At 67.5% G+C, this 54,653-nt stretch carries 58 protein-coding genes and 1 pseudogene (1 of these 59 running past the window's edge); 22 read left to right on the top strand and 37 right to left on the bottom strand.

Annotated elements, in window-relative coordinates; all coding sequences use genetic code 11:
* Nucleotides 1-451: the 5' portion of a hypothetical protein gene (locus FVF75_RS09180; RefSeq protein ID WP_148377683.1), read on the bottom strand. Its footprint begins 185 nt before the window's first position; the window shows 451 of its 636 coding nt (coding positions 1-451); the start codon lies at nt 449-451; its stop codon lies beyond the left edge, outside the window.
* Between the two features lie 249 nt (nt 452-700).
* Between FVF75_RS09180 and rpsF the strand changes: the two genes are divergently transcribed.
* From rpsF to FVF75_RS09160, 4 genes are all read left to right on the top strand, one after another.
* On the top strand, nt 701-1,057 hold the full coding sequence (gene rpsF, locus FVF75_RS09175; RefSeq protein WP_148377682.1) for a 30S ribosomal protein S6: 357 nt from the start codon (nt 701-703) through the stop codon (nt 1,055-1,057).
* 18 nt (nt 1,058-1,075) lie between these two features.
* Nucleotides 1,076-1,303: a 30S ribosomal protein S18 gene (gene rpsR / locus FVF75_RS09170; RefSeq protein WP_148377681.1), complete on the top strand. Its 228-nt coding sequence runs from the start codon at nt 1,076-1,078 to the stop codon at nt 1,301-1,303.
* 10 nt (nt 1,304-1,313) lie between these two features.
* On the top strand, nt 1,314-1,937 hold the full coding sequence (gene rplI, locus FVF75_RS09165; RefSeq protein WP_148377680.1) for a 50S ribosomal protein L9: 624 nt from the start codon (nt 1,314-1,316) through the stop codon (nt 1,935-1,937).
* Nucleotides 1,938-2,195: 258 nt separating this feature from the next.
* A complete protein-coding gene (locus tag FVF75_RS09160) occupies nt 2,196-2,621 on the top strand; it encodes a transglycosylase SLT domain-containing protein (protein ID WP_484177384.1) in 426 nt (141 codons plus the stop codon).
* Here the strand turns inward: FVF75_RS09160 and FVF75_RS09155 are convergent.
* From FVF75_RS09155 to murQ, 8 genes are all read right to left on the bottom strand, one after another.
* Nucleotides 2,618-3,031: a GNAT family N-acetyltransferase gene (locus FVF75_RS09155; RefSeq protein WP_148377678.1), complete on the bottom strand. Its 414-nt coding sequence runs from the start codon at nt 3,029-3,031 to the stop codon at nt 2,618-2,620. The two genes, FVF75_RS09160 and FVF75_RS09155, sit on opposite strands and share 4 nt — an antisense overlap.
* Nucleotides 3,031-4,152 carry an anhydro-N-acetylmuramic acid kinase gene (locus FVF75_RS09150; protein ID WP_148377677.1) on the bottom strand — a complete coding sequence of 374 codons (1,122 nt, stop codon included), beginning with the start codon at nt 4,150-4,152 and terminating at the stop codon, nt 3,031-3,033. The genes FVF75_RS09155 and FVF75_RS09150 overlap by 1 nt, the downstream gene beginning before the upstream one ends.
* A 1-nt stretch (nt 4,153) precedes the next feature.
* Nucleotides 4,154-5,155 (bottom strand): serine hydrolase domain-containing protein, encoded by a 1,002-nt coding sequence (locus tag FVF75_RS09145; RefSeq protein WP_148377676.1) that lies wholly within the window; start codon nt 5,153-5,155, stop codon nt 4,154-4,156.
* A 3-nt stretch (nt 5,156-5,158) separates the two neighbouring features.
* Entirely contained in the window at nt 5,159-6,889 is a 1,731-nt protein-coding gene (locus FVF75_RS09140) for an ABC transporter ATP-binding protein (RefSeq protein ID WP_148377675.1), read from the bottom strand.
* Nucleotides 6,886-7,725, bottom strand: coding sequence for an ABC transporter permease (locus tag FVF75_RS09135; RefSeq protein ID WP_148377674.1), 840 nt, complete (start codon nt 7,723-7,725; stop codon nt 6,886-6,888). The genes FVF75_RS09140 and FVF75_RS09135 overlap by 4 nt, the downstream gene beginning before the upstream one ends.
* On the bottom strand, nt 7,725-8,684 hold the full coding sequence (locus FVF75_RS09130; protein WP_148377673.1) for an ABC transporter permease: 960 nt from the start codon (nt 8,682-8,684) through the stop codon (nt 7,725-7,727). Before FVF75_RS09130 ends, FVF75_RS09135 begins: the two co-directional genes overlap by 1 nt.
* A 21-nt stretch (nt 8,685-8,705) precedes the next feature.
* Nucleotides 8,706-10,214, bottom strand: a complete 1,509-nt coding sequence (locus FVF75_RS09125) for an ABC transporter substrate-binding protein (protein ID WP_222861212.1) — start codon at nt 10,212-10,214, stop codon at nt 8,706-8,708.
* A gap of 62 nt (nt 10,215-10,276) precedes the next feature.
* Nucleotides 10,277-11,215 (bottom strand): N-acetylmuramic acid 6-phosphate etherase, encoded by a 939-nt coding sequence (gene murQ / locus FVF75_RS09120; protein WP_148377671.1) that lies wholly within the window; start codon nt 11,213-11,215, stop codon nt 10,277-10,279.
* 285 nt (nt 11,216-11,500) lie between these two features.
* On the opposite strand from murQ, the gene FVF75_RS09115 reads away from it, so the two are divergent.
* Complete coding sequence (locus tag FVF75_RS09115) at nt 11,501-12,349, top strand: MurR/RpiR family transcriptional regulator (RefSeq protein ID WP_148377670.1); 849 nt, start codon at nt 11,501-11,503, stop codon at nt 12,347-12,349.
* 3 nt (nt 12,350-12,352) lie between these two features.
* Here the strand turns inward: FVF75_RS09115 and nagB are convergent, their stop codons facing one another.
* The 8 genes from nagB to FVF75_RS09075 form a co-directional block, all read right to left on the bottom strand.
* Nucleotides 12,353-13,129 (bottom strand): glucosamine-6-phosphate deaminase, encoded by a 777-nt coding sequence (nagB, locus tag FVF75_RS09110; protein WP_148377669.1) that lies wholly within the window; start codon nt 13,127-13,129, stop codon nt 12,353-12,355.
* 7 nt (nt 13,130-13,136) lie between these two features.
* The gene (locus tag FVF75_RS09105; RefSeq protein WP_222861211.1) at nt 13,137-13,925 is read right to left on the bottom strand and encodes a GntR family transcriptional regulator; all 789 of its coding nucleotides are present in this window, start codon (nt 13,923-13,925) and stop codon (nt 13,137-13,139) included.
* A gap of 73 nt (nt 13,926-13,998) precedes the next feature.
* A complete protein-coding gene (locus tag FVF75_RS09100) occupies nt 13,999-14,964 on the bottom strand; it encodes an MBL fold metallo-hydrolase (RefSeq protein ID WP_148377668.1) in 966 nt (321 codons plus the stop codon).
* 77 nt (nt 14,965-15,041) lie between these two features.
* Nucleotides 15,042-15,632 (bottom strand): riboflavin synthase, encoded by a 591-nt coding sequence (locus FVF75_RS09095; protein WP_148377667.1) that lies wholly within the window; start codon nt 15,630-15,632, stop codon nt 15,042-15,044.
* A 65-nt stretch (nt 15,633-15,697) separates the two neighbouring features.
* Nucleotides 15,698-16,468 (bottom strand): DUF3618 domain-containing protein, encoded by a 771-nt coding sequence (locus tag FVF75_RS09090; protein ID WP_148377666.1) that lies wholly within the window; start codon nt 16,466-16,468, stop codon nt 15,698-15,700.
* Nucleotides 16,465-16,848, bottom strand: coding sequence for a phage holin family protein (locus tag FVF75_RS09085; protein ID WP_148377665.1), 384 nt, complete (start codon nt 16,846-16,848; stop codon nt 16,465-16,467). The genes FVF75_RS09090 and FVF75_RS09085 overlap by 4 nt, the downstream gene beginning before the upstream one ends.
* Nucleotides 16,845-17,372, bottom strand: coding sequence for a hypothetical protein (locus FVF75_RS09080; RefSeq protein WP_148377664.1), 528 nt, complete (start codon nt 17,370-17,372; stop codon nt 16,845-16,847). Before FVF75_RS09080 ends, FVF75_RS09085 begins: the two co-directional genes overlap by 4 nt.
* 105 nt (nt 17,373-17,477) lie before the next feature.
* Nucleotides 17,478-19,253 carry a sensor histidine kinase gene (locus FVF75_RS09075; protein ID WP_187393028.1) on the bottom strand — a complete coding sequence of 592 codons (1,776 nt, stop codon included), beginning with the start codon at nt 19,251-19,253 and terminating at the stop codon, nt 17,478-17,480.
* Nucleotides 19,254-19,480: 227 nt separating this feature from the next.
* On the opposite strand from FVF75_RS09075, the gene FVF75_RS09070 reads away from it, so the two are divergent.
* Nucleotides 19,481-21,271 carry a PAS domain-containing sensor histidine kinase gene (locus tag FVF75_RS09070; protein WP_187393027.1) on the top strand — a complete coding sequence of 597 codons (1,791 nt, stop codon included), beginning with the start codon at nt 19,481-19,483 and terminating at the stop codon, nt 21,269-21,271.
* On the top strand, nt 21,268-21,621 hold the full coding sequence (locus FVF75_RS09065) for a response regulator (protein WP_148377661.1): 354 nt from the start codon (nt 21,268-21,270) through the stop codon (nt 21,619-21,621). Before FVF75_RS09070 ends, FVF75_RS09065 begins: the two co-directional genes overlap by 4 nt.
* A gap of 10 nt (nt 21,622-21,631) precedes the next feature.
* Here the strand turns inward: FVF75_RS09065 and FVF75_RS09060 are convergent, their stop codons facing one another.
* The 5 genes from FVF75_RS09060 to FVF75_RS09040 all read right to left on the bottom strand — a co-directional run bounded on the left by FVF75_RS09060 (nt 21,632) and on the right by FVF75_RS09040 (nt 25,794).
* Nucleotides 21,632-22,123, bottom strand: coding sequence for an MgtC/SapB family protein (locus FVF75_RS09060; protein WP_148377660.1), 492 nt, complete (start codon nt 22,121-22,123; stop codon nt 21,632-21,634).
* A 133-nt stretch (nt 22,124-22,256) separates the two neighbouring features.
* Nucleotides 22,257-23,222 (bottom strand): PRC-barrel domain-containing protein, encoded by a 966-nt coding sequence (locus FVF75_RS09055; protein ID WP_148377659.1) that lies wholly within the window; start codon nt 23,220-23,222, stop codon nt 22,257-22,259.
* Between the two features lie 323 nt (nt 23,223-23,545).
* Complete coding sequence (locus FVF75_RS09050) at nt 23,546-24,610, bottom strand: AI-2E family transporter (RefSeq protein ID WP_148377658.1); 1,065 nt, start codon at nt 24,608-24,610, stop codon at nt 23,546-23,548.
* Between the two features lie 122 nt (nt 24,611-24,732).
* On the bottom strand, nt 24,733-25,389 hold the full coding sequence (locus FVF75_RS09045) for a DUF1236 domain-containing protein (RefSeq protein ID WP_217353149.1): 657 nt from the start codon (nt 25,387-25,389) through the stop codon (nt 24,733-24,735).
* A 213-nt stretch (nt 25,390-25,602) separates the two neighbouring features.
* Complete coding sequence (locus FVF75_RS09040; RefSeq protein WP_148377657.1) at nt 25,603-25,794, bottom strand: CsbD family protein; 192 nt, start codon at nt 25,792-25,794, stop codon at nt 25,603-25,605.
* Nucleotides 25,795-26,056: 262 nt separating this feature from the next.
* Here FVF75_RS09040 and FVF75_RS09035 point away from each other — a divergent pair, with 262 nt between their 5' ends.
* Both FVF75_RS09035 and FVF75_RS09030 read left to right on the top strand, forming a co-directional pair.
* Nucleotides 26,057-26,320, top strand: a complete 264-nt coding sequence (locus FVF75_RS09035; protein WP_148377656.1) for a DUF7218 family protein — start codon at nt 26,057-26,059, stop codon at nt 26,318-26,320.
* A gap of 88 nt (nt 26,321-26,408) precedes the next feature.
* Entirely contained in the window at nt 26,409-26,570 is a 162-nt protein-coding gene (locus tag FVF75_RS09030; RefSeq protein WP_148377655.1) for a DUF1328 domain-containing protein, read from the top strand.
* Between the two features lie 95 nt (nt 26,571-26,665).
* On the opposite strand, the gene FVF75_RS09025 is transcribed toward FVF75_RS09030, so the two are convergent.
* Nucleotides 26,666-27,454, bottom strand: coding sequence for a response regulator (locus tag FVF75_RS09025; RefSeq protein WP_148377654.1), 789 nt, complete (start codon nt 27,452-27,454; stop codon nt 26,666-26,668).
* Nucleotides 27,455-27,594: 140 nt separating this feature from the next.
* On the opposite strand from FVF75_RS09025, the gene FVF75_RS09020 reads away from it, so the two are divergent.
* The 7 genes from FVF75_RS09020 to rpoD all read left to right on the top strand — a co-directional run bounded on the left by FVF75_RS09020 (nt 27,595) and on the right by rpoD (nt 37,282).
* On the top strand, nt 27,595-27,783 hold the full coding sequence (locus FVF75_RS09020; protein WP_148377653.1) for a NepR family anti-sigma factor: 189 nt from the start codon (nt 27,595-27,597) through the stop codon (nt 27,781-27,783).
* The gene (locus tag FVF75_RS09015) at nt 27,780-28,337 is read left to right on the top strand and encodes an RNA polymerase sigma factor (RefSeq protein ID WP_148377652.1); all 558 of its coding nucleotides are present in this window, start codon (nt 27,780-27,782) and stop codon (nt 28,335-28,337) included. Before FVF75_RS09020 ends, FVF75_RS09015 begins: the two co-directional genes overlap by 4 nt.
* Nucleotides 28,338-28,533: 196 nt before the next feature.
* The gene (locus FVF75_RS09010) at nt 28,534-29,826 is read left to right on the top strand and encodes a capsule biosynthesis protein (protein WP_148377651.1); all 1,293 of its coding nucleotides are present in this window, start codon (nt 28,534-28,536) and stop codon (nt 29,824-29,826) included.
* A gap of 89 nt (nt 29,827-29,915) precedes the next feature.
* Nucleotides 29,916-31,064: a polysaccharide biosynthesis/export family protein gene (locus FVF75_RS09005; protein ID WP_148377650.1), complete on the top strand. Its 1,149-nt coding sequence runs from the start codon at nt 29,916-29,918 to the stop codon at nt 31,062-31,064.
* 101 nt (nt 31,065-31,165) lie between these two features.
* Nucleotides 31,166-33,124, top strand: a complete 1,959-nt coding sequence (locus tag FVF75_RS09000) for a capsular polysaccharide biosynthesis protein (protein ID WP_148377920.1) — start codon at nt 31,166-31,168, stop codon at nt 33,122-33,124.
* Nucleotides 33,125-33,171: 47 nt separating this feature from the next.
* Nucleotides 33,172-35,130, top strand: coding sequence for a DNA primase (dnaG, locus tag FVF75_RS08995; RefSeq protein ID WP_148377649.1), 1,959 nt, complete (start codon nt 33,172-33,174; stop codon nt 35,128-35,130).
* Nucleotides 35,131-35,257: 127 nt separating this feature from the next.
* Nucleotides 35,258-37,282: an RNA polymerase sigma factor RpoD gene (gene rpoD, locus FVF75_RS08990; RefSeq protein WP_148377648.1), complete on the top strand. Its 2,025-nt coding sequence runs from the start codon at nt 35,258-35,260 to the stop codon at nt 37,280-37,282.
* 72 nt (nt 37,283-37,354) lie between these two features.
* Here rpoD and FVF75_RS08985 read toward each other — a convergent pair whose 3' ends face one another.
* Nucleotides 37,355-37,927 (bottom strand): outer membrane protein, encoded by a 573-nt coding sequence (locus FVF75_RS08985; RefSeq protein ID WP_187393026.1) that lies wholly within the window; start codon nt 37,925-37,927, stop codon nt 37,355-37,357.
* Between the two features lie 296 nt (nt 37,928-38,223).
* Between FVF75_RS08985 and FVF75_RS08980 the strand changes: the two genes are divergently transcribed.
* Nucleotides 38,224-38,481, top strand: coding sequence for a hypothetical protein (locus FVF75_RS08980; protein ID WP_148377646.1), 258 nt, complete (start codon nt 38,224-38,226; stop codon nt 38,479-38,481).
* 127 nt (nt 38,482-38,608) lie between these two features.
* On the opposite strand, the gene FVF75_RS08975 is transcribed toward FVF75_RS08980, so the two are convergent.
* Nucleotides 38,609-38,812 carry a dodecin family protein gene (locus FVF75_RS08975; RefSeq protein WP_148377645.1) on the bottom strand — a complete coding sequence of 68 codons (204 nt, stop codon included), beginning with the start codon at nt 38,810-38,812 and terminating at the stop codon, nt 38,609-38,611.
* Nucleotides 38,813-39,034: 222 nt separating this feature from the next.
* Between FVF75_RS08975 and nrdR the strand changes: the two genes are divergently transcribed.
* The gene (gene nrdR / locus FVF75_RS08970; RefSeq protein ID WP_148377644.1) at nt 39,035-39,508 is read left to right on the top strand and encodes a transcriptional regulator NrdR; all 474 of its coding nucleotides are present in this window, start codon (nt 39,035-39,037) and stop codon (nt 39,506-39,508) included.
* On the top strand, nt 39,505-40,602 hold the full coding sequence (gene ribD, locus FVF75_RS08965) for a bifunctional diaminohydroxyphosphoribosylaminopyrimidine deaminase/5-amino-6-(5-phosphoribosylamino)uracil reductase RibD (RefSeq protein WP_342779803.1): 1,098 nt from the start codon (nt 39,505-39,507) through the stop codon (nt 40,600-40,602). Before nrdR ends, ribD begins: the two co-directional genes overlap by 4 nt.
* Nucleotides 40,603-40,622: 20 nt before the next feature.
* Here ribD and FVF75_RS08960 read toward each other — a convergent pair whose 3' ends face one another.
* Nucleotides 40,623-41,228: a flavin reductase family protein gene (locus FVF75_RS08960; RefSeq protein WP_148377643.1), complete on the bottom strand. Its 606-nt coding sequence runs from the start codon at nt 41,226-41,228 to the stop codon at nt 40,623-40,625.
* 96 nt (nt 41,229-41,324) lie between these two features.
* Between FVF75_RS08960 and FVF75_RS08955 the strand changes: the two genes are divergently transcribed.
* Entirely contained in the window at nt 41,325-41,813 is a 489-nt protein-coding gene (locus tag FVF75_RS08955) for a GNAT family N-acetyltransferase (RefSeq protein ID WP_148377642.1), read from the top strand.
* On the opposite strand, the gene FVF75_RS08950 is transcribed toward FVF75_RS08955, so the two are convergent.
* The 10 genes from FVF75_RS08950 to FVF75_RS17845 form a co-directional block, all read right to left on the bottom strand.
* Nucleotides 41,791-42,012 carry a hypothetical protein gene (locus tag FVF75_RS08950; RefSeq protein WP_148377641.1) on the bottom strand — a complete coding sequence of 74 codons (222 nt, stop codon included), beginning with the start codon at nt 42,010-42,012 and terminating at the stop codon, nt 41,791-41,793. The two genes, FVF75_RS08955 and FVF75_RS08950, sit on opposite strands and share 23 nt — an antisense overlap.
* A gap of 69 nt (nt 42,013-42,081) precedes the next feature.
* Nucleotides 42,082-44,346 (bottom strand): phosphoenolpyruvate--protein phosphotransferase, encoded by a 2,265-nt coding sequence (ptsP, locus tag FVF75_RS08945; protein WP_148377640.1) that lies wholly within the window; start codon nt 44,344-44,346, stop codon nt 42,082-42,084.
* A 224-nt stretch (nt 44,347-44,570) separates the two neighbouring features.
* Nucleotides 44,571-45,806, bottom strand: a complete 1,236-nt coding sequence (locus FVF75_RS08940; RefSeq protein WP_148377639.1) for an aspartate kinase — start codon at nt 45,804-45,806, stop codon at nt 44,571-44,573.
* A 78-nt stretch (nt 45,807-45,884) separates the two neighbouring features.
* Nucleotides 45,885-46,295 carry a DUF1178 family protein gene (locus tag FVF75_RS08935; RefSeq protein ID WP_148377638.1) on the bottom strand — a complete coding sequence of 137 codons (411 nt, stop codon included), beginning with the start codon at nt 46,293-46,295 and terminating at the stop codon, nt 45,885-45,887.
* A gap of 64 nt (nt 46,296-46,359) precedes the next feature.
* Nucleotides 46,360-46,836: an NUDIX hydrolase gene (locus FVF75_RS08930; protein ID WP_246138048.1), complete on the bottom strand. Its 477-nt coding sequence runs from the start codon at nt 46,834-46,836 to the stop codon at nt 46,360-46,362.
* Nucleotides 46,837-46,946: 110 nt separating this feature from the next.
* Nucleotides 46,947-47,921 (bottom strand): threonine dehydratase, encoded by a 975-nt coding sequence (locus FVF75_RS08925; RefSeq protein ID WP_148377637.1) that lies wholly within the window; start codon nt 47,919-47,921, stop codon nt 46,947-46,949.
* 68 nt (nt 47,922-47,989) lie between these two features.
* Nucleotides 47,990-48,919, bottom strand: coding sequence for a PAN domain-containing protein (locus tag FVF75_RS08920; protein ID WP_148377636.1), 930 nt, complete (start codon nt 48,917-48,919; stop codon nt 47,990-47,992).
* A 113-nt stretch (nt 48,920-49,032) separates the two neighbouring features.
* Nucleotides 49,033-50,751 carry a methionine--tRNA ligase gene (gene metG, locus FVF75_RS08915; RefSeq protein ID WP_148377635.1) on the bottom strand — a complete coding sequence of 573 codons (1,719 nt, stop codon included), beginning with the start codon at nt 50,749-50,751 and terminating at the stop codon, nt 49,033-49,035.
* Nucleotides 50,752-50,917: 166 nt separating this feature from the next.
* On the bottom strand, nt 50,918-51,673 hold the full coding sequence (locus FVF75_RS08910) for an SDR family NAD(P)-dependent oxidoreductase (protein ID WP_148377634.1): 756 nt from the start codon (nt 51,671-51,673) through the stop codon (nt 50,918-50,920).
* 94 nt (nt 51,674-51,767) lie between these two features.
* Entirely contained in the window at nt 51,768-52,415 is a 648-nt protein-coding gene (locus FVF75_RS17845) for an ImuA family protein (RefSeq protein ID WP_281289593.1), read from the bottom strand.
* Between the two features lie 195 nt (nt 52,416-52,610).
* Between FVF75_RS17845 and FVF75_RS08900 the strand changes: the two genes are divergently transcribed.
* Nucleotides 52,611-53,969, top strand: coding sequence for a phospholipase D-like domain-containing protein (locus FVF75_RS08900; RefSeq protein WP_148377633.1), 1,359 nt, complete (start codon nt 52,611-52,613; stop codon nt 53,967-53,969).
* A gap of 43 nt (nt 53,970-54,012) precedes the next feature.
* On the opposite strand, the gene FVF75_RS08895 is transcribed toward FVF75_RS08900, so the two are convergent.
* Nucleotides 54,013-54,288: an amphi-Trp domain-containing protein gene (locus tag FVF75_RS08895; RefSeq protein ID WP_148377632.1), complete on the bottom strand. Its 276-nt coding sequence runs from the start codon at nt 54,286-54,288 to the stop codon at nt 54,013-54,015.
* Nucleotides 54,289-54,523: 235 nt separating this feature from the next.
* Here FVF75_RS08895 and FVF75_RS17725 point away from each other — a divergent pair.
* Nucleotides 54,524-54,653 (top strand): annotated as a pseudogene (locus FVF75_RS17725) (IS1595 family transposase); the annotation flags it as partial.

Below are 54,653 nucleotides of genomic sequence, written 5' to 3'. Positions count from 1 at the left end.
TGGCGTTGCGCTGTTCTTTCGAACGCAGCAGGAACACCGAGGAGATGTCGCCAAAGTTCAATACGCCCTTTTCCCGAAACGCACCGTTCACGGCGCGGGTGCCGATGCGCACCTCGTTGCGGGTGGTGTCGAACTGGAATTCGCCCGGCGTGCAGGTGCGCCCGACCCAGAAGATATAACCGCCCAGAATGGTGAACATCACCATCGCGCCCAGCTTCATGCCCAGCACTTCGGGGGTCAGAAGCGCATCCGGCATGATCCACAGCCCGGCCGCCGCCATCAGCAGGATCGCGCCGATGAACCGGCCGCTGGAGGCAACCAGCATCCCGGTCACGCTCTTGGTGGCGGCATCGCGGATGGAATAGCCCCAATGGGTGTTGTCCACGGCCAACGCGTGCTTGTCGCGCCTTGCGCTCGGACGTAGGTCGAATTCAGCGGCAGATGCGGACATGGTGTGGCTCCTGCGGTCCATCCTCTTCAGGTTGTTTGAATTGTTGCGCAATCACTTTGGCGGAAATTGGGCGGGCAACTGGCGATTTGCGGGCAGCCACCACGCCGGCCACCGGGCTTGCATCGGCGCCTGAGCCGTGTATAAGGCCCCGTCCTTCCGCGTATCGACTGAACCGCGTGGCCTCTCGTGGGTGGGAGCGGAAGGCATGACCCGCCCTTTGAAGCGCGCCTTGAAAGAACTGGAGATGACATGCCGCTTTACGAGCATGTGATGATTGCGCGTCAGGACTTGTCCAACACGCAGGCCGAGGGCCTCATCGAACATTTCGGAACCGTCCTTGCGGACAACGGCGGCAAGGTCGTCGATTCCGAATACTGGGGCGTCAAGACGATGGCCTACAAGATCAACAAGAACCGCAAGGGGCATTACGCCTTTCTTCGCACCGACGCTCCGGCGCCGGCGGTGCAGGAAATGGAACGCCTGATGCGCCTGCATGACGACGTGATGCGGGTTCTGACCATCAAGGTCGACGAACACGAGGAAGGTCCGTCGGTCCAGATGCAGAAACGTGAAGAACGCGGCGATCGCCGCGGTCGTGACCGGTAAACGAGAGAGGATCAGAACATGGCCGCAAAACCGTTTTTCCGCCGCCGCAAGGTCTGCCCGTTCTCCGGCGACGATGCGCCGAAGATCGACTACAAGGACACCCGGCTGCTGCAGCGCTACATTTCCGAGCGCGGCAAGATCGTGCCGTCGCGCATCACCGCGGTGTCGTCCAAGAAGCAGCGTGAACTGGCCCGTGCGATCAAGCGCGCCCGGTTCCTCGCGCTGCTGCCCTATGCCGTGAAGTAAGGAGAGCATCATGCAAGTCATCCTACTTGAACGCGTGGCCAAGCTGGGCCAGATGGGCGATGTCGTGGACGTCAAGTCCGGCTATGCGCGCAACTTCCTGTTGCCGCAGGGCAAGGCGCTGACCGCCTCGAAGGCGAACATCGCCCAGTTCGAAAGCCAGAAGGCGCAACTCGAGGCCAACAACCTCGAAACCCGCAAGGAAGCCGAGGCGATGGCGCAGCGGCTCGACGGGCAGCAGTTCGTCGTGATCCGCGCCGCGTCGGACGGCGGCAACCTCTATGGCTCGGTCACCACCCGTGACGCCTCGAACGTGGCCACCGAAGAAGGCTTCACCATCGAGCGCAAACAGGTGCTGATCCGCCAGCCGATCAAGACCCTGGGCCTGCACGAGATCGAGGTGCACCTGCACCCCGAGGTCGTGGCCAAGGTTCACCTGAACGTCGCCCGCTCGCCCGAAGAGGCCGAGTTGCAGGCGTCGGGCAAGTCGATCCAGGAACTTGCCGCCGAGGAAGAGGCCGCGGCCGATTTCGAGATCGCGGAACTGTTCGACGACATCGGCGCCGCCACCTCGGAAGACGAGGACCTGGCCGAAGCCGTGGCCGAGGAAGAAGAAGCCTCCGAGGACAAGGCGTAAGCCTGGCTCCATCGACCGGAACACAGCGCCGCGCGGGACAACTCGCGCGGCTTTTTCATGTCGGCCGCCGGCCGTGCCCGATCGGCGGCGGATTGCCGAGGCTTCCTTTGGGCGCTTCACAGGTCGGTGAAATCGGCGCAGAGTGTCGCCCGGGACAATGAGGAAAGATCCATGACAGCATTCACGCGCGCCGCCGTCGCCACCATTGCGATTGTCGGGCTGTCCGCCTGTGCGCAGGTCAAGAACGTGGTCAGCACCATGGGCGACCTCGGCGGGCCGGAGCGGTCCGCCGCACTCCAACCGGGCGAGCCTGCGCTCTATCCCAACGAGACGCCGGAACTGCGCGTGCTGATCAACAAGTGGGCCGATCACTACGGCGTGCCACGCGACCTTGTGCATCGCCAGATCGTGCGCGAATCCAGCCACCGGCCCGGCGCGCGCAACGGGCCCTATTACGGGCTGATGCAGATCCTGCCGCAGACCGCCCGCACCATGGGCTATCGCGGCGCGCCCGAGGGCTTGCTCGATGCCGACACCAACCTTCAATACGCGGTGAAATACCTGCGCGGCGCCTGGCTGGTCTCGGGCGGCAACCGCGACGAGGCGGTGATGTGGTATGCCCGCGGTTACTACTACGAGGCCAAGAGGCTTGGCCTGCTCGAGGAAACCGGCCTCAGGACCTAGCCCCAGCGTTTCGACAGGAACCAGCGCGAGCGTCCGGCGACAAAATCCGGGATCTCGCCGAACACCACATAGCCCTGACGTTCATAGGTCCGGCGCGCGACCGGGTTGAAGCAGTCGATATTCGCGCCCTTGCAACCGCGCGCCCGCGCCTCGGCCTCGGCCCGCTCCAGCATCGTTCCCGCAAGCCCCTCGCCGCGCCGCGCCTCGTCGACCCAGAGCCACTGGACATAGAGCCACCCCCAGGACGTGCTGCCCGACAGCCCGGCCACCAGCACATCCTCCTCGGCGATAACCGCCAACGGACGGCGCTCCGACGGCCCGACATCGGCGGCATTGAAGGCCGCAAGCGCCTGGCCGATTGCCTCGACCTCGGCCCCCGGCGTGTCGGTGATGCGAAACGACAGGCTCATCAACGCCCCCGCGCGATGCGTCCGCCCGTCATCGGCTCGGGAACGCCCGTGGTGGTGGGAAAGCTCAATGGCAGGCCGCGCAGGCTGCGCAGCGCGAGAAAGGCGAAACACTCCGCCTCGATCGCATCGCCGCGCCAGCCGACGGCCTCCGCCGGCACCGCCTCGATCCCGGCGCGCGCGCCAAGCGCCGCCATCAGCGCCGGATTGCGCCGCCCGCCGCCGCAGACGATCAGGCGCGTCGGGCGCTCCGGCAACAGGTCCAGCGCCTTGCCCACCGCCGCCGCCGAGAACGCGGTCAGCGTCGCCGCCCCGTCCGCGTCCGACAACCCCTCGACCCAGTCGAAACCGAAATCGAACCGATCGAGCGATTTCGGATAGGGCTGCGCCAGATAGGCATGGTCAAGCCGCTGTAACAGCCGCGCCTCGTCCACCTTGCCTTGCAGCGCCAAAGCCCCGTCACGGTCCATCGCGCCCAACCCGCGCGACTTGATGAAATCGTTGATCGGCGCGTTGGCCGGGCCGGTGTCGAAGGCGGCAATCGCCCCGTCCGCGCCGCGCCAGGTGACGTTGGCGACGCCGCCAAGGTTCAGAACCGCCGTGCCCTTGGGTGCGCCGATCCCTTCCAGAAGGGCGGCATGATAGCCCGCCGACAGCGGCGCGCCCTGCCCGCCCGCCGCCATGTCGGCCGAGCGGAAATCATAGACCACGTCGCAGCCCAGCATCTCGGCCATCAGCGCCCCGTCGCCCAGTTGACGTGTCTCTCCGATCCGCCCCGGCACCGGCGCACGGTGCAGCACCGTCTGGCCGTGAAAGCCCACGGCGGCGATCTGGCCAAGGCCCATTCCGGCCCCCTCGACCACCCGGCGCACGGCGTCGGCCTGCGCCAGCGTCAGCACCCGTTCTGCGCGGGCGAAAACCTCCGGGTCCGGCCCGGCAAAGCCCCAGTCCAGCGCCTGCGCCAGTGCCTGTTCCAGCATCGCGTTGATCTCGTCCGGGTAGGCGACAAGCTCATATGGCCCGAACTCCGCCACCCGCTCGCCATCGGTGCGGATCAGGGCCACGTCGATATGGCCGTCCAGCACCGTTCCGGTCATCAATCCGACCGCCCACTGAGGCTCCATGTCATTCGTCCTTTCCGTAGATTGCCCCCCCGACCGCCTGGCGCAGCCCGGCGATGCCGCTGTCGGTGTGGCGGCTGGGATGTATGCGATTGGTCAGAAGCGTCCAGGCGTGACCGGCGGCGAAGTCGATCCAGAGGCCGGTGCCGGTAAAGCCGGTATGCCCGATGGTCTCGGGCGAACAGGCGTCGCCACCCGACCAGCCCGGATGCGGCAGTTCCCAGCCATGCCCCCGCGCCTCGCGCAACTCTCGTCGCAGCAGGCGCGGATGCGCCTCGCCCGCCGCGTCCTGCGCAAGCAGCCCGGCGGCGAAATCGAGCACTGATCCGGCGGTGCCGAAGAGCCCCGCATGGCCCGCGCCGTGCAGGGCATAGCAATTGTCGTCATGCACCTCGCCCAACATCACCCGGCCCCGCCAAGTGCAATCCTCGGTGGCGGCACAATCGCCGGGCGGCGGGGCAAAGCTGAAGCCCGGCCCCGGCTCCATGTCGCGCAGCCGCCGCCCCTCGATCCGCTCCAGCGCGATGCCCAGGAGGATGAAGTTGATGTCGGAATAGACCGGCGGGCCCCGCCGCCATTCGCGTTGCAGCACGAAGGCGCGCAGCAACTCTGGGTCGGCGCCATAGGTATAGATCGGCTCGACCGCCGGAAACGGCGTGCGGTGGCCAAGGCAGTCGCGGAAGGTCACCTGCCTCTCCCAGGCCGTCATGTCGTATTGGCGCAGGTCGGGCAGGATGGTGGTCAGTGGCGCGTCAAGATCGAGCCGCCCGGCGGCAGCATGGGCCATGATGCGCTCGGTGGTGAAGATCACCTTGGTCAGCGAGGCGAGGTCGAACCAGGTATCCTCGTGCATGTCCCGGACCACCGGCACGATCTGCGCCCGCCCCACGGCGCGCACCTGCCGGGCACCGTCGCCGGTGACCAGCCCCAGCACGCCGCCCGGAATGCGCCCGGCTTTGACCGACCGGGACAGATGCGCGAATGCCGCCTCGAACCGTGCCTGCATCGCTCAGCCCTCGGCCCGGAACCGGTGATCGGCGCCCGCCTCGGCCCAGGGCACCGGCGCAGGCTCCCACCCGACCGGGCGCACCAGCGAGGGGATGGCGCTGGTATCGACCGAAAAGGCGGAATGGCGCCGCTCAAGGCTCGGGACAGCGGCGATCAGTTGGCGGGTGTAGCTGTGGCGCGGGTTGGCCAGCACCTCGGCGGTCGGCCCGATCTCGACGATCTGCCCGGCAAAGACCACGGCGATGCGGTGCGCGATGCGCTCGACCACCGCCATGTCATGCGTCACGAACAGGTAGGCGAGGTGAAACTCCTTTTGCAGATCGACCAGCAGGTCGAGCACCCGCGCCTGCACCGAGACATCCAGCGCCGAAACCGCCTCGTCCAGCACCAGCACGGACGGGTTCAGCATCAGCGCGCGGGCGATGCACAACCGCTGGCGCTGGCCGCCGGAGAACTCGTGCGGATAGCGCGCGAGGCTGCCCTGGGGCAACTCGACCCGCTCCAGCAGCCCGGCCATGCGCGCCCGCGCATCGGCGTCGATCCGGCGGCCCACCGCGATGTAAGGCTCGGCCAGTATCTGCTCGACAGTCAGGCGCGGGTTCAGCGATGCGTTGGGGTTCTGGAACACCATCTGCACCGGCCGCCCGGCCTCGCCCGCGTCACCAGTCTCGATCCGGCCCCGCGCCGGGGTTTCCAGCCCGAGGATGGCCCGCGCCGTGGTCGATTTGCCCGAGCCGCTTTCGCCCACGATCCCCAGCGTCTCGCCGCGCATCAGGTCGAAGCTCACCCCCTCGACGGCATGCACATTGCCGCTGTGGCGTTTCAAGAGCCCCGAGCGCACCGGGAACCGCACGCTCAGCCCCTCGACATCCAGCGCCGTCCGCGCCCCGCCGCCCCGCGCCCCGTCGCGCCGGGCGGATTTGCCGTCCGAGAAATGCGGCACCGCCTCCAAGAGATGCCGGGTATAGGGATGCTCCGGCGCATCCAGCACCCTGTCGAGCGGCCCCTGTTCCACCACGCGCCCCTCCTGCATCACCATCACCCGGTCGGCAAAGCCCGCGACCAGCCCGATGTCATGGGTGATGAAGATCATGCCGGTGTCGGTGTCGCGCTTCAACTCGGCCAGGAGGCCGAGGATCTGCGCCTGGATGGTCACGTCCAGCGCCGTGGTCGGCTCGTCCGCGATCAACAGGCGCGGGTTGCCCGCCAGCGCGATGGCGATCATCACCCGTTGCAGCATGCCGCCCGACAACTGGTGCGGCGCATAGGTCAGCCGGCGCGCGGCATCGGGGATGCGCACCCGCTCCAACGCCTCGCGCGCGGCAATGCGGGCATCGGCCCGCGTCATGCCGTGTTGCAGGCGAAACACCTCCTCGATCTGGGTGCCGACCGTCAGGACCGGGTTGAGCGAAGTCATCGGCTCCTGAAAGATCATCCCGATCTCGCGGCCCCGGATGGTTTCGAGCATGTTCTCCTCGGCGCGCGCCAGGTCCGACACGCTGCCGTCGCCGGCGGCGAACTCGATCTGCCCGCCGGTGATCCTGCCGCCGCCGAAATCGACCAGCCGGTTGATCGCCATCGCGGTCACCGACTTGCCCGAGCCGCTTTCGCCCACGATCGCCAGCGTCTCGCCGGGGCCAAGATCGAAGCTGACGCCGTGGACAACCTCGTTGTCCTCGGGATGCGCGCCGAAACCGACCCGCAGGTCACGCACGGACAAAAGCCCGGTCATGCCAGCGCCCTCCGCGTCTTGGGGTCGAGGATGTCGCGCAGCGCGTCGCCCAGCAGGTTGAAGCCCAGCACCGCCAGCATCAGCGCGATGGCGGGCACCAGCAAAAGCCACGGCGCCATTTCCATCAGGTTGCGCGCATCCGACAGCATCAGTCCCAATGATGCGTTGGGCGGCTGGGTGCCGAGGCCGAGAAAGCTCAGCCCCGCCTCGGTCACCAGCGCCCAGGCCAGCGCCAGCGTGATCTGCACCGTCAGGGGCGCGACCAGGTTCAGGGCCAGGTGGCGCGACATGATATAGCGGCGCGAACTGCCGAAGGTGCGCGCGGCATCGACGAAATCGCGGTGCTTCAATGACAGCGCCGGGCCGCGCACCACGCGGGTGAAGATCGGCGTGTAGACGATGGCGATGGCCAGGATCGAGGTCCAGCCGCTCGGCCCGAAGATGGCGATGATCAAAAGCGCCAGAAGGATCGCGGGAAAGGCCAGCAGCACATCCATGAAACGCATCACGATGCCGTCCCACAGCCCGCCATACCAGGCCGCCGAAAGGCCCAGAAGCGTGCCCGCAGCGCTCGCCACCCCGACCGAGGAAAACGAGACGATGAAGCTTTGCGAGATGCCCACCATCAACCGGCTGAGCACGTCGCGGCCAAACAGGTCGGTGCCGAACCAATGCGCCGCGCTCGGGGCCTGAAGGCGCGCGATGCGGTCCTGCACAAGCGGCCCGTAAGGTGTCACCCCGGCCTCACCCAGTGCGCCCGCAAGCACGAATGCCACCACGATGATCAGCCCGATCCGCCCCGACGGATGGCGCGCGATGTCACGCAAAAACTCCATCATTTCGTCTCGAACCGGATACGCGGATCAAGGGCTGCATAGGCCAGATCGACCAGCAGATTGACCACCATGAAGTTGAAGGCGATGAACAGGACCGAGCCTTGCACCAGCGCGTAATCACGTTGCTGGATCGCATCCAGCACCACCCGGCCCAGCCCCGGCAGCGCGAAAATCTGCTCGACCAGAACCGCCCCGCCCAACAGATAACCGAACTCGACCCCCGACAGCGTCACCACCGGGATCAGCGCATTCGGCAGCGCATGGCGCCAGATCACCCGGCGGCGCGACAACCCCTTGGAGCGCGCGGTGCGCACGAAATCCTCGCGCAATATGTCCAGCATCGCCGAGCGTGAAATGCGGATCACGGCGGCGGCAAAGGCCGTGCCCAGCGTCAGCGCGGGCAGGATCATCTGGGCCAGGTTGCGCGAAATACCCTCGGTCAGCGGCACGAAGGTGCCCATCTGCGGCAGCACGCCAAAGCCCACCGAGAGCACGAAAATCAGGAGCAGCCCGACCACGAACCCCGGCGTCGATTGCCCCACCATCGCGATCACCCGCACCGCCATGTCGGACGGCTTGTCCTTGCGGGTGGCGGCAAAGATGCCGGCGGGCAGACCGATCCCGATGGCGATCAGCATCGACAGCACCGCCAGTTCCAGCGTCAGCGGGAAATGCTCGAGGATGATGGTCATCACCGGCTTGCCGTAGGTCGTGGAAATGCCGAGGTCGCCCTGCAACACCCGGCTTAGCCAGCGCCAGAACTGCACGAACCAGTTCTGGTCCAGCCCGAAATAGGCCGTCAGCGCCTCGCGTTGGGCGGGGGTGAGCAGGCCGGACTCGGTGCCGAGCATCGCGGTGATCGCGTCACCCGGCACCAGCCTTATCGCGATGAAGACGAAGACCGACACGCCCAGCATCACCAGCGGAAACACCAGAAGGCGTCTGAGGGGATAGGACATGCCGGGTCTCCGTCCTTGCGCTTACTTCGCCAGCGACACGGCGCTGAGGCCGAACAGCGAACCGGTCGGCGTGGCCATGAACCCGTCCACGAACTCCTGCTGCGCGGCATAGCTGTAGCCGGTGTAGAGCCAGACCCAGGGCGACACTTCGGCCAGGTGCTTTTCGAACTTGGCGAAGATCTCCTTGCGCTTGGCCGGGTCGGTTTCCTCGCGGCCCTGGTTCATCAGCGTATCAAGCTCGTCGTCGATGTAATTGGCGACGTGCTGCAGGTTGCCGTCCTTGGTCCAGTAGCGGTTGTACATGGTGAACGGGTCGGGCTTGCCGCCGTTCAGCGCCACCGCCATGTCGAAATCGCCCGCCAGCCAGGCGTCGACATAGACGTTCAGCTCCATCATCTTGATGTCGAGGTCGATGCCCACTTCGGCCAGTTGCGACTGGATCACCTGCGCCTCGGCAGCGGCGGTCGGCGGCTCGCCGGTTGCGGCCATCACCGTGGCCGAGAAACCGTCGGCATAGCCCGCATCGGCCAGCAATTGCCGCGCCTTGTCGAGATCACGCTCGTAGCAGAACAGTTCGGACGTGGGGGTCTTGTAGGCCGCCATTGTCAGGGGGCCGGTCACTTCACCCTCGCCCAGCAACGCGGTGTCGAGGATGTCCTGCCGGTCGACGGCACAGGAAATCGCCTGGCGCACGCCCAACTCCTGCATCGCGCCGCGCGACGGGTTCAGTTGCAGCACGTGGTAGGACAGCACGGGCTTTGACACCAGTTCCAGCCCGGCCACATCCGGCACCAGCGAGGCGACGAACGGGTCGTTGAGCAGCGCGAAGTCGACCTGCTTTGAGCGCAGCGCGGCCAGGATCGCGGTCTCGTCCGGCAGCACCGAGATATCCAGCCCGTCGATCGCCACATCGCCGCCCGCCCAGTCGGGGTTGGCAGTGAGCGTGGCGTTCGAGTTCGGGTTCCAGGCGCCGAACACGAACGGGCCGGAGCCGACAACCGAGTTGCCGATATTGCCCGCCTCGATCTCCGCCGCCGGCACCACCGCCGCGTTGACCGAGGCCATCGCGGTCAGGAGCGGCACGTTCGGCTCGGACAGCTTGAACACCACGGTGGCGTCGTCCGGCGTCTCGATCGCGGCGATCGAGGTGAAGTTGGCGCGCGCCGCGGCACTGGTCGCCTCATCGAGGATACGCTCGAACGAGGCCTTCACATCCGCCGCGGTGACAGCCGCGCCGTTGTGGAATTTCGCGTTCGGGTCGAGCATCATGGTCAACTCGGTCGCGTCATCGTTGAACGACCAGCTTGCCGCCACGGCGGGCGCGATGTCGGCGTTCTCGTCGAGCCGCACCAGCGGCTCATACATCAGTTCGAGAAAGCGGATCGAGGAAAACGCGGTCTGCTTGTGCGGGTCGAGCCCGGTCGCGTCCTGCGACCACGCCACCTTGAGCGTGTCGGCAAAGGCCGGGGTGGTCAGCGCGGTGCCGCCGAGGGCAAGCGCTACGCCCGCGACGGTAAGCGATTTGGTCATTTGACGTTTCATTTTGAACTCCCAGTTCTGGACGAGGTGGATCGACCGGCCCGCCGGGCCGGTCACGGTTGCGCGGAGCTGCCCCGCGTCATTTCAATGGCCTGCCGCAACACGCCGCCCGCGGCATCGAGGCGGGCTTGCGAAGCCTCGCGGTCAAGCCCGGTCAGCGTCATCAGGATCGCCAGCTTCACGTCCTGCCCGCTTTCGGCCAGCCGTCGCTTGGCCTCCTGCGGGGACACGCCGGTGGTCTCGCACAGGATGCCGATGGCGCGGGTGGTAAGCTTCTGGTTCGAGATCGACAGGTCGACCATCAGGTTCTGATAGGTCTTGCCGATGCGGATCATCGCCGCCGTCGACAGCATGTTCAGCACCATTTTCTGCGCCGTGCCCGATTTCAGCCGGGTCGAGCCGGTCAGAACCTCCGGCCCGACCACCGGCGCGATGGTGATATCGGCCCGGCGCGACATTTCCGAGCCGGGATTGCAGGTCAGCGCCACAGTGTCCGCGCCGGTCCGGCGCGCGTAATCGAGCGCGCCCAGCACATAGGGCGTCTTGCCGCTGACTGCGATGCCGACCACCACGTCGCGGTCGGTCAGCCCGATGCCGCGCAGGTCGTCGGCGCCCTGCACCGGGTCATCCTCGGCCCCCTCGACCGCATGGCGCAGCGCGGTATCGCCGCCCGCGATCAGCCCCACCACCATGTCGGGCGACACCGAAAAGGTCGGCGGGCATTCCGAGGCATCGAGCACGCCGAGCCGCCCGCTGGTGCCCGCCCCGATATAGATCAGCCGCCCGCCGGCGCGAAACGCGGCCTCGATCCGGGCGACGGCGCGGGCGATCTGGGGCAGTTCACGTTCGACCGACAGGGCCACGCCCTTGTCCTCGGCATTGATCAGCGCGACGAGGTCGGGGATCGGCATCAGGTCGATATCCATCGAACGCGGGTTGCGCGCCTCGGACACGAGGCCGCGCAGATCGGCGATGGATTTGGCGTCGGTCATCCCCCCGGGACCTCCTGAATCGATCTGCGGGGAGAGTGGAATTGAAAATTCGTTCTGTCAACGGGATTGTGTATTTTTTATTCCTTCACGACGAGGCGGTTGGAGATGACAGCGTCAAATGAGATGATAAACACCCTCTAACCAACTGTCTTAGCACCGCTTATCCTTTCTCTCGAACCACCTACCCGACCCGAAAACCAACCCCGCACACAAATCCACCATTCACAAATGATCGGAAATCAGGAATATTCTATCCACATCGCCCCCCCGAGACCGAGGCCGCCCATGTCCGTGCTGACCATCATCAAGGCCCAGATCGACAGCTTTACCGCCGGTGAACGCAAGATCGCCGAGTTCGTCCTGTCCGACCCCGACCGCGCCTACCAGATGTCCTCGGCCAGCCTTGCCGAGGCCACCGGGCGAAGCCAGTCCGGCGTGGTCAAGTTCTGCCAGAAGCTCGGGTTTCGCGGCTACCAGGAGTTCAAGCTGGCGGTCAGCCAGGCCACCGCGCAGGCCTGGCCGGTGCCCGCGGGCGTGGTGCACGGCACCATCGACGCCTCCGACAGCTACGCCACCACGATCCAGAAGCTGATCGGCTCGAAAATCCACTCGGTGCAGCAGACCGTCGCGGCCAATGGCGAACACGCGCTGCGCCGGGCGCTCGATGCCATCGGCACCGCCCGGCGGGTGCAACTGGTCGGGGTCGGCGCCTCGTCACTGGTGGCGCGCGATTTCGGCTACAAGCTGCAAAAACTGGGCGCGCTGGTGATGTTCGACGCCGACAGCCACATCCAGATCGCCAATGCCACCGCGCTTGGCCCCGACGACGTGCTGATCGCGCTGTCCTATTCCGGCGCCAGCCTCGAAACCCTGCGCATCGCCGAGCAGGCCCGCGCCAAGGGCGCGCGGGTGATCTCGATCACCGGGGTGCAGCCCAACCGGCTGTCGGCGCTGGCCGATATCCAGCTTTTCGTGGTCGCGGACGAGGAAAAGGCGCGCTCCTCGGCCATCACCTCGCGCGATGCCCAGCTTGCGCTGGCCGATCTGCTGTTCATCCTTCTGGTGCAGCAGATGCCGCAGTCCAACGACCGCATTCAGGCCGCCGAACAGGCGGTTTCGGTGCTGAAATCCTGAGCCTCAGCCGAGGTCCACCTCTTCGCCGTCCGGGTGCACGATCTGGTAGTAGTCCCGCAGCTTGAGCTTCGCCGCCGCCTCTTCGTCCAGCACCACCGTTGCGTGGCGGTGAAACTGAATCATCGAGGCCGGGCAGAAGGTGCTGACCGGGCCTTCCACGGTGTTGGCGACGGCCTGGGCCTTGTGCGGCCCGGTGGCCAGCAGCATGACCTCGCGCGCCTCCATGATGGTGGCGATACCCATTGTGATCGCATAGTGCGGCACCTCTTCGTCGGCGCCGAAAAACCGCGCGTTGTCGTCGCGGGTCTTCTGGGTCAGGGTCTTGGTGCGGGTGCGCGAGCCGAGGCTCGACCCCGGCTCGTTGAAGCCGATATGCCCGTTGACGCCCAGCCCGAGCAGTTGCAGATCGACCCCGCCCGCCGCCGCGATCGTCGCGTCATAGCGTTCGGCCTCGGCGTTGGGGCTGTCGGCATTGCCCAGCGGCAGGTGCAGGCGGGCCGGGTCGGTGTCGAGATGATCGAACAGGTGGTGGCGCATGTAGGCGTGGTAGGATTGCGGATGATCCGGCGCCAGCCCGACGTATTCGTCAAGGTTGAACGACGTGACCCGGGCGAAACTCACCCCCGCCGCGCGCGCGATCAGGGCGCGATAGACCGGCTCCATCGTGCCGCCGGTGGCTAGGCCCAGCACCGCCTCGGGGTTGGCGCGGACCAGCGACAACATGGTGTCGGCGACACGCGCGACGGCGCGTTCGGCATCGGGGAAGATCAGGACTTTCATGGGTTCCTCAACTGGTCTGTTTCTGGTGTTGATCCGACAGGCTCAAACGGGTGGCGAATTCGTAGGCGGCACCGCTGTAGCGGGTTCGCGTGACCTCCAGCGCCCGGCCATCGGCCAGGAACGCCCGCCGCTCGAAGGCCAGCACCGGCGCCCCCGGCACCAGCCCAAGGCGCGCGGCATCGTCGTTTGAGGCCAGTTCCGCGCGCACCCGCTGAAAGCCGTGGTGCGGCACGTGGCCCCGCGCGCGCAGCGCCGCGTAAAGCGACGCATCGACCGCCTCGGGGTCCGGCAACAACGTGGCCGGCACCGCCGCCACCTCGACCGCCACCGGCACGTCGTCGGCCAGCCGCACCCGTGACAGCCGCGCCACCTCGGCGCCCGGCTCAAGCCCCAGCGCCATGCTTTCGAACAGTTCCGCCGGGGCGCGGCTGCGCTCGATCCACAGGCTCGACGGAACCCGCCCGCGCGCCCGCATTTCCTCGGAAAAGCTGGCCAGCTCCGGGGTTTTCTCGACCCGGCTGCGCACCACCGAGCGCGCGCCCTGCCGGCGCTGCACCAGCCCCTGCTCGACCAGCCGGTCCAGCGCCGCGCGCACGGTGACGCGCGACAGGCCGAGCCCCTCGGTCAGGCAACGCTCGGACGGCAGCGCCGCGCCGTCGGCCAACAGCCCGCCCGCGATGGCGCGCGACAGGGCCGCGGCCAGCCGTTGATAGAGCGCACCCTGCCCGGCCTCGCCCGCCATGGCGTGACGCAGCATCGCGGTCAGCGCTTCGGTATTGTCCACGGCTCCGGTCATCGCACCCCTCTCGCGCAGGTGATAGGCGGTGCCCGGCGGTCACGCAAGAGATATGTATTGAACTGGTATTATCTCAGAACTGCCAAAGCGCCGGAACGAACCGAAAGCGCCCGTCGATCTTCGTCACATGCCCGACCCCCGGGAACGGGAAGTGATAGCCGACCGTCGCGATCCGCTCGCTCGCCGCCATGTCGAGCAGGCGCAGGCGGCTTGCCACCGTCCCCTCGGGGTCGGCGTCCGCGGCGATCACCCAGCCGGGGTGGTCGAAGTTGAACCAGGCATGGGTCAGCGCGTCGCCGAAGGCCAGAAGCGCCTCGTCGCCCGAGGTGATCATCACCGACATATGCCCCGCCGTGTGCCCCGGCGAGGCCACCAGCCGCACCCCCGGCGCGACCTCGGCGCCGTCTTCGGCCAGGGTCCATTCGACCCCCTCGGCGCTCAGCGAATTCACCGCGCCGACCACGAACTGCTGATCCTCCGGTGCGACCCGGTCGACCAGCCCGTCTTGCAGCCAATAGGCATGTTCCGCCGCCCCGATGACATACTCCGCATCCGGCACCAGCGGTTCGTCGAAATCGTCGCGGATGCCCCAGATGTGATCGGGATGGGCGTGGGTGATGACCACGTGGGTGATACCGTAGGGGTCGATCCCCGCCGCCTCGAGATTGGCGACAAGCCGCCCCGCGGTCGGCAGGAACCGGCTGCCAGAGCCCACGTCGATCAGCACCCGGGCCTCGCCGGTCTCGACATAGACGTGGTTGGTATGGGCGTAATTGGCGTCCGGCGCGATGTAGTTGGCGGCGATGGCGGCCAGTTTCTCGTCCTCGGGGGCGTTGATCGCGATGCCGCTCATCGGTTGCGCGAACCAGCCGTCCGACACGATGCTGACCCGCGCCTCGCCCAGCGAAAACCGGAAATGCGCCGGGTTGCCGCCCTCGGGCGCCCCCAGCATGGCCCGGGCGCTGGCGGGCATGGCGAGCGCCGGTGCTGCGGCGGCGACCTTGAGGATGTCGCGCCGGGTCGGGCGAATGAGTGTCATCTGGGCCTCCCTGATCTGCTGCCAGGGATCATATGCGCAAGCCGCTATATGTCAAAGCACCGCGACCGGTGCTGCCCCTATCGCGCGGTCTCGTGCAGCCGCGCGACATAGCGCGCCAGCGTGTCGATCTCCAGGTTCACCTTGTCGCCCACCGTGATCTCGCCCCAGTTCGTCACCTCCTTGGTGTGCGGGATCAGGTTGACGCCGAAGCTGTCGCCCTCGACCTCGTTGACCGTGAGCGACGTGCCGTTGAGCGCCACCGAGCCCTTCGGCGCGATGAACCGCGCCAGCGCGGCAGGGGCCATGAGGCGCACCCGCGTGCTCTCGCCCTCGTCGATCACGGAAACCACCTCGGCCACCCCGTCGACATGGCCCGACACGATATGCCCGCCGAGTTCATCCCCGACCTTCAAAGCGCGTTCGAGGTTGACCCGCCGGCCCTTGTCCCAGGCCCCGAGATTGGTCTTGTCCAGCGTCTCGGCGGAGATATCGACGGCATACCAGCCGGGGCCGAGATCGACCACGGTCAGGCAAACCCCGTCCGAGGCGATCGAGGCCCCGATGTCTATCCCGGCGGTGTCATAGGCGGTTTCGATACGCGCGTGCATGTCGCCCCGGCGCGTGACCGAGGCGACACGCCCCACATCGGTGATGATCCCGGTGAACATCGGCAAGACTCCTTTGAGCCCTGCCTAAGACAGCGGCCGGAGTTTGCCAAGCCCACGGGTCGGGATCAGCGGCGTTCCCAGACCGAGGCGGCGGCTTCGCGTCCCTCGGCCAGCGCCGCTTCACCGGCTTCGCGCAGGGCGCGCAATTCCTCGCGCAGCACCTGGTCGGCCTCGTCCAGCAGCCGGTCGCGGGTGCGGCCAAGGGTGGCATCCTCGGTCCGGGTGCGCGGCAACGCCGCCCCCACCGCCGCGCCGATGGCCAGCGCCAGGGCGCCCGCGACCAGCGGGTGTTCTCGGGCCTGGTCGCGCGCTTCCGAGGCGCCGCGCCGGATCTGGTGTTCCAGCTTGTGCTGGGCCTCGATGGCCTTCTCGCGGGCCGCGCGCACCCGCTCGCGGGCCGCCTCCGACAGCTCTTCGGTGCCTTCGTGGATCGCCGCGCGCATCTCCGCGGCGCGGCTTTTCATCCTCTCGCCCACCGACGGGCCACCTTCGTCGCCATGCAGGTCGGGCAGGCTGGCGCGCGATCCGGCATAGCCGTCATCGGACCCCGACGCCCCGCCACGCTCCTTGCGCGCCGCGGCGGTCGCGCCGACGATCAGCGCCGCCAGACCGAGGCCGGTGACGGTCGTTGCGACCGGGTGGTCGCGCATGGTGCGTCCGGCGGCACGCGCCAGCCCGGCGCCCTCACGGCGCAGCGTTTCGCCGGCGGACTGGATCAGCCGCTCGGGCGAGTATTCGTCGCGCAGATGCTCGATCTTGTCGCTCAGTTCGGCACGCTCGCGCGCGATGTCGCGTTCGATGTCCTGGATGCTCTTGGGATCGTTTCTGTCGGTCATTTCAGTGTCTCCTTGATGGTCTCGGCATCACGGCGCAGGTTGTCGCGGCTGCGCCGTGGCACGAGGTTCAGTCGGTCGAGATCGCCCAACGCCTTGCGGCCCAGGGCCCAGGCCACGGCGACGAGGACAAGCCCGACGATCAGGCCGGCCCAGCCGGGGTCCAGTCCCAGCGCCACCAGCCCCGCAGTCGCAGCGCCAACCAGCGCATTGAACCCGGTCAGCGCCAGCGCAACCGCCAGCGCAAGCAGTCCCAGCGCCACCCCGGCGCGCCCGAGCGCCGCGCGAAACTCGGCGGTGATCAGGTCAAGTTCGCGGCGCAGAAGCCGCCCGAGGTGGTCGAGGATATCGGCCAGCAGGGATTGGCCGCCCGGCGCGCTCATCGCCGCGCGTCTCCGTTGGTGACGCGGCCCTTGCGGTCAGGGTAGCCGGGGATGTCGTCGCGGAAGGGATAGTCTTCGTCCGGGTCTTCCTCCGATGCGTCCGCGCCTTCACGCCCGGTCGCCTTGGCCAGCCGCGCCAGCGCAAAGCCGCCCAGCGCCGCGCCGGCGTAGAAAAGCAGGGGGTTCTTGCGGGCGAAGTCCTCGACATCGGCGCGCATCTGCCCCGGCTCGCGCTGGCGCAGGCGCTCGGCCAGACCGTCCAGCGCATCCGCCAGGTGGGCGGCGGCGCGGTGGCGGTAATCGTCGTCGTCGAAACGCCCGGCGGCGTCGCGTGCCGCCTCTCCGGTTTCGTCGATCTCGTCGGCGGCGGCGTCGCGCAAGTCACGCCCCTTGGCACGCAGCGCGGCCTTGCCGTCGTCGAGTTCCTCGCGCGCCATCTCGGCGGTCTCGTCGGCCAGATCCTTGACCGTGGCCTTGACCCGTTCCTTGGCGTCGCGGGCGATCTTCTTGGATTTCGTTGCCATGTCGTCCTCCGTCTGGTCGGCCAGCCCCAGCCGGTTCGGCGGGGCCGCTTGACAGGACAACCCCCGCCGCGCCCAGATGTTCCCGACCCGACCCGCGTCAGACCGTCACACCGTGGCGCTGTCGTCCGACGCGGCCGCGCGCCGGAAGCGCACCGTGACCGAATAGCGCCCCGGCGAGGCGTCACGCTCGGCGCTGCCGCCCAGTTGCAGCGCGAAGGCGTCGATCAGGCGCGCGCCCAGCGAAACCTGCGTCGGCGTGCCATGCGCCGCGGCGGCCGAATTGACGACCTCGAGCGTCACCCAGTCGTCGGGACCGTCGCGCAGATTGACGGCGATGGCATTGACCCCGTCCGCATCCGGCGCGTGGTGCTCCAGCGCGTTGGAGAACGCCTCGACGCTGAGCAGCGCCAGTTGCGCCGCCTGGTCGGGCACCAGCGTGACCGGATCGAGCGACAGGCTGATCCGCACCCCGTCCGCCCCGTCGCCCGAGGATGGCGACAATTGCCGCAGCAGCGCGTCGAGCAGCCGGTCGATGCGCACGCTGGAAAAGGTCTCGGACTCGTAGAGTTCGCGGTAGACGCTGGCCAGCCCGCTCAGCCGCCCCTGCAGCCGGGTAAGCTTCTGGCGCACCTCGGGCGTGTCGGTCTGGCGCTGTTCCATGTTCAGGATCGAGCTGATCAGTTGCAGGTTGTTCTTGACCCGGTGGTGCACCTCGCGCAGCAGCGCCTCGCGCTCGTAAAGCGCGTTCTCGAGGTCGGCCTCGTCGCGGATGATCTTGCGCGCCATCTGCACGAAGGTGCGGTTGATGGTCTCGAATTCGCGCAAGGCGCTGGGGCGGTCGACATCTTCCAGCACCCGCCGCCCGCCGGCAAAGTGCCGCATCCGCGTGCCCAGCGTCTCGAGCGGCCGCACCGCCAGGAGGTAGAACCCGATCAGCGCCACGACGACCCCCGCCAGCCACATCGCCAACGTGGTCACGATGGTGGTGCGCTCGGGCGAACCGGGCGTCAGGACACCGCGCTCGGGGCTGAAACTGGCCAGCGCGAAGGCCCGGCCCGGATAGATCGTGGTGACCAGGAACAGCCGCCGTTCGCCGGCCTCCGTCTCGGTGGCAAAGCTCTTGGGCGCCAGTTCGCCCAGTGTCTCCAGCGCCAGCCCGCGCGGCAGCACGTCGGCCAGCGGCTGGTTCATCATGTCCGCCGTCAGCACTTCGCCGGTGTCGTTGAAGGTCACGAGGTCAAGCGCGTCGGGAATGCTGTGACGTTCGCGCGCCGCCGCCATCGAGGTGACCGGCAGCGACAGCGAGATGAAGCCGAGAAAGCTGTCGTCGGGCGCGTTCACCGGCTGGGCGACGATCACCACCGCCCGCCCCGAGGCCCCGCCCGCCGGGGTGAACATGACCTTGGGTTTCTTGTTGTCGAACAATTCGCGGGTCTGCGGCTGGTCGGTGAAATCGAAGGTCCGGCCCAGGTTGTTGCAGCGCGACCAGCCGCCCTCGCGCACGAAGCCGACGAACAGCAGGTCGGGGATGGAAAAGGTGCTCTGCGCCATGATCTGCGAACAGCGCGCCTCGTCGGGATCGAGCAGCGCCACCGCCGAGGCCAGACCCTTGGCCAGCCCGAAGGCGGCGGTGATCGCGTCGCGTTCGGGCTGCACGGCGCGGGCGGTCAGGGTTCTGATCTGTTCATATTGCGAGATCTCGACCCGTTCGCGCACTTCGCGCACCTTGGACACGGCGATCAGCCCGACCGGCAGGATCGCCACGGTCAGAAACAGCGCGACCATCGCCAGCAGGCTGCGGTGCGGCCCCGGTTCCGGCGGCTCCGCGCCGGGATCGGCCAGTGGCGGCCTGCCGTCCTGCGTGTCGCCCGGCGCCGTCATGCGTCCGCCGACCCGCCGCCCCACGGGTTTGTATTGACCTGTTGCACGCTCGATCCCCTTCCCGACCGCATGGCAAAATCTGCCCATTATGATGGGCAACGCCGGATCGGCGCAATTGTTCCGCGGCGGTGTGCCTCCATTTCTCAACGTCATGCCGCAAAAGGCTTTTCTTGCGACGGCGCTTTGGCTAATCTTGCGTCTCGTGCTCTCTCGGATCGGGGATGACGATGACCACGCGACCCGCGCAAGATGCCGACCATTGCCTGTCGGACCATGAAACCCGCGCCCGGCTGGCCGGCATACTCGATACCGCGCCGGCCTTGATTTCCCTGCACGAAGGCAAGGATCACCGCGTCACCTATTGCAACGCGCTGCACGATCACCTGCCCGGCCCCGCCGATCGGCTGGGCAAGCCGCTGGTCGAGGCGATGCCGGAGTTCGCCACGCCCGAGATCCTCGCCCAGTTCGACCGGGTGCGCGCCACCGGCGAGGCCGCCGAGGCCACCGAGCTGCCGGTCGAGATCGCCCCCGCCCCGGACCGGCCGGCGGTGATCCGCCACTTCCGCCAGGTGCTGCAACCGGACCGTGACGAACAGGGCCGGATTACCGGCGTGATGCGCTTTGCCTTCGAGATCACCGACGAGGTCGCGGCCCGCCAGTCCGCCGACCGGGCGCGCAACCGGTTGCAAACGCTTCAGGACAGCCTGGCCGCCTTCGTCGGAATGCTGACCCCGGACGGCACCCTGACCGAGGCCAACGAGACCGCGCTTTCCGCCGCCGGGCTGAAGCCCGAGGACGTGATCGGCCGGAAATTCTGGGACGCCTACTGGTGGAGCTGGAGCGAGGACAGCCAGACCCGCCTGAAAGCCGCGGTGGCCGAGGCGGCGCGCGGCGAAACCGTGCGCTATGACGCCGAAGTGCGGGTGGCGGGCGGCGCGCATATCGTGATCGACTTCCAGCTCGTGCCGGTGATCGAGGCCGACGGCAGCGTCTCGTGCATCATTCCCTCGGCCATCGACATCACCCAGCGCCTCGCCGCCGAGGAGCAGCTGCGCGAGGCGCTGGCCCAGCACCAGGCGTTTTTCGACAACACGCCGGTCGGGCTGGCGATGCTCGACCTCGAGCGGCGCTGGATCAGGGTCAACCCGGCCTTTGCCGCCCTGTTCGGCATCCCCGCCTGCGACCATATCGGCAAACGTCCGCAGGAGGTGGTGCCCGACGGCGTGTTCCACCCCGATCCGGTCGCGGAAATCCGCCGCACCGGCCAGCCGATCCTGGGCTACGAGGTGCGCACCCCCACCCCGGCCTTTCCGGGGCAGGAGCGTATCCTCGTGCACAATTTCTTTCCCATCGAGGTCGATGGCGAGATGCGCGCCGTGGGCAAATCCGTGCAGGACGTGACCGAACAGCGGGCCGCCGAGGACCGCCAGGCCCTGCTGATCGCCGAGTTGCAGCACCGGGTAAAGAATACGCTGGCCACGGTGCAATCGGTCGCCCGCTTCACCGCCCGCCACAGCGAGGACAAGGCGGCCCTGGTCGCCTCGCTCCAGGACCGGCTGGCGGCGATCGCGCGCAGCCACGACGCGCTGACCCGCGACAACTGGAGCGGGCAGTGGCTGACCACCCTGATCCGAAACGAGATCATGCCTTATGACAACGAAACGTCCGACCGCGTGACCATCACCGGCGACGATGTGCGGCTGAACCCGGCGCAGGTCATGTCCTTCGGGCTGGCGCTGCACGAACTGGCCACCAACGCCGCGAAATATGGCGCGCTGTCGGTTGACGGGGGCCGGGTCGAAATCTCGATCCGTGCCGCCAGGGGCGCGCTGTCGCGGCTGGTCTGGAAGGAAATTGGCGGCCCGTCGGTCGAGGCGCCCACGCGCACCGGGTTCGGGTCTTTCCTTCTCGACAAGGTGCTGGGGGCCGAGCTTGGCGCCACGGTGACGACCGAGTTCGAATCCGACGGGCTGCGCGTCGTGGTCAATGCCGCCAGCGACAGACAGGCACCGACATGAGCACGCCGAAACGGGTTCTCGTGCTGGATGACGAGGTGATCGTCGCGATGGACCTGGCCCAGACCATCGAGGAGGAGGGCCACGCCGTGATCGGCCCATTTCACACCGTCGAGGCGGCGATGCGCGCGGTGTCGGATGCAATGCCGGATTGCGCCGTTCTGGACGTGAACCTGGGCGAGAGCCTCACCAGCGAGCCGGTCGCCGCGATGCTGGACGGCCATGCGCCGATCCTGTTTCTGAGCGGCTATGAATATGCCGGATCGGAGATCTTCGCGCGGTTTCCCGGCGCCGCGCGTCTGCCCAAGCCCTTGTCGCTCGACGACCTGCTGGACTGGGTGCGCTCGGTCTGAGCGCCCGGGGTCACTCGGAGCTTTGCGTCGGCGGCGCCTTGTCCTCGACCACCTTGAGCAGGCCGGTGATGACGATGGCGGGAAAGGTGGTGATCAGCGCCACGCCCCACAACCCCAGCCCGCAGGCCAGGCCGACGGCGGCGGCCAGCCACAGGCTCGCGCCCGTGGTCAGCCCGCGCACCTTGCCGTTCGAGAACACGATCATCCCGGCAGCCAGAAAGGCGACACCGCTGGTCAGCGCCTCGATCACCCGGATCGGATCGACCCGCACCGGATCGGGATAGTCGCCGGCCCGGTCGACCAGTTCCAGCATCAGAACGCAATAGACCGCCGAGGCCATGCCCACCAGCATGTGGGTGCGCAGCCCCGCCGGGCGATTGGCGCTTTCCCGCTCATAGCCGATCAGGCCGCACAACAGCACCGCCCCCGCCATGCGCAGCGCCACCACTTCCCAGGGCAGGCTGCCCATCGTGGTGATCTCGGTTTTCAATGTCTCGAACATCGCCCCTCCAACCTCGCAATCCGGTATCGAACCAACCCGGATACCGCGGTTTGGTTCCCGCAAGTCCCGAACGCGAAGGGGCCGCCCGAATGGACGGCCCCCGCGACGGTTGCATCAGGTCAGTGGCGTGGGATTACCCGTTCCAGGTCTCCATCGCCTCCAGTTCGTCCTGGCTGTGGTCGATCTCGACCCGCAGCTCGGCCAGACCCTGACCCTGGGTGATCTCGAGTTCGTCGAACGACAGGGCAACCGGCTTTTCACCGATCCCGAGGAAGCCGCCGACGTCGATCACGACCGTGTCGATCTCGCCATCCTGGGCCACGACGATCTCGGAAATCTCGCCGACGGAATCGCCCGAAGGCTCATAGACCGTGGCGCCGTCAAGATCCTCGGCGGTCAGGGTCGCCGGGTCGATCCCGATGTCGCGGGCCAGATCGCTGGCGGCCTCTTCGGTGGCCGCGGCCATGTCGCTCGCCGCCTCCTCGGTGGCACGGGCCGCATCGCCGGCCGCCTCTCCGACCGCGTCCGCGGCATCGGCGGTGGCGTCGCCGAAGTCGTCGGCGGCCTCAGCGGTCGCGTTGCCGATATCCTCGGCTGTCGCGGCAAGGTCTTCGGACAGATCGGTGGCCTCGCCTGCCGGCTTCAGGCCCATGTCGTCGACCGACGCCTCCTCGAACGCGACCGCGTCGGCAAAGCCGTCCATGCCGCCGGTATAGACCGCGACGATCTGCGTCTCGTCGCCCCGGACCGTCATCAGGTCCAGCTCGGCGGCGTCGATCGCGACCCGCTCGGCCCCGGCCTCGACATCGTCCGAGGGCGCGACCACGAGCATGGCGACCTCATCGTTTTCGTCGACAAGAACCTGCTCGACCGTGCCGATCGCGTCCCAGACGCGCGGCACTGCGGTGATTTCGTCGGTGTCCATCGTGTAATTCTCGGGCATGTAGACCTTGGCCTGCATCAGGCTCGAAACGCTGAGGTTGCGGTCGTCCACCGACACGCTCGCGCCCGATGTCATGTCGGCGCCGGCATGGCTTTCGGCCTGCAGCGGCAGGGCGGTCAACAGGGTGATGGCGGTTGTCGTCAGAAGGTGTTTCATGGCGTCCTCCGTCTTGGGTGCATTCGGCGGGGACCAGCGCCCCGCGGCTCTGGGGAAAGAACACCTGCGGCGCGGTCGTGTTCCGTTGACGTGGCGAAATCTCCTCATGTTTTTGGCGATTTCGGCCGGAACATGCCGCCCCGGAGGCGCGCCCCGCGCGCCCAAACGAACAACCGGGGCGAAAAAAATTTCATCGCGCTGGAACAGATCGTGGCTGGCCCGGGTTCACACACGGGAACCGGAAGGTTCCCACATCGCCCCCCGCCCCACTCTTCCCCTCCTCCCCTCCCGCGGCGGGGGGCGACCGCCGCCCCACCAGACCGTCAGGTTTCCGCATCCTCGCCGGCCGGGCGATCGGTGAAGATCTCGAAGGTTTTCATCACGATCACCAGGATCGGAATGGCGATGACCCCGCCGATCGGACCCCAGAGCCACAGCCAGAACACCAGCGCGACGAAGATCATCAGGGGATTGATCGCGATCCGCCGCCCGACCAGCGCCGGTGTCGTGAACTGCGCCTCGATCAGGTTGAGCGCCAGGTAGGCCGCCGGCGGCGCGAGGCTGAGCGCGCCGTCGAACGCCATCAGCCCGGCCAGCAGCAAGGCCCCCGCCATCGTGGCCGGGCCGAGATAGAGCACGAAATTCAGCATCATCGCGGCTGCTCCCCAGGCGACGGCACCGGGCAGGCCGATCAGGGTCAGCGCACCGGCGACCGCCAGGCCGAGGCCGGTGTTGATGATGGTGATGGTCAGGAAATAGCGCGAGATCAGCGCCTCGGTTTCGCTTACCCGCCGGGCGGTGGCCACGGCATCGCCACCGCCACGGGCCGCGCCGATCCGTGCTGCCAGCCAGCGATAGATCGAGCGCCGCGTCAGCAGGAAAAAGAACAGCCCCCCGAGAAAGATCGCGATCTGCGCCAGGATCGCCGGGGCAAGAAACAGCGCATCCATCAGGGTGGGAATCTCGGCTGAGGCGTCTTCGCGCTGTGGCGACACATCGCCCAGGGCGCGCGCCACCTCGTCGTTGACGTTGCCGAAACTCTGGATCAGGTCGCGGTATTCGCGCAGGAGCTTGAGCAATTCCCACTTGATGCGCGGGATCTGGTCGATCAACTGCCAGAAATAGGGCTCGACCAGGAAGGCGAGCGAGGCGAGGAACAAGGCCCCCGCGACCATCACCAGGGTGGCGGCCAGGGTCGGCGGGACGCTCAGCCGCTCCAGCCGGTCGACCAGCGGCCCCAGCATCACCCCCCCGACCAGCGCGGTCGCCAGCGGCGCCACGATGTTGCCCGCCAGCTTCAGCGCCACCAGCACCGCCAGCGTGGCAAGGACCGCGGCGCTGAGGCGCAGGACGGGATCGGCTGGGGGGCGGGCGGCGGGCGCTGTCATGAAGGGGCAACGCCGGGGTGTGGGCATCGGTTCCACGCCATCGCCGGCGCCGACCGGCCACAAGACGCGAAACCCCGCCGGACCGGGCCGGCGGGGTGCAGGTTTTCGGAATGCGCGCGGTGTCAGCGCACCACGTGCACGATCACCCGGGTTTCCGGATCGACGATCACCGGCAGCCCGTTCACATAGGCATAGGCATAGGTGTCGTCCGGGATCTCGGCCAGCGTCACCACGTCGGGCAGCGCCGCGCCGGTGACAACCTCGCCTTCCAGATAGACCGGCTCGAGCGCGTTCTCGCGCACATAGGTCACGGTCGTGGTCGAAACCTCGGCGGTGGCGCCGGCGGCGCTGCCCAGCACGGCGCCGGCGGCGGCGCCCAGCGGTCCGCCAAGGATCATGCCGCCGATGATCGCCCCGGCAACCCCGCCTGCGGCAGCCGCGCCCGCGGTGTCGCCGCCCTCGTAGGTGACGGTGCCGACGCTGGTGCGCGCCTCGGTCGAGACGATCGGCTCCGGCGCGTCCATGGTCTCGGTCAGATAGGCGCCGTAGGCCCAGCCTTCGGTGCCGTCATAGCTCACCCGGCACCAGTCGGCGGTTTCCAGACAGCCCTCGACGAAGGCGGTGTCCTCGCCCTTGATGACGCCGATGATCTCGTATTGCGGGCCGGGACCGGCGCGCAGGTTCAGATCGGTCATCGCCTGGGCGCTGAAATCGGCGCTGGCGGGAACTGCGGCAAGCGTCAGCGCGCTTGCGGTCAACAGAATGTTTCGCATGGGCATGGTGTCCTCCTGGGGTCGTTATGCCAATTTGTGACGGCGCTCATTCGCGCCCTTGGACCCGGACAACCGGCACCGATGCGATAGGTTCCAGACCAGTGGCACGGCCCGGCAAAAACCTGCCAGCCCGGCAACAACCCGCTGACACGACACGAAAAACGCCCGCCGTTTCCACGGCGGGCGCCTTCGTTTTCCGGTCTGAACGCCGGGCCGGCGTCAGCTCGTCCAGCGGTCGAGCTCTTCGCGGACCTGTTCCTTTGTCTTGCCGTATTTCTGCTGGATCAGGCCCTCGACCTGCTCGCGCTCGCCCTTGGTCTGGGCCAGTTCGTCGTCGGTCAGCTCGCCATACTGCTCGCGCAGCTTGCCTTGCCATTCCTTCCAGTTGCCCTTGATGGTGTCCCAGTTCATGACATGCCTCCTTTTCGGTTCAGGTGTCGTATGCCCTGTCAACGCCCGACCGCACCCGTGGTTCCATTCGATCGCCGCCCGGGGCCGAGAAATTTATTCCCGGTGGCGGGAACCTTTTCGCCCCTGGCGGGTTCAAACCCACAGAAACGCCCTGTTCCCGGCGTTTCCCGCTGGACACGTCCCTGTCCCGTCTCGGCGGGTGGTCCCCTCCCCGGACCACCCGCCATTTTTCACCGTATCCATCGACCGGAGGAGATATTCGATGACCAAGGACCACGGACCCACCATCAAGAAGGACGACACCTACCAGGCGCTGCGCGACGAGGGCGCGAGCAAGGAAAAGGCCGCCCGCATCGCCAATGCCCAGGCCAACCCCTCGCAACACCCGGGCCGCAAGGGCGGCAAGTCCGCGCCCTACGAGGACTGGACCCGCGACGAGCTTTACGACCGCGCCCGAGAACTTGAGATCGAGGGCCGTTCGGACATGACCAAGGACGAGCTCATTTCGGCGCTCAGGTCACGCTGATCCGGCCGGCGCGGAACCTTTCGGCCCGCCGCCGGTTGACCCGGCAGGCCCCCGCAGCGGGGGCGAGAAACAACCGGAGGACTTAACCATGCTTGGATGGGCCGTCACTTTCCTGGTCATCGCGCTGATCGCAGCGGTTTTCGGATTCGGCGGGATCGCCGGCACCTCGGCCGGCATCGCGCAGATCCTGTTCGTGATTTTTCTGGTGCTGTTCGTGGCCTCGCTGGTCGCGCGCGCGCTGCGCGGATGACCTCGGCACCACCGGGGCGAAAACGCCCCATGAAAAACACCGACGCCCCGCCCGACACATGGTCCGGCGGGGCGTTTTCGTCGTGCCTCGGGATTTCAGGAGGTCAGCGTTTCGGTCGAGGCGAAGAACATCGCCTGGCTGATCGCCGAGATCACCTGGTCGGGCTGATAGGGCTTGGTGATCATGAAGGCCGGTTCCGGCCGTTCGCCGGTCAGCAGCCGCTCGGGAAAGGCGGTGATGAACACCACCGGCACGTCGCCCAGGTCGGCCAGAAGCTCGTTGACCGCGTCGACGCCGCTGGAATTGTCGGCAAGCTGGATGTCGGCCAGGATCAGGTCGGGCCGCTCGGCGCGGCCAAGCTCGACGGCGGCGGCGCGGGTGCGCGCGATGCCGGTGACGCTGTGGCCCATCATGGTGCAGATGCTTTCGATGTCCATCGCGATGATCGCCTCGTCCTCGATGATCATGATGCGGCCGCGCACCATGTCGCGCATCTCGTCGCGGGCGGTGGCGATCAGGGCGTCGGCCTCGTCGGGCGAGATTTCCATGATCCCGGCGATCTCGTCGGTGGAAAACCCCTCGATCGAGTGCAGAAGCAGCGCCTCGCGGGTGTTCGGCGTCAGCCGCGACAGGTGTTCCAGCGCCCGCCCGCGCGGGCCGTCGGCGGCATCGGGCACCGGTGCACCGGAGCTTGACCACAGGCTGTGAAACACCCGAAACAGCGCCGCCTTGTCGCCCAGCGCCTGCGTCCTGAGGCAGCCGGGATCGGCCAGGATCGCCTCCAGCGTGGTCGCTGCATAGGCATCGCCCGAGCCTTGCGCCCCGGTCAGCGCGCGCCCGTAGCGGCGCAGCGCCGGCAGGTGCGGCGCGATCAGATCGGACATGGTCACGGTCTGGGACCTTGAATCTGACACGTCATCTCCCCTTTTTTTCCGTTTCTGCGGAACAAAACGCGCTGCTGTTGCGTTTGTTCCCGAGCGGGTGAAATAGTTTCGCCGGGGATATCATGGCGCAGAGGTGCAGCTTGGCCAAGAAGGCAGACAAAATGGACGTGTTCGGGCAGATCGACGCCAATCTCAAGCGCGTGTTCGAGGAGGACGCCGCCGAGGACTTGCCGCCGCGCCTGCTCGAGCTTCTCGAGAAACTCGACAAGGTTGAGGCGCCCGTGCGCGAGAACGCGAACGAGGACGCCGGGGGAAACGACCCATCATGAACCGCCAGAAAGCTCAGCACGAGCTGATCGGTCACATGAAGGTCTTGCGCGCCTTCGCGATCAGCCTGACCCGCAACGCCAGCAGCGCCGACGACTTGGTGCAGGACACCGTGCTCAAGGCCTGGTCGAACCTCGACAAGTTCGAGGAAGGCACCAACATGCGCGCCTGGCTGTTCACCATCTTGCGCAACACCTTCTATTCCGACCGCCGCAAGGCCAAGCGCGAAGTGGCCGATGTCGACGGCGCGCTGACCGCGCAATTGTCGGAAAAACCCGCCCATGACGGCCATCTGCAACTGGCCGATTTCCGCGCCGCCCTGGCCCAGTTGCCACCCGAGCAGCGCGAGGTTCTGACGCTGGTCGGCGTGCTCCAGTATTCCTACGAGGAGGCCGCCGAGGTCTGCGGCGTCAAGGTCGGCACGGTGAAAAGCCGCCTCAACCGGGGCCGCGAGGCGCTGGCCGAACGCATGGGGCTGGTCGAGAACGAAAGCCTCGAGATGACCGACGCCGTCACCCGGGCGGTGGTCGCCAGCGGCCCGGCCCCGCGAAACTGACACGGGGCGACCGGCCCGGTCATCGCGTGTTCATCTTTCTCAGCGATCCTTGATCGAGGCGCCCCGTCCGCGCCCGATTGACGCCCCTGCCGCGCCATCAAAGCGCCGCAGCCTTCTGCGACAAAACCGCGTGACAAATTCGGGGGACGCGGCCAGAACGGGGCCAGCCGCGGCAAACGCGGGGAACAAAAGGCGCATGACCGGGATCGACGGGACAGACCGGGTATTTCTATTCCTGCAGGGGCCGCACGGGCCGTTCTTCGCGCGCCTGGGCCGGATGCTGCGCGCCGCCGGGGCCGAGGTCTGGCGCGTCGGCTTCAACATGGGCGACCAGGTGTTCTGGCCCGATCGCCGCCGCTACATCCCCTTCACCGGCGACCAGGCGCAATGGCCCGAGACCTTTTCGCGCCTGATCGCGGACAAGCGCGTCACCGACATCGTGCTTTACGGCGACACCCGGTTCATCCATGCCGAGGCGGTGGCCATCGCCAAGGCGCGCGCGATCACCGTGCATGTCTTCGAGGAAGGCTATCTGCGCCCCTACTGGATCACCTATGAGCGCGGCGGCTCCAACGGCAATTCCCGGCTGATGAAGATGAGCGTGGCGGACATGCAAAAGGCGCTGGCGGCGAACGAGCCCGACCTGCCCGAAGCCCCGGCGCATTGGGGCGACATGCGCCAGCACGTGTTCTACGGCGCGCTCTACCACTGGTTCGTGATCTTCGCCAACCACCGCTACCGCGGCTTTCGCCCGCACCGCGCGGTGTCGCCGGCACGCGAATTCGGCCTCTATGTCCGCCGCCTCGTCTTCATGCCGGCTCTGGCCGCCGACCGCATCGTGGCCACCGCGCGCATCAAGTATGGCGGCTTTCCCTATCACCTGGTGCCGCTCCAGCTCGAACACGATTCCAGCTTCCAGATGCACTCGCCGTTCTCGCGCATGACCGAGTTCCTGGCGGTGGTGATCGAAGGTTTCGCCGAGGGCGCACCCAAGCATCACCACCTTGTTTTCAAGGCGCATCCGCTGGAAGCGGGCCGGATCAACCTGCGCCGCGAGATCCGGGCGCTGGCGCGCCGGCACGGGGTCGAGGGGCGCATTCACTACGTGCGCGGCGGTAAGCTCGCGCGCCTGCTCGACCACGCGCGCAGCGCCGTGACGGTCAACTCCACCGCCGCGCAACAGGTGCTGTGGCGCGGCCTGCCGCTCAAGGTGTTCGGGGCGGCGGTCTATGACAAGCCCGAATTCGTCTCGACCCTGCCGCTGCCCGAGTTCTTCGCCACCCCGCGGCGCCCCGACAGCCGCGCCTACCGCGAATACCGCAACTACCTGCTGGAAACCTCGCAGATTCCGGGCGGCTTCTATTCGGCGGTCGGACGGCGCCAGCTGTTGCGCCAGGTGGTCGACATGATGCTGTCGCCCGACGATCCCTATGACGCGCTCCGGCGTGGCACAGCGGCACCACGGCAACAGTTGCGGCTGGTGAAATAGGCAAACGGCCAACCGAGACTGGATTTTTCCCCGTAGCGCCGGTAGGTTGACAAAAAATCGAGGCAGAACTCCACAAAGGAGCCCGAGCAGTGAAGAATACCGGCACAGAATGGGCGCGTCGCGCGGCCCTCTTGGCATGCGTGATCGGATTGGCGGGGTGCGATCTCCTGCCCCGGTCCGGCCCAAACAAGACCGAAATTTTCCGAGGATCGGTGCAGCGCGAGGGTGACGCCTTCGTGGTCGCGGTCGATGACAACGTGACCCGCGCCACCGCCCTGGTTCCGGCGCTGGGGTTCGATGACGGCTTTCTCAACGCCGGCGTGGTCGGATCGGACACGATCAACCCCGGCGACGTGCTCGGCGTGTCGATCTGGGAAAACGTCGAGGAAGGCATCCTCGCCACCGCCGGCGCACCGGCCTCGCTGGAAGAGGTGCAGGTCGACGGCTCGGGCTTCATCTTCATCCCCTACGCGGGCCGGATCAAGGCTTCGGGCAACTCGCCCGAGACGATCCGCCGGATCATCACCGAGAAACTCGAAACCCAGACACCCGATCCGCAGGTCATGGTGCGCCGGCTGGCGGGCGACGGCGCCACCGTGTCGATCACCGGCGCGGTCGGCGGCCAGGGCGTCTTTGCGATCGAGCGCCCGACCCGTACGCTGGGCGCCATGCTGGCGCGCGCCGGCGGCGTCGCGGTGCCCGCCGAGGTTGCCGTGGTCAAGATCATCCGCGGCGCCAAGACCGGCAAGATCTGGTATCAGGACCTCTTTGAGAACCCCGCTGCCGACATTGCCCTTCGCAACGGCGACCGCATCCTGGTCGAGGAAGACACCCGCGCCTTCACCGCGCTTGGCGCGACCGGCACCCAGACGCGGGTGAAGTTCCAGACCCAGTCGCTGTCCGCGCTCGAGGCCATCGCCCAGGTCGGCGGTCTGAATTCCACCGTGGCCGACCCGACCGGCGTGTTCGTGTTCCGCAACGAACCGGCCGAGATCGCCAACATGGTGCTTGGCCGCGCCGACCTGGTCGGTGCGCAGCGGATGATCTACGTGCTCGACCTGACCGAACCCAACGGCATGTTCCGGGCGCGCGACTTCGTGATCCGCGACGGCGACACCGTCTATGTCACCGAGGCGCCCTATGTGCAGTGGACCAAGCTGATCACCGCCTTCTCGACCACCGTGGGCGCGGCCGACTCCCTGGCCTCGGCGGCCACCACCGCCGGCCTGCTTCCGTGACGCCACCGTCCTCGGACGACACCAACGCCGCCGGAGGGGACACCCCCCGGCGGCTTTTCAGTTATGTCACGGTCTTCAGCAAAACCCCTCACGTGCGCCGGATGCTAGAGTTGTCGGGCTGGGCGCCTGTGCGCGGACGGTTTCGCGGCAAACCGGGCAAGGGCGACTTCGTCGGCGTCTGGGGCAACACCGCCTTCGCCGCCGAGGGTGAACGGGTCGCCCGCGAGACCGGCACCACGTTGGTGCGGTTCGAGGATGCCCTGTTGCGCTCCGTCCTGACAGGCCGCGACAGCGAACCGCCGCTGGGCCTTCAGACGGCTTTCAAGGCCGTGCACTACGACAGCCGCACCCCCTCGGATCTCGAAGAGCTTCTGGCCACGCACCCGCTGGACGACACCGCCCTTCTGAACCGCGCGCGCGACGCGATGGCCTGGATGGCGCATGCGCATGTCTCGAAATACAACGCCTTCGACCGCGATCTGCCGGTGCCCGAGGCGCCCTATGTTCTGGTGATCGACCAGACCCGGGGCGATGCCTCGATTCGGTTGGGGGCAGCCGACGAGAGCACCTTCAAGAACATGCTGGTCGCCGCCCAGGTCGAGAACCCGGGCCTGCCGGTCCACGTCAAGACCCACCCCGAGACCATGGCGGGCCACCGCACCGGCCACTTCGGCCCCGAGGACGCCAGCGACCGTGTGCACCTGATCACCCACCCGGTCGATCCCTGGGCGCTGATGCAGGGCGCGGTCGCGGTCTATACCGTCAGTTCCGGCATGGGCTTCGAGGCGATCATCGCAGGCCACCGCCCGCGCGTCTTCGGCCAGCCGTTCTATGCAGGCTGGGGGCTGACCGAGGATGAAAACCCGGTGGCGCGGCGCACCCGCAAGCTGACCCGGGCGCAGCTTTTCGCCGGCGCGATGATACTCTACCCGACCTGGTATGACCCGTTTCACGACCGGTTGTGCGAGGTCGAACAGGTCATCGCCACGCTCGAAGCCCGGGCCCGCGCCGCGCATCAGGACCGGCACGGCCACGTCGCCGCCGGGATGCGCCTGTGGAAGCGCAGACCGATGAACCAGTTGTTCGGCACCCGCAAGGCATGCATCTTCAAAGACGGTCCTCGCGCCGTCGCGCGCGCGCGCGCAACCGGGCGCAGCCTGTTGATCTGGGCCAATCAGGAATCGTCGCTCGGCGCGACAGACGGGGTCAATGTCTCTCGTATCGAGGACGGTTTCCTGCGCTCGCGCGGGCTGGGCGCGAAACTGGTGGCGCCGCTGTCACTGGCGGTGGACGACCTCGGCATCTACTACGACCCGACCCGCGAAAGCCGGCTGGAACGGCTGATCGACGCGGCCACCACCCTGCCCGACGGGGCCCGCCGCCGGGCCGACCGGCTGATCGAGGGGCTGATCGCGGCGCGGCTGACGAAATACAACCTGTCCGGCGACACGCCCGACCTGCCCGGCGGCCACCGCATCCTGGTGCCCGGACAGGTCGAGAACGACGCCTCGATCCTGCTGGGCTGCGCCGGGGTCAAGACCAACCTCGGCCTGCTCGAAGCCGCCCGCCTTGCCAACCCCGACGCGGTGATCGTCTACAAGCCGCACCCGGATGTCGAAGCCGGCTTGCGCCCTGGCCGGATCGACCCCGAAGTCGTGCGCGGTTTTGCCGACGTGGTCGCCGACAACGCCGACCCGATCGCGCTGATCGAGGCCTGTGACGAGGTCTGGACGCTGACCTCGCTGATGGGCTTCGAGGCGCTCATTCGCGGCAAGCCCGTGACCTGCCTCGGTGCGCCCTTCTATGCCGGCTGGGGGCTGACCACCGATCTGGGCTGGGTGCCCGACCGCCGCCGCGCGCGCCCCGACATCACCGCGCTGGCGCATGCCGCCCTAATCGACTACCCGCGCTACTACGACCCGGTGACGCGCACCATCTGCCCGGTGGAGGTCGCCGTCGACCGGCTGGCCAGCGGCATCGAGATCCGCGACGGCCTGGGCCTGCGCCTGCTCGCCAAGGCACAAGGGGCGCTCGCGTCCTACGCCCATCTCTGGCGCTGAGGCCCCGTCCGGCTGGACTTGCCGCACCGAGATGCCATATATCGTCCATGTCCCTGCCACCCGGTTTCCTTGACGAATTGCGCACCCGCACCAGCCTCGGGCAGGTGATCGGGCGAAAGGTCATGTGGGACCAGCGCAAGTCCAACCAGGCCAAGGGCGACCTCTGGGCCCCCTGCCCCTTCCACCAGGAAAAAACCGCGTCTTTTCATGTGGATGACCGCAAGGGTTTCTATTACTGCTTCGGCTGTCATGCCAAGGGCGACGCGATTTCCTTCGTCAAGGATACCGAGAACGTCGGCTTCATGGAGGCGGTCGAGATCCTGGCGCGCGAGGCCGGGATGCAGATGCCCGCCCGCGACCCCGAGGCCCGGGTCAAGGCCGACCGGCGCAGCCAGTTGGCCGAGGTGCTGGAACAGGCGGTGCAGTATTTCCGGCTCCAACTGAAGACGGCGCAAGGCGGTCCGGCACGCGACTATCTCGACCGGCGCGGGCTGAACGAGGCGGCGCAGGACCGCTGGGGCATCGGCTTTGCGCCCGACACCCGGCACGGATTGCTCAGCCATTTCAAGGACAAGGGCATCGCCGAGGATCTGGTGGTCGCATCAGGCCTGGCGATCAAGCCCGATGACGGCGGGGCGGCCTACGACCGCTTTCGCGGCCGCATCATCTTTCCGATCCGCGACGCGCGCGGGCGGGCGATCTCGCTGGGGGGCCGCGCGCTCGACCCCAATGCGCGGGCGAAATACCTCAACGGCCCCGAGACCGAGCTGTTCGACAAGGGCCGCGCGCTCTACAACTTCCGCAACGCCCGCGAGGCCGCCGGCAAGGGCCAGCCGCTGATCGTGGCCGAAGGCTACATGGACGTGATCGCGCTGTCGGAGGCCGGGTTCGAGGCCACCGTCGCCCCCCTCGGCACCGCCATCACCGAGGACCAGCTGCGCCTGATGTGGCGGATCGCGCCGGAACCCGTGATCGCGCTGGACGGCGACACCGCAGGGCTGCGCGCCGCGATGCGGCTGATCGACATCGCCCTGCCCCTGATCGAGGCCGGCCAAAGCCTGCGTTTCGCCATCCTGCCCGAGGGGCTGGACCCCGACGACCTGATCAAGGCGCAGGGCGCGGGCGCGATGCGCAAGCTGGTCGAGGGCGCCTCGCCGATGGTCACGCTCTTGTGGCGGCGCGAGACCGAGGGCAGGATCTTCGACAGCCCCGAACGCCGGGCCGCACTCGACCGCGACCTGCGCGCGGTGATCGGACGCATCGGCGACCCGTCGATCCGCGACCACTACCGCGCCGAGATCGCGCGCCTGCGTCGCGAACTGTTCGCGCCCCGCCGCGCGGCGAGGCCACGCGGGAGCGCGCGCTCCCGCTTCCTCCCTCCTGCCCCGGCGATGGCCGAAACCCGCGGCACGCTGCTGGCCAGTGCCGGCAAGGGCGCGATCGAGGAGGTGCTGCGCGAGGCGGTGATCCTTGCCACCCTGATCACCCATCCCGACTTGATCGAAACCTTCGAGTCCGCGCTCGAACGCCTCGAGATGGCCACCGACGACCACCGCGACCTGCAACGCCTGATCCTGTCGCATGCCCACGACCCTGCACCCGACCTTCGCGCGCGAATTGAACGCGACGCGGGCCCGCACCTCATTGAAAAACTGTTCTCGCTCAACCATGTGCGTATAGCGCCCTCGCTTCGCCGCGCCGACGACCGGGATCTGGCGGCGATGTGCCTGGCCGAGGAACTGGCCAAGCTCGACGCGGCCCGGGGTGCGCGCCGCGAAGTGGCGGATGCTGAGGAGGATATTTCGGCACTTGCCGACGAGGGGCTGACATGGCGCCTGAGCGAGGCGGCCAAGGCACGCGAAGCCGCGGCCCGGGGCAAGGGCGAAGACAAGGGCCTGTTCGATCGCGCCGACAACGGCGTGATGCTGGCCCGCGAGGAGAAAGAGGCGCTGGAGGCGCTGTTGCGACAGATCGACGATGCGAAATCGCAACCCAAACCGGAGTGAACGCGCGCTTTTGGCAGGAAATCCGGAAGAAACCGGGGTACACGGGTTGGCGAATCACTGATTCGCGGGTTTGATTCGCGCTTCACCCGCCGCCGACCCAGGGGCCCAACGATCAAGGGAACGCCGCATGGCCGTCAAAGACACCGACGACACCAAACAGGACTCGCAGGACGACACGCCGGTCTCTGCCGATACCAGCCAGGCCCAGATCAAGAAGATGATCGCCGAGGCCCGCGAAAAAGGCTACATCACCTACGACCAGCTCAACCAGGTGCTGCCGCCGGACCAGTCCTCGTCTGAACAGATCGAGGACGTGATGTCGATGCTGTCTGAAATGGGCATCAACATCATCGAGGACGAAGAGGCCGAAGAGGACGACCAGAAGGGCTCGACCGACGTGGTCACGACCTCGTCGGCGCGCGAACTGACGCTGGCCGGCAGCGACAACGAAAAGCTTGACCGCACCGATGACCCGGTGCGCATGTATCTGCGCGAAATGGGCTCGGTCGAGCTGTTGTCGCGCGAGGGCGAGATCGCCATCGCCAAGCGCATCGAGGCCGGGCGCAACACCATGATCGCCGGGCTGTGCGAAAGCCCGCTGACCTTCCAGGCGATCACCATCTGGCGCGACGAACTTCTGAACGAAGACATCCTTCTGCGCGATGTCATCGACCTCGACGCGACCTTCGGGCGCACGATGGAGGAAGACGACGACGAGCCGGTGGTCAGCGGCCTCGGCTCGACCCCGCCGCCGTCGCCCACCGCCGCATCCGGCGAGGCCGCGCGAAAGCCGGAAAAATCCGCGAACGAGCCGGAACTGGACGCCGACGGCAACCCGATCGTCAAGGACGACGACGACGAGGACGAGGATGACCAGGCCAACATGTCGCTGGCCGCGATGGAGGCCGCGCTCAAGCCGCGGGTTCTGGAAACCCTCGACCTGATCGCGCGCGACTACATCAAGCTCAGCGAGATGCAGGATCTGCGCATGTCCGCGACGTTGAACGAGGACGGGTCGTTCACCGACAAGGAAGAGGCGACCTATCAGAAACTGCGCTCCGAAGTGGTCGAACTGGTGAACGAGCTTCACCTGCACAACAACCGCATCGAGGCGCTGGTCGACCAGCTTTACGGCATCAACCGGCGCATCATGGCAATCGACAGCGCGATGGTGAAACTGGCCGACCAGGCCCGGATCAACCGGCGCGAATTCGTCGAGGCCTACCGCGGCTATGAGCTCGACCCGACCTGGCTCGAGCGGATGACCGACAAGCCCGGACGCGGCTGGCAGAGCTTCATCGAACGCTCCGCCGACAAGGTCGCGGAACTGCGCACCGAGATGGCCCAGGTCGGGCAATATGTCGGCGTCGACATCCCCGAATTCCGCCGCATCGTGCAGCAGGTCCAGAAGGGCGAGAAAGAGGCGCGTCAGGCGAAAAAGGAAATGGTCGAGGCCAACCTGCGGCTGGTCATCTCCATCGCCAAGAAATACACGAACCGCGGACTGCAATTCCTGGATCTCATCCAGGAAGGCAACATCGGCCTGATGAAGGCCGTGGACAAGTTCGAGTATCGCCGCGGCTACAAGTTCTCGACCTACGCGACCTGGTGGATTCGCCAGGCCATCACCCGCTCGATCGCCGATCAGGCGCGCACCATCCGCATCCCGGTGCACATGATCGAGACCATCAACAAGCTGGTGCGCACCGGCCGCCAGATGCTGCACGAGATCGGACGCGAGCCGACGCCCGAGGAGCTGGCCGAAAAGCTGCAGATGCCGCTTGAGAAGGTGCGCAAGGTGATGAAGATCGCCAAGGAGCCGATCAGCCTCGAAACCCCGATCGGGGACGAGGAGGACAGCCAGCTTGGCGACTTCATCGAGGACAAGAACGCGGTGCTGCCGCTCGACTCGGCCATTCAGGAGAACCTGAAGGAAACCACCACGCGGGTTCTGGCCAGCCTCACCCCGCGCGAGGAGCGGGTTCTGCGGATGCGCTTCGGCATCGGCATGAACACCGATCACACGCTCGAAGAGGTCGGCCAGCAGTTCTCGGTCACCCGCGAACGCATCCGCCAGATCGAGGCCAAGGCGCTGCGCAAACTCAAGCACCCGTCACGGTCGCGCAAGCTCAGGTCGTTCCTCGACCAGTAGGCCGATCCGGATGTGAGACATGAAAGGGGCGCCCGCTGGGGCGCCCCTTGTCGTGTCCTGCTTGGTTCGAGGTCAGAACCGGAACGAGATCATCAGCTTGCCGGCATGGGCGTTCACACCCCCGGCCAGGTTGTCGTAGCGGGTATAGCGATAGCGCCCCGTCAGCATGATGTTGTCGCTCATCATCACCGAGGCACCGGCGCCGGCGGACCAGCCCATTTCCCAGGTGCCACCGGCGGCGGTTTGCCGAAGGCCCGCCACACCGGCGGTGACATGCGGCATGAAATCGCCCGCGTCATAGCCCAGGATCAGGTCGCCGCCGATCCGGTGCCACGTGTCGTTCGGTGCGGCGAGATCGACGGTGGTGTATTCGTAGCTGACTTCGCCCCCGACCACGAAATCGCCCATGTCGGCGAGATAGCCGCCATGAACCCCGTACCCGTAGTACGAGATGTTGGGACCGCCGTTGTTCAGACTGCCGAGGTCACCGTTGACACCGGCATAGAACCCGGACCAGTCACGGCCCGGATCGAGGTAGACTGCGGTCGGCGGTGAAACGACCACCGGCTCCACAAGACTCCCCGCATGCGCGGTGCCGAACGTGGCAAGGGCAAGCGAGGAGGCCGTTGCGAGATGCTTGAACATGGCAAACCTCCTTTGCGTTTTCTGCATTCCGTTATTAGTGATCATTAGCTAATGTTTTCGCGGGCAAATCAACTAAATATGGGGTCGGCGCACGAAATCCTCGGCTCATGTTGCATGAATACAAGGCACGGCAGCACAGGAACCGCCGTGATGCAGGAAGGGCACGCCTCCAGCCCATTGTTTCCAGACATATTTATTGACTTATCCACAGGCCGGCGCTCGTGTATCCTGCGATCGCAGGGCGATGCCCGCGCCGCACGATGAGGCCGTGCGTATCGAGACAAAGGACAACAGACATGGTTCAAGAAGCGAAAGAGACCGAAAGCACGACGCCAAGCATGACGCCGGAGCAAACCCGCCAGGAACGCAAGGCGGCGCAGCTGCTTGCCTTCAACCGCTGGCGTCTGGACTGGCGCGCCGCCAATCCCGAGGCGAACAAGGACGACCGCCGCGAGGCCTGGAAGGCCGCGCGCAAGAGCGAAGTGCGCAAGAGCCGCAAGGCCCTGCGCGCGCTGGTCAAGCGTGGCTACCGGCTCGAGTCCGGCCCGGCCTGATCCCAGGCCGGACGGTGCGCCGCCCGCTTTCCGGCGGGCGGCAGTTCTTGCACTATTTCAACATTTTCGGGCCGTGAATGTTCGAAAACGTCTATGACGCTTGCGCTTTTCCCACAAAACGCCCCGATCAGTCCTCGAGCACGAAGGTCACCATCAGGTTGACCTGATACTCGGTGATCGAGCCATCCGCGACCCGGACCTGCTGTTCCTTGACCCAGGCCGAGCGCACGTTGCGCAGGGTCTCCGAGGCGCGGGCGATGCCCGATTTGACCGCGTCTTCGAAACTGACGGTCGAGGTGGCGGAGATTTCGGTGACGCGTGCAATGCTCATGGCATCCTCCCTGGTTGATATGCCCCAGCATGACACGCCCCGGCCCCCGGCCCGACTCCCATTTCAGCCTATGCGCAACAACCCGCCGGCGGCGCGTCGCGACGCCTCATCTGGTAGCGGTGAATTGCCTCTACCCAAAATCCATGCTTGCCCCTATAGTGCCTGTGGATAAGTGGGCCCAGACCCACGATCAGAGGTGACAGGCAAGAGAAGGGGATCGGGATGCGTTGCCCGTTTTGCGGAAATGTTGATACGCAGGTCAAGGATTCGCGGCCTGCAGAGGATCACGTCGCGATCCGACGCAGGCGGTTCTGTCCGGCCTGCGCCGGGCGCTTTACCACCTATGAACGCGTGCAGTTGCGCGACCTCGTGGTGATCAAGTCGAACGGCCGACGCGAGGAATTCGACCGCGACAAGCTCGAACGCTCGATCCGCATCGCGCTGCAAAAGCGCCCGGTCGAGCCCGAGCGGATGGACCAGATGATCTCGGGCATCGTGCGCCGGCTGGAAAGCATGGGCGAGACCGACATCCCGTCGAAGACCATCGGCGAGATCGTGATGGAGAGCCTGGCCCGGATCGACACCGTCGCCTACGTCCGTTTCGCCAGCGTTTACAAGAACTTCCAGGCCGCCGACGACTTCGACAAGTTCGTCAGCGAATTGCGCCCCGGCGCCGTGGCCGACGAGGAACAGTGACCGACACCCGATACATGGCCCTGGCCCTGTCGCTTGGCCGGCGGGGCCTTGGTGCTGTCTGGCCCAACCCGGCGGTTGGCTGCGTGATCGTCAATGAGGGCCGCATCCTCGGGCGCGGCTGGACCCGGCCCGGCGGTCGGCCGCATGCCGAAACCGTCGCGCTGGCCCAGGCCGGCGCCGAAGCGCGCGGCGCCACCGCATATGTCACGCTCGAGCCTTGCGCCCATCACGGCAAGACCCCGCCCTGCGCCGATGCGCTGGTCGCCGCCGGCATCGCGCGGGCGGTCGTGGCCCTGCGCGACCCCGACCCAAGGGTGAACGGCCAGGGGCTGGACCGCCTGCGCGCCGGTGGCATCGAGGTGGTCGAGGGCCTGCTGGCCGACACCGCCCGCGCCGACCAGGCCGGATTCCTGAGCCGCGTCACCGAGGGGCGTCCCCTGGTCACCCTGAAACTCGCCACCTCGTTCGATGGCCGCATCGCCACCGCCAGTGGTGAGAGCCGGTGGATCACCGGGGCGGCAGCGCGGCGCATGGTGCACGCGCTGCGCCTCAACCATGACGCGGTGATGATCGGGGCCGGCACCGCACGCGCCGATGACCCGATGCTGACGGTGCGCGACCTTGGCGCGCCGCGTCAGCCGGTGCGGGTGGTGCTGGCGCGCAACCTCGATCTGCCGCTCGACGGCCGGCTTGCGGCCAGCGCCGGCGAGGTGCCGCTATGGCTGGTGCACGGCGACGGCGCCGACCCCGACCGGATCGCCGCCTGGCGCGCGCGCGGCGCCGAGCTTGTGCGGGTGCCGGTGGTGGGCGGGCGGCTGGACGCCGGCGCGGCGCTGGCCGCACTTGGCGCGCGCGGTCTGACCCGGGTGTTTTGCGAAGGCGGCGGCACCCTGGCGGCGGCGCTTCTGGGCGGCGGGCTGGTCGACCGGCTGATCGGGTTCACCGCCGGTCTGGCGATCGGGGCCGAGGGCCGGCCCGCGATCTCGGCGCTCGGGCTTGGCGGTCTGGCCGAGGCGCCCCGCTTCATGCTGGCCGAGACCCGCGCCCTTGGCGGCGATGTCATGCATGTCTGGCAGCGGGACCGAACCGGCTGAAACGCCTTCGTGTCAGCGCCTCAATCGCGCGGCAGCAGCATCTCGAACGCGTCGCGCACCACCGTGTAGTCGCGGTAACCCAGCCGGGCGACCATGCCGAACCGGGTGATGTCGAACTTGCCGTCGACCAGGCAATCGTCGCGCAGGTGCACGCCCGTCACCGTGCCGATCACGATGAAATTGTTGTCGCCCTCGATCTGCACGATCTGGCTCATCCGGCATTCCAGCGCCGCCGGAGCCAGCGCGACGCGCGAACAGGCGATGGTGGTGCAGGCCGCCTTGGTGACCCTGGAGGCGGCAAACTCGTCGGAAGAGGCGGGGAAACGGGCCGAGGAGGCGTTCATCTCGTTGATCGCCTCTTCTTCGACCACGTTGACGCAGAAAACGCCGGTCTGCTCGATGTTGTTGAGCGAATCCTTGCCGCGCAGCCGGTCCGGCTTGGCACCGGTCGAGGCGAACATCACCTGCGGCGGGGTGTAGCCGACGGCGTTGAAGAAACTGTAGGGGGCGAGATTGTCGTGGCCATCGGTGCCGCGCGTCGAGATCCAGCCGATCGGTCTTGGCGCGATGATCGCGTTGAACGGGTTGTGCGGCAATCCGTGGCCGTCTTCGGGACGGTAGAACATCCAGGACGCTCCTTTCTCGGTTTGCCCCGCTGTTAGCGTCATGCTACGGGCGTTTCCAGCCGAAAAGGCGGGAAACACGCAGGGGACAGGTGGCGCGTGTACAGGCTTGACGAGGAACGACCGGAGGATTGGTGGGAGGTCGAGGCGCTTTACGACCTCTGCTTTGCGCCGGGGCGCGAGGCGCTGTCCTCCTACCGGCTGCGCGACGGCGTCGCCCCGGTGGCGGGCCTGTCGCTGTGCGCGCGCGACGATGGCACCCTGGGCGGCGCGATCCGGTTCTGGCCGGTGCGGGTTGGCCCCCACCCTGCCCTGTTGCTGGGTCCGGTCGCGGTGCATCCGATACGCCAGGGCGAGGGGCTGGGCGCATTGCTGATCCGCGAGGGCGTTGGCCGCGCCGCAGCCCTGGGCTGGGAACGGGTCATGCTGGTGGGCGATCAGCCCTATTACGGCCGCTTCGGCTTTGCCCGGCTGGCGGACGTGGTGATGCCGCCGCCGACCAACCCCGACCGCGTGCTGGGGCTGGCGCTGACCCCCGGGGCCTGGGACGGTGTCAGCGGCGAGGTCACCAAGTTCGGCGCAGACTGAGCACCCGCGGCGGCGGGCCGAGATCGCGGGGCCGCAGGGTCGGGGCGAGGGCGCAGGCCACGGCAGTGCCCACGACCGCGGCCGCCCCGAACAGCATGTAGGCCAGCACCGAGCCCACAAGCCCGCCGCCACCCGCCAGCATCAGCGCCGCCGCGCCGCCGCCGGCCAGAAATCCGACAAAGACCAGAACCAGAATCATCTCCCCCTCCTTCGTTGCAGGGGGACATGGTGAGGGATCAGGCGTTAACAGCGGCCTAACGGCGCGCGCTCAGCCGTTGCGCGGCCCGTACTGACGACGCAGGAGGTATTCCAGCACCGCCGGTCGCACCGATTGCGCCCCCGAGGCGCGGGCCTCGTCGATGACCTCGCGCAGCGCACCCAGGTCGGTGCGCCGGATCAGGTGCTTGACCGGCCCGATCGAGGCCGGGCGCATCGACAGGGTGCGCATCCCGAGGGCGGCGAAACACACCGCCTCGATCGGCCGCCCGGCATCCTCGCCGCAGAACGACAGCGGCGTCTTGGCCGCGTCGCAGCGTTTCACCACCATCTCGATCATGTTCAGAAACGAGGTGTTCAGCGTGTCATAGCGCCGCCGCACGCGCTCGTTTTCGCGGTCGGCGGCGAAAAAGAACTGCTTGAGGTCGTTGCCGCCGATCGACACGAAATCGGCCTCGCGAAAGAACGCATCCGGCGCGAACACCATCGAGGGTGTCTCGAGCATCGCGCCGATTCGCACCGCCTTGGGCAGGATGTGCCCCAGCCGGCGCTCGCGCTCGACCTCGGCGCGCAGCATGGTGCGCGCCTCGCGGTATTCGTCAAGCTGGGCGATGAAGGGAAACATCACGTCAAGCTCGCGCCCCGCCGCCGCCCGGATCAGCGCCTGAAGCTGCATCCGCATCACGCCGGGCTTGTCCAGCCCGACCCGGATCGCGCGCCAGCCCAGCGCAGGGTTGGGCTCGTCCGTCGGCTTCATGTAGGGCAGCACCTTGTCCGAGCCGATGTCGAGGGTGCGAAACACCACCTTCTTGTCGCCGGCCCGGTCGAGCACCCGCGAGTAAAGCCGCGCCAGCTCGCCCCGGCGCGGCACCTTGGACTGGGTCAGGAACTGCAACTCGGTGCGAAACAGCCCGACCCCCTCGGCGCCCGAGCTTTCCAGCGATGGCAGGTCCGCCATCAGGCCGGCGTTCATCGACAGCACCACCCTGATCCCGTCGGTCGACTGCGCCGGCTTGTCGCGCAGGCTGACATAGCGTTCCTGCTGTGCCGCCTCCATCGCCACCTTGTCGCGAAAGGCGTTGACCACGGTTTCCTCGGGCCGCAGATGCACCACGCCGCTTTCGCCGTCGACCAGGATCATGTCGCCGTTCAGCGCCTCGGCGGTGATCGGCCCGACATGCACCAGCAGCGGGATCGCCAGGGCACGCGCGACGATCGCGGCATGCGAGGCGATCGAGCCTTCCTCGAGCACCACGCCCTTGAGCTTGCGGCCATATTCCAGAAGCTCGCCCGGCCCGATGTTGCTGGCCACCAGGATCGGGTCTTCGGGCATCTCGGCGCCGGTGGAGTTGCCCTGCCCGGTCAGGATGCGAAGCAGCCGGTGCGACAGGTCGTCGAGGTCGTGCAGGCGTTCGCGCAGGTAGGGGTCGGGCACGTTGGCCATGCGCGCGCGGGTGGCGCTTTGTTCCTTTTCCACCGCCGCCGCCGCCGACAGGCCGCGCCCGATGTCTTCCTCCATCCGCCTCAGCCAGCCCTTGGAATTGGCGAACATCCGGTAGGCTTCGAGCACCTGCATGTGGTCCTTGTCGACCGAGTCGGCGGTGGCCAGCAACTCGTCGACCGAGCCGCGCAACGTCTCGACCGCCTCGTGCAGCTTGCGGCTTTCTTCCTGCGGGTCGTCGGCGATCGGGTTGGTGACGACGACGCGCGGCTCGTGCAGCCAGACATGGCCCATCGCGGTGCCTTCCTGCCCGACGCCGCCCTGGAAGGTGGCCGGGCGCTGGTGCAGGGCGGCCAGCGCCGCGCCCTCGCCGACGAAGGCGCCCAGCTCGGTCATCTCGGCCAGCACCATCGCGACGACTTCCATGCCGTAGGTCTCGTCCTCCGAGAACAGCCGCGCGTCCTTCGACTGCACCACCAGCACGCCCAGCACCTCGCCCAGGCGCTGGATCGGCACGCCGAGGAAGGACGAATAGACCTCCTCGCCGGTCTCGGGCATGAAGCGAAACCCCTTTTCCGAGGGCGCATCGGCGGTGTTGATCGGGCGCTTTTTCTTGGCCACCCGCCCCACCAGCCCCTCGCCCAGGCGCATCCGGGTCTTGTGCACCGCATCGGGGTTCAGCCCCTCGGTGGCGCAAAGCTCCAGCGTGTCGGAATCGCGCAGCAGGTAGATGGAACAGACCTCGGCCCCCATCGACGAGGCGATGATCTCGGTCACCCGGTTGAGCCGCTCCTGCCCCGCCGAATCCTCCGCCAGGGCCTCGCGCAGGTGCCCCAACAGCTTGCGGCTGTCGCTTTCGCCGGTTCGGTCCGCCATGATCTGCGTATCTGTCCCTGGTCTGTCGCCCGCATCATGCCGGGATCGGGCGGGGAGTTCCACGCATTTCCGCGCCCGGGCCCGGTCCGGGGTTGTGCGGGTGGCACCGGGTTCGCGCAAGGCGGGTCGCGGCGACGGCGCGTGCGGTTGCGGCCCGGTTAATCAAGAACCTCGGGCAGCCGGTTGAAACTACGCGGAAATTCGCCGATGGCGGGTCAAGGGCTTCAGGCTTTTTCCAGCTCGAACGCGTCGTGCAGCGCCTGCACCGCCAGTTCCATGTATTTGCGGTCGATCAGCACCGAGATCTTGATTTCGGAGGTGGTGATGACCTTGATGTTGATGCCCTCGCGCGCCAGCACCGCGAACATCTTGGCCGCGATCCCGGCCTGGCTGCGCATCCCGATGCCGACGATCGAGACCTTGGACACGGCATCGTCGGCCACCAGGTCGTGAAAATTGATCTCGCCCCGGTCGCGCGCCGCACCCAGCGCCTTTTCCGCCCGCCCGACCTGCCCCACGGGGCAGGAGAAGGTCATGTCGGTGCGCCCCTCTTCCGAGATGTTCTGCACGATCATGTCGACATTGACCCCGGCCTCGGCCAGGGGCGTGAAGATGGCGGATGCGATGCCCGGTCGGTCGGCCACCGAAATCAGGGTCATCTTGGCTTCATCGCGGCTGTAGGCCACGCCGGCAACGGCATTCTGTTCCACGATTTCCTCCTCGTCGCAGACCAGCGTGCCTGCATTGGGATCATATTCCTCGAAACTCGACAACACCCGCAACTTGACCTTGTAGCGCATCGCCAGTTCGACCGAGCGGGTCTGCAGCACCTTGGCCCCCAGCGAGGCCAGTTCCAGCATTTCCTCGAACGCGATCTTGTCGAGCTTGCGCGCCTTGTCCGAGATGCGCGGGTCGGTGGTATAGACGCCGTCGACATCGGTATAGATGTCGCAGCGTTCGGCGCCGAAGGCGGCGGCGAAGGCCACCGCCGTGGTGTCCGATCCGCCCCGGCCCAGCGTGGTGATGCGGCCCTCGGGGCTGATGCCCTGAAAGCCCGCGACCACCGCCACCTTCATGCCCTCGGCGAACTTGGCGGCGATATTGGCGGTCGGAATCTCCTCGATCCGCGCCGCCGAATGCGCGCTGGTGGTCCGGACCGGCACCTGCCAGCCCTGCCAGCTTCGCGCCGGCACGTCCATTTCCTGCAGACGCAGCGCCATCAGACCGGCGGTCACGTTCTCGCCCGACGACACCACCGCGTCGTATTCACGGGCGTCGAACATCGGCGAGGTTTCCTCGACCCAGCCGACCAGTTCATTGGTGCGCCCGGCCATCGCCGAGACGATGACGATCACGTCGTAGCCATTGGCGACCTCGCGCGCCACGCGCTTGGCGACGCGCGCGATCCGGTCCAGCGTGGCGACCGAGGTGCCGCCGAATTTCATCACCAGAATTGGCATAAGCGCCCGATCCCAAGCCGTAATTCCCGCGCCTTCTATGCGCGTCCGGGTGAAAGCGCAAGGACCGTGCGCAAGGGCTCAGTTGGTCTTTCGCGTCGGGATGAACGGCAAGGGCGCGACCGGGATGCCGTCCTCGATCAGCCGGATCGCCTCGGCCGGCCGGGCCTCGCCGTGGATCGGCCGCCGGGGTGCCTCGCCGTCGTGGATCGCACGCGCCTCCTTGACGAAGCCGGTCCCGACATAGTCGCTCTCCGCCTCGATGCGGGCCTTGAGCCGGGCAAGTTCGGTCTCGGGCGTGTCGGACGGTGCGGCGGCGGCCTTGCGCGCGGCGCGCACCGGCGGGGCCATCAGGCTTTTCTCGACCTTGACCGCGCCGCAATCGGGGCAGGACAGATGCCCGCCCGCCGCCAGGCTCTCGTAGGCGGCGGCGTTCTGGAACCAGCTTTCGAACCGGTGCCCGTCCGGGCATTGCAGCGTGTATCGGATCATCTCGTCGTCCCGATTGACCTCGCCATTATCTAGTGATCGCGCCGGCGCGGCGCAATGACGCGGCTCAGTGCTTCAGCGCGCCGGGGTCGAAGGCGCGCACGATCTCGGCCAGCTCCGGCTCTTTCATCAGCGCCGCCGCCTTCTTGCGGCTCAGCCACTTGCGCTTGCGATGGCGTTTTTCCGGCCAGTCCTTCAACACCTTGTCCACCCGCAGCGCGAACATCGTCACGACGATCGGCAGGTCGTCGCCGTTCACCGCCTTGCGGTAGGAGTAAAGCCCCAGCACCATCGGCGCCACCTGCCCCTCGACCCCAGCTTCCTCGAAGGCCTCGGTCGCGGCCGCCTCGGCCGGGGTGCTGCCGTCCATCGGCCAGCCTTTCGGCAGGATCCAGCGGTCGTTGTCGCGTGCCGTGATCACCAGGATCTCGGTCTTGCCCTCGTCGGTCACCCGGTAGGGAACCACGCCGAACTGGCTGCGCAGATCGTGCTTGCCGGCGCCGGTCAACCGGATCGGATGCTGTTTCAGGTTGAACGCCGTCACCCGTGCCTGTCCTTCGCTCTCATGCCCGCTCGGCCCGGCATCGGGGCCGGTTTGGCCAAGTGTAACCACTTCGCCCCGCCATGCAAAGCGCCGAGGCGTCTTTGCGCGCCTCAGACCTGCGGCACGCCGCCGCCCAGAACCTCGCGATACCAGCCGGTGTCGATGTTGCCGCCGCCCAGGATCACGCCGACCTTCTTGCCTGCCATCGCCTCGCGCTCCTGCATCAGCGCGGCCAGCGGTGCCGCCCCCGCGCCCTCGGCCAGGTTGTGGATCGCGGTGAAATAGAGCCGGATCGCCGCCGCGACCTCGTCATCGGTGACCGCGACGATGCGCGCGGCGCCCTTGGAATAGATGTCGAACGCCGCCTGCACCGGCACCCGCACCGCCATGCCGTCGGCAAAGGTGGCGGCGGAATTGGTCTCGATCAACCGCCCCGCCTCAACCGACAGTTTCGCGCCGGCGGCCTCGGTCGAGACCACACCGACCACCTCGGTCGACAGCCCCAGCGCATCGCGCGCCGAGATCACGCCGCAGATGCCCGAGCCGCAGCCGATCGCGACATAGACCGTATCGAGGTCCGGGTGCGCGCTGAGCAACTCGTAGCCATAGGTCGCGACACCCCGCACCAGTTCGGTGTGAAACGGCGGCACCGCGAAATAATCGCCCGAGGCCGCGACCCGCATCGCCTCGTCCTTGGCCTCGTCGAAATCGGCGCCATGAACCACCAGTTCGGCACCGTAAGCCTGCATCGCCGCGTTCTTCTCGGCGGAGTTGCCGTGGGGGACGAAAATCCGCGCCTCCAGCCCCGCCGCCGTCGCCGCCCTAGCCTGGCTCTGCCCATGGTTGCCGCGCGTCGCCGTCACCACGCCGCGCAACTCGGGATGGGTGCGTTTCAGCCAGTCGATCAGAGTGATGCCTCCGCGCACCTTGAAAGCGCCCGTGGGGGCGTGGTTTTCATGCTTGACCACCACCTCGCAGCCCAAGGCCCGGCCCAGTTGCGGCCACAGGATCTGCGGCGTCGGCTGCATCTGGCCATAGACAACCTCGGTCGCCGCCGCCAACTCGTCTTCGCTGAACAGGCCCATCCACGTCTCCCCGGTTCGATCCCGCCCTGTCTACGCCGGGGCGCGGGGACGCGAAAGACCCCGGGGGACTATTGCTTTACCCCCGACCGGCAGCAGGTATCCGGGAACGGCACCCCGGCGCGGCTCTTGATCAGGCAGATCGGCCCCGAACCCGCGCTCGGCTGGCGATAGGTCCAGGCGCCGCAGCGGTCGTCCTCGGTGCAGGCCTGGCGGCAAAGCAGCCAGTTCGGCGCGTCCAGCTCGATCAGGTAGAGGTCATTGCCCGGCAGCCGGACATTGGGCAGCGGCAGATAGCGCGCGGTGGCCGGCGGGGCATCGTCGGCAGGCGGCTCGTCGGCGGGCGGTTCATCCTCGTCGCGGTCGACCCGCTCCCATCCGCCGGCATCGCCGATCGCGGGCGGTTCGGCGGGCTCGTCGCCCCGCTCCTCTTCGCGGACCTCCTCGCGGTTCTCGTCGCGGGCCTCGTCGTCCCCTGACCCGCCGCCACCGGGAATCGTCTGCAAACAGATGATCCGCACGTTCTGCGCGATCACCACCGGATCATGGCCGCCGCCGAAATAGCACCCGGTCTGCCCGCTGATATGCACCTCGACCCCGATGGTCATGTTGAGGACGCCGAGGTTGGCGTTGCACATCGCGCGCGTCATCTCTTGTTCCAGACTGGCGAAGGGATAGTCGCGAAAGTCGATGCGGGGCCGGTCGGTGCAGCGCGGCGGCGGGGTGTCGTCGTTGCGCGCGTCCCAATGGTCGCGCAGGCAATTGATGATCTCGCCGCGCGCAATGCGCCGGGCCTGGTTGACCTGCGCATAGAGATCGACCGTCCTGTGAACCGAAAAGGTGTAGACCAGAAAGGTCTGGCTGGCGTTCTGCGGCACGAACCTGACCTCGGCATTGCAACCGCGCGTGTAGTCGGCCAGCGCCGGTGTGATGGCGCTCAGGGCGGCAACCGCAGCGACCAGCACCGCCCGCCGCGCCCGGCGCAGTCGTGAAAAACCCATGGTGGCCTCCCCCGCTCCTGATTGGTTTGTAACTTATTACCAATCTGAAACGGAGAACCTTGACCTGAATCAACCCGGCGTTGAAACGTCCGACCCCGCCGGAACCGGCGGCCTCAGCCCCTTTTGCCCGCGAACCGCGCCTGCCAGTCCTCGCGGTCCTCATCGGTGATCTTGGCGAACAGCACCTCGGGCGTCTCGAACGCATGCCCCGCCGGCAGCACCTCCAGCGCGGCGGCCACGTCGTCGGGCCAGCCCGCGTCCTCGGTCCTGAGCGCCGCCAGCATGGTGGCGGACGCATCGGGAATGAACGGCGCCGACAGAACCGCGTAGACCCGGATCAGGTTCAGCATCAGCCGGATGATCGCCGCCGCCCGGTCGGGATCGGTCTTGTGGATCGTCCAGGGCGCCGCGCCCTGCAGGTATTCGTTGCCCAGCGCCCAGATCGCGCGCAGTTCCGCCGCCGCCTTGCGCACCTCGATCGCGTCCATCTGCGCCTCATAGCTGCGGATGCGCCGGGTCAGATCGTCGATCAGCGCCAGTTCGGCCTCGCCCAATTCGCCGCCCTCCGGCACCACCTCGCCGAATTTCGAGCGGCAGAACTTGGTCACGCGGCTGACGAAATTGCCCAGAACGTCCGCCAGGTCCTTGTTCACGCCGGCCTGGAAACTCTCCCAGGTGAACTCGCTGTCCGAGCTTTCCGGCGCATGGCTGAGCAGCCACCAGCGCCAGTAATCCGCCGGCAGGATCTCCAGCGCCTGGTCCATGAAGATGCCCCGGCCCTGGCTGGTCGAGAACTGGCCGCCGTCATAGTTGAGGTAATTGAAGCTCTTGATGTAGTCGACCAGCTTCCACGGCTCACCCGACCCCATGATCGTGGCGGGAAAGCTCAGGGTGTGGAAGGGCACGTTGTCCTTGCCCATGAATTGCACATATCGAACATCGTCCGCCCCCTTGTCGGTGCGCCACCAGCGCTCCCAGGCAGCGTCGGAATGGCCCTCGGCCTCGGCCCATTCGGCGGTGGCGGCGATGTATTCGATCGGGGCATCGAACCAGACATAGAAAACCTTGCCCTCCATGCCCGGCCAGTCCTCTTGCCCGCGCTTGACCGGCACGCCCCAGTCGAGGTCGCGGGTGATGCCCCGGTCCTGCAAGCCGTCGCCGTCATGCAGCCACTTTTTCGCGATCGAGGTGGTCAGCACCGGCCAGTCGGTCTTGGTCTCGATCCACTCGGCCAGCCGGTCCTTCAGCGCCGATTGCCGCAGATACAGATGCTTGGTCTCGCGCACCTCGAGGTCGGTCGACCCGGAAATCGCGCTGCGCGGCTCGATCAGGTCGGTCGGGTCGAGCTGCTTGGTGCAGTTCTCGCACTGATCGCCGCGCGCCTTGTCATAGCCGCAGTTGGGGCAGGTCCCCTCGATATAGCGATCCGGCAGGAAGCGCCCGTCAGCCACCGAATAGACCTGCTTTTCGCTGACCTCCTCGATCAGCCCGGCGTCGGCCAGCCGGCCCGCGAAATGCTGCGTCAACCGGTGGTTCTGCGGCGAGGACGAGCGCCCGAAATGGTCGAACGACAGCCCGAACCCCTCTGCAATGCGGGCCTGAACCTCGTGCATCTCGGCGCAGTACTCCGCCACCGGCTTGCCCGCCTTGGCCGCGGCCAGTTCGGCCGGCGTGCCGTGTTCGTCGGTGGCGCAGATGAACATCACCTCGTTGCCGCGTGCGCGCGCATACCGCGCATAGAGATCGGCGGGCAATTGCGACCCGATCAGGTTGCCCAGATGCTTGATCCCGTTGATGTAGGGGATCGCCGAGGTGATGAGGATACGTGCCATGTCCTGTCCCTTGATGCGTCAGCCCGCCCTTACCGCAAGGCGCGCGTCAAGACCAGAGACCAGACGGCACCGGTGCTTCATCTTGGGTGAAATACTCTGGGGGGAGCGTGCCGTTCGCGGCTCGCGAAGGGCACGCGGGGGGCAAAGCCCCCCACGCCCCGCCCGGTTACTGCGCGGTATAGGCGCCGTCGACCAGGTGATACGATCCGGTGATGAAACTCGCCCGGTCCGACAAGAGGAACGCCACCAGCGCCGCGACTTCCTCGGGCTCGCCCATGCGGCCGATCGGGTGCATGCCGGTCAGGGCCTTCATGGTGTCGGCGTCGAGGTTGGCATCCAGCAGCGGCGTCTTGATGAAGCCGGGGCCGACCGCGTTGACCCGCACGCCCTGGGCCGAATATTCGATCGCGGCCGTTTTCGTCAGCCCGAGCAGCGCGTGTTTCGACGCCACGTAGGCCGAACTGCCGGCGAACCCGACCGAGCCCAGGATCGAGGCCATGTTCACGATCGAGCCGCCGCCGTCCTTCAGCATCGCGGGGATCGCGTATTTCATGCCGTAGAATACCCCGTGCAGGTTCACCCCCATCAGGTTGTGCCAGCCCTCGAGGCTCAGGTCGGCCACCGGGTTGGCCTCGCCGCCGATGCCGGCGTTGTTGACCAGATAGTCGAGCCGCCCGGTCTTGTCGGTGGCGAAGTCGATCATCGCCTCGACCTGGTCGGCCTTGCCGGTGTCGACCGCGAAGGCGAAGGCCTTGCCGCCGTCCTTTTCGACCGCCTCCGCCTTGGCCTTGGCCTCGGATTCGTTCAGGTCGGCGACGATCACCGTCGCGCCGCCACCGGCAAGCTCGTCGACCACCGCGGCCCCGATGCCCGACGCGCCGCCGGTCACGATGGCGGTTTTGCCTGTAAAGCTGATATCCATGATGGGCCTCCTTTGTTCATGATTTGCCAGAACCACAGGTAATCATCCCGGGGCGGTTTTGCAGGGGGTCCGGGCCGGGTGCGACCTTTGCCCGCTATGGGTCGGGGTCAGACCCGGCCAAATCCGGCGCGAGCGCGAAATCCGCACCCGCGGGCCTGACCCGCCAGCGTCGCGGCGGCGCGTCGCGGGCCCGTTCCCGGGCCAGCACCCAGGCCGTCTGTTCCGCCTCCGGCCCCGCATCATCCGGCGCCGCACCATGCGCCGGCGCCATCCGCCAGCGGCTTTCCGCCCCCGGCGCGGCCCCCTCGGGGGTCAGGATCAGCCCCAGCGGCGCCTGCCCGGCGGCCTCTGCCCCGGCCTCGGCGGCAAGGTTCAGCCGGCGCATCGGGGTCAGCGCCGGCGGGCCGGGCAGATCGGCGATGGTCAGCGGCACCACCCCGGCGCGCAGCACCTCCTCCAGCGTCCACAGCAGATCGCGCGCATGATGGGCCGTCACGAAGGTGACGCGGCCGGGGTCGACGCCCAGCCGCACCATGCCCGGGGCATAGAGCCGGTCCGCCTGCCAGCCCGGCGCGATCCAGAACACCGGCCCGGCCGTCGCCCGCGCCACCAGCATGGCGAACATGTGCCGCGCCGGGCCATGCGCCTCGTGCACCCGGGCAGGCGCAAGGCCAAGCCCGTCCAGAAACGGCTGGCTTCGCGCCGGGCGGTGCGGCGCACGGGAAAGGCGGACCTGCTGCATGGCCGCAGATTACATGTTCATGAAATGTTCTTGAAGCGAAAACTGCCGCCGCCGCGTCGCCACGGCGTCATCGCCCCGCTCGGACCCGGTGTCATCCGCGCGACGCCCCTGCCCCGGCCCGGCAAGGGATTGATCCGCCCGGCAAAACCGGCATGATCGGCGGGCATTCACCGCCAAGCGGCGAACGGGGGCGTGATGAGCGTGTATCTCACCCAACTGGCCATTCTCATCGGCATCCTCGTCGCTGGGACGGCGGTGATCTGGGTGCTGCAACAGCGCCGCAGCCCGCAATCGGCGCTGGCCTGGATTCTGTTCATCCTGACCGTGCCCTACCTCGGCGTGCCGCTGTTCTTCACGCTGGGGGTGCGCAAATGGGCGGCGGGCTACAGCCCGATGCACTACCAGCCCGCCGGCAACGTGCCGGTGCTGCATCCGCTCGACGACAAGCTGCGCCGCCTGGGCGTGCCGCCGGCGACGGATGAAAACCGGATGATCTTCGAATTCATCCCCAGCGAGGCGCATGACGCGCTCTGCGCCCTGATCGAAGGGGCCGAGGAGCGCATCGACGTCATCCTCTACCGGCTCGAAACCGATGCCGAGGCGCGGCATTTCCTGGCGCAACTGGCCACCGCCGCGAGGCGCGGGGTCCGGGTGCGGCTGATCCTCGATGGCATCGGCACCTGGCGCAGGCCGCGCAAGGCGCTGAACGTGCTGAAAAAGGCCGGCGCCGAGGTGCACATCTTCGCGCCCCTGATCCAGCGCCTCGCCACCGTGCGCATGAACCTGCGCAACCACCGCAAGATGCTGATCGCCGACGGGCGCGTCGTCTGGGCGGGCGGGCGCAATGTCGGCAACGTCTACCAGGGACCGCCGGGCAAGTTCCAGCGCTGGCAGGATGTCAGCTTCACCCTGCGCGGCCCGGTGGTGCAGCGCTTTTGCGAGGTCTACGAGGCCGATTGGGAAAAGGTCACCCACAGCCGCGAACGCTGGCCCCAAGCCGTGCCGCCGGAAGAGGACGGGACCGCGCTGGTGCAGCTTGTCGGCTCGGGCCCCGACCACGAGCACGACGCGCTGCACGACGCGCTGGTTCACGCGGTGCACCTGGCCGAGAATCGGATCTGGATCGCGACGCCGTATTTCCTGCCCACCGACGACCTCAACCATGCGCTGGCACTGGCCGCGCGCCTGGGCCGCGACGTGCGCATCCTGGTGCCGGTCAAGTCGAACCAGCCGCTGGCCGATTTCGCCCGCGGCGCCTACCTGCGCGAACTGCACGAGGCGGGGTGCAGGATCCTGCGCTACCAGGACGGCATGATGCACGGCAAGGCGATGCTGATCGACGACATCGCCTGGACCGGCTCGGCCAATGTCGACGTGCGCTCGATGTTCCTGAATTTCGAGATCGCGCTGATGGTCTACGACCCCGAACACGTCGCCGCCCTGGCGCGCTGGTTCGCCGGACTCGAGGCCGACTGCGTGCCGGGCATCAAGCGCGCACGACTGCCAAGGCGGCTGGCGGAGGCGACGTTCCGGCTGGGCGCGCCGATCCTGTGAGAACCGGCGCTGCCGCCGGGTGCCGACCCGGCCGGGCTGCGCCCTACTCCAGCTCGATCCCCCCCGGCCCCTTCATGTCGTCATACCACTTCATCTCGATCTCGAGGCTGTGGCGGATGCCGCGCCGTGGCTTTTGTTCGTCCTCGAGCTTGATTTCCAGGACCATGTGATCGGGCAACACGACCTCCTGCGTGGTCTCGCCCTGGCGCAATGTCACCCCGCCGCTCTCGATCTTGTCGGCCAGATCGCGCAGAAAGGCAGCGATGCCGCTGCGGGGACGGGTATCCTTGGCGCTGAACAGAACGGTCTCACGGGTCATCTCACGATCCTCCTTGCGGATTTGAACCCGGCGGCGGGGCGCCGCAGGTCTGACCTCTATGTAGGCCCGCCGCAGGGGTGTCTCAAGGCAAGCCACACCCGGGTTCCACGCCGCGCCCGCGTTCCGGCCGGCGCAAGGGATGGCGCACCACGAGAGGGACCACGCGGGAAGCGGTGTTATTTCGACCAGGGTCTATTCCAGCTGAGTGTTCCTGAGAGCATGTTAAGGTGCTCTTATGGCTCAGAAAAACCGCTATCTGTTTCGGGGGAGAATTTCGGAGCGGAAGTTCCGCGATCTTCTGCGTCTTTTTGCGCTCGATATCACGGCCGATCGCGCGGCGGCCCTGACCGGTCTGAACCACAAGA

The sequence above is a fragment of the Maritimibacter fusiformis genome (assembly GCF_008086115.1).
GTDB classification, from domain to species: domain Bacteria; phylum Pseudomonadota; class Alphaproteobacteria; order Rhodobacterales; family Rhodobacteraceae; genus Muriiphilus; species Muriiphilus fusiformis.
The sequence above is the reverse complement of the archived record's forward strand: the minus strand, read 5'-3'. Positions and strand labels throughout refer to the sequence as shown.

Bases quoted from the DNA above. Each gene is read 5' to 3' on its own strand.
- rpsF (WP_148377682.1), top strand. From the start codon at position 701: ATGCCGCTTTACGAGCATGTGATGATTGCGCGTCAGGACTTGTCCAAC.
- rpsR (WP_148377681.1), top strand. From the start codon at position 1,076: ATGGCCGCAAAACCGTTTTTCCGCCGCCGCAAGGTCTGCCCGTTCTCC.
- rplI (WP_148377680.1), top strand. From the start codon at position 1,314: ATGCAAGTCATCCTACTTGAACGCGTGGCCAAGCTGGGCCAGATGGGC.
- FVF75_RS09160 (WP_484177384.1), top strand. From the start codon at position 2,196: ATGGGCGACCTCGGCGGGCCGGAGCGGTCCGCCGCACTCCAACCGGGC.
- FVF75_RS09155 (WP_148377678.1), bottom strand. From the start codon at position 3,031: ATGAGCCTGTCGTTTCGCATCACCGACACGCCGGGGGCCGAGGTCGAG.
- FVF75_RS09150 (WP_148377677.1), bottom strand. From the start codon at position 4,152: ATGGAGCCTCAGTGGGCGGTCGGATTGATGACCGGAACGGTGCTGGAC.
- FVF75_RS09145 (WP_148377676.1), bottom strand. From the start codon at position 5,155: ATGCAGGCACGGTTCGAGGCGGCATTCGCGCATCTGTCCCGGTCGGTC.
- FVF75_RS09140 (WP_148377675.1), bottom strand. From the start codon at position 6,889: ATGACCGGGCTTTTGTCCGTGCGTGACCTGCGGGTCGGTTTCGGCGCG.
- FVF75_RS09135 (WP_148377674.1), bottom strand. From the start codon at position 7,725: ATGGAGTTTTTGCGTGACATCGCGCGCCATCCGTCGGGGCGGATCGGG.
- FVF75_RS09130 (WP_148377673.1), bottom strand. From the start codon at position 8,684: ATGTCCTATCCCCTCAGACGCCTTCTGGTGTTTCCGCTGGTGATGCTG.
- FVF75_RS09125 (WP_222861212.1), bottom strand. From the start codon at position 10,214: ATGACCAAATCGCTTACCGTCGCGGGCGTAGCGCTTGCCCTCGGCGGC.
- murQ (WP_148377671.1), bottom strand. From the start codon at position 11,215: ATGACCGACGCCAAATCCATCGCCGATCTGCGCGGCCTCGTGTCCGAG.
- FVF75_RS09115 (WP_148377670.1), top strand. From the start codon at position 11,501: ATGTCCGTGCTGACCATCATCAAGGCCCAGATCGACAGCTTTACCGCC.
- nagB (WP_148377669.1), bottom strand. From the start codon at position 13,129: ATGAAAGTCCTGATCTTCCCCGATGCCGAACGCGCCGTCGCGCGTGTC.
- FVF75_RS09105 (WP_222861211.1), bottom strand. From the start codon at position 13,925: ATGACCGGAGCCGTGGACAATACCGAAGCGCTGACCGCGATGCTGCGT.
- FVF75_RS09100 (WP_148377668.1), bottom strand. From the start codon at position 14,964: ATGACACTCATTCGCCCGACCCGGCGCGACATCCTCAAGGTCGCCGCC.
- FVF75_RS09095 (WP_148377667.1), bottom strand. From the start codon at position 15,632: ATGTTCACCGGGATCATCACCGATGTGGGGCGTGTCGCCTCGGTCACG.
- FVF75_RS09090 (WP_148377666.1), bottom strand. From the start codon at position 16,468: ATGACCGACAGAAACGATCCCAAGAGCATCCAGGACATCGAACGCGAC.
- FVF75_RS09085 (WP_148377665.1), bottom strand. From the start codon at position 16,848: ATGAGCGCGCCGGGCGGCCAATCCCTGCTGGCCGATATCCTCGACCAC.
- FVF75_RS09080 (WP_148377664.1), bottom strand. From the start codon at position 17,372: ATGGCAACGAAATCCAAGAAGATCGCCCGCGACGCCAAGGAACGGGTC.
- FVF75_RS09075 (WP_187393028.1), bottom strand. From the start codon at position 19,253: ATGACGGCGCCGGGCGACACGCAGGACGGCAGGCCGCCACTGGCCGAT.
- FVF75_RS09070 (WP_187393027.1), top strand. From the start codon at position 19,481: ATGACCACGCGACCCGCGCAAGATGCCGACCATTGCCTGTCGGACCAT.
- FVF75_RS09065 (WP_148377661.1), top strand. From the start codon at position 21,268: ATGAGCACGCCGAAACGGGTTCTCGTGCTGGATGACGAGGTGATCGTC.
- FVF75_RS09060 (WP_148377660.1), bottom strand. From the start codon at position 22,123: ATGTTCGAGACATTGAAAACCGAGATCACCACGATGGGCAGCCTGCCC.
- FVF75_RS09055 (WP_148377659.1), bottom strand. From the start codon at position 23,222: ATGAAACACCTTCTGACGACAACCGCCATCACCCTGTTGACCGCCCTG.
- FVF75_RS09050 (WP_148377658.1), bottom strand. From the start codon at position 24,610: ATGACAGCGCCCGCCGCCCGCCCCCCAGCCGATCCCGTCCTGCGCCTC.
- FVF75_RS09045 (WP_217353149.1), bottom strand. From the start codon at position 25,389: ATGCCCATGCGAAACATTCTGTTGACCGCAAGCGCGCTGACGCTTGCC.
- FVF75_RS09040 (WP_148377657.1), bottom strand. From the start codon at position 25,794: ATGAACTGGGACACCATCAAGGGCAACTGGAAGGAATGGCAAGGCAAG.
- FVF75_RS09035 (WP_148377656.1), top strand. From the start codon at position 26,057: ATGACCAAGGACCACGGACCCACCATCAAGAAGGACGACACCTACCAG.
- FVF75_RS09030 (WP_148377655.1), top strand. From the start codon at position 26,409: ATGCTTGGATGGGCCGTCACTTTCCTGGTCATCGCGCTGATCGCAGCG.
- FVF75_RS09025 (WP_148377654.1), bottom strand. From the start codon at position 27,454: ATGTCCGATCTGATCGCGCCGCACCTGCCGGCGCTGCGCCGCTACGGG.
- FVF75_RS09015 (WP_148377652.1), top strand. From the start codon at position 27,780: ATGAACCGCCAGAAAGCTCAGCACGAGCTGATCGGTCACATGAAGGTC.
- FVF75_RS09010 (WP_148377651.1), top strand. From the start codon at position 28,534: ATGACCGGGATCGACGGGACAGACCGGGTATTTCTATTCCTGCAGGGG.
- FVF75_RS09000 (WP_148377920.1), top strand. From the start codon at position 31,166: ATGCTAGAGTTGTCGGGCTGGGCGCCTGTGCGCGGACGGTTTCGCGGC.
- dnaG (WP_148377649.1), top strand. From the start codon at position 33,172: ATGTCCCTGCCACCCGGTTTCCTTGACGAATTGCGCACCCGCACCAGC.
- rpoD (WP_148377648.1), top strand. From the start codon at position 35,258: ATGGCCGTCAAAGACACCGACGACACCAAACAGGACTCGCAGGACGAC.
- FVF75_RS08985 (WP_187393026.1), bottom strand. From the start codon at position 37,927: ATGTTCAAGCATCTCGCAACGGCCTCCTCGCTTGCCCTTGCCACGTTC.
- FVF75_RS08980 (WP_148377646.1), top strand. From the start codon at position 38,224: ATGGTTCAAGAAGCGAAAGAGACCGAAAGCACGACGCCAAGCATGACG.
- FVF75_RS08975 (WP_148377645.1), bottom strand. From the start codon at position 38,812: ATGAGCATTGCACGCGTCACCGAAATCTCCGCCACCTCGACCGTCAGT.
- nrdR (WP_148377644.1), top strand. From the start codon at position 39,035: ATGCGTTGCCCGTTTTGCGGAAATGTTGATACGCAGGTCAAGGATTCG.
- FVF75_RS08960 (WP_148377643.1), bottom strand. From the start codon at position 41,228: ATGTTCTACCGTCCCGAAGACGGCCACGGATTGCCGCACAACCCGTTC.
- FVF75_RS08950 (WP_148377641.1), bottom strand. From the start codon at position 42,012: ATGATTCTGGTTCTGGTCTTTGTCGGATTTCTGGCCGGCGGCGGCGCG.
- ptsP (WP_148377640.1), bottom strand. From the start codon at position 44,346: ATGGCGGACCGAACCGGCGAAAGCGACAGCCGCAAGCTGTTGGGGCAC.
- FVF75_RS08940 (WP_148377639.1), bottom strand. From the start codon at position 45,806: ATGCCAATTCTGGTGATGAAATTCGGCGGCACCTCGGTCGCCACGCTG.
- FVF75_RS08935 (WP_148377638.1), bottom strand. From the start codon at position 46,295: ATGATCCGATACACGCTGCAATGCCCGGACGGGCACCGGTTCGAAAGC.
- FVF75_RS08925 (WP_148377637.1), bottom strand. From the start codon at position 47,921: ATGGGCCTGTTCAGCGAAGACGAGTTGGCGGCGGCGACCGAGGTTGTC.
- FVF75_RS08920 (WP_148377636.1), bottom strand. From the start codon at position 48,919: ATGGGTTTTTCACGACTGCGCCGGGCGCGGCGGGCGGTGCTGGTCGCT.
- metG (WP_148377635.1), bottom strand. From the start codon at position 50,751: ATGGCACGTATCCTCATCACCTCGGCGATCCCCTACATCAACGGGATC.
- FVF75_RS08910 (WP_148377634.1), bottom strand. From the start codon at position 51,673: ATGGATATCAGCTTTACAGGCAAAACCGCCATCGTGACCGGCGGCGCG.
- FVF75_RS17845 (WP_281289593.1), bottom strand. From the start codon at position 52,415: ATGCAGCAGGTCCGCCTTTCCCGTGCGCCGCACCGCCCGGCGCGAAGC.
- FVF75_RS08900 (WP_148377633.1), top strand. From the start codon at position 52,611: ATGAGCGTGTATCTCACCCAACTGGCCATTCTCATCGGCATCCTCGTC.
- FVF75_RS08895 (WP_148377632.1), bottom strand. From the start codon at position 54,288: ATGACCCGTGAGACCGTTCTGTTCAGCGCCAAGGATACCCGTCCCCGC.